Consider the following 53,039-nt stretch of genomic DNA (forward strand, 5'->3'; position numbering starts at 1 on the left):
CACGATGCCCGCCCCGAGCACGACCACCCTGCCGGGCCTCACGCCCGTGGCCCCGCCGAGCAGTACCCCGCGCCCGCCGGAGGGCCGCTGCAGATAGTGGGCCCCGATCTGGGGCACGAGCCGGCCCGCGATCTCGCTCATCGGGGTGAGCAGAGGCAGCCGGCCCCGCTCGTCCCGCACGCTCTCCATCGCAAAGGCCACGCATCCCGAGTCCAGCAGGGCCCGCGTGAGCCTCCGGTTCACCGCGAGCGAGAGGAAGGCAAAGATCATGAGCCCCGGCCTGAGATACCCGTACTCCTCCGGCACCGGGCCGTAAACTTTGGCTACCAGCTCGGCCTCGGCGTAGACCTCGGACGCCTCCGCCGCCATCCTGGCCCCGGCCTCCGCGTACTCCTCGTCGGGTATCGCCGCAAGATCCCCCGCGCCGGGCTCGACGAGCACCCGGTGCCCGGCCCGCGAGAGCTCGTTGACGGCGTGCGGCGTAAGCGCCACCCGGCTCTCGCCCGGCGTAAGCTCCTTGACCACCCCGATCCTCAAGCCACGGCCCCCAGAAATCTCACCGTTCTCTCGTACACTCCGCCGGTCATCCTACACCCACGCCGCGCCCACGCAATTCTTAACCGCTTCTCCCGGGCGCTTCTTCGGCACTTCTTCTATACACCTTATACACCTTATACACCTCACCCAAAGACTAACCGGATTGGTGGCCGTGATCTACCCCGAGCGCCCGCAGCATCTCCTTCCGCGCCCCCCGGCAACCGAGCGTGACATCCGCGCGCCCCGTGTCTTCCGCGTTTTCTCTATCTTCACCATCTTTTGCGCCTTCTGGAGTCGGACTCCACGACGGCCCGAAACGCACCCGCACACCGCCTCTCCACAACCGCAGGGCCAGTCCTTGTACCGCGCCGGGCTCGGGAGCGTAGGCCCGGGCCGGGCGCGCCACCCGCGTCCTGAGCGCCGCCTCCCGCACCCCGGCCACCGAGACGACGGTCCGCAGCAGCTCGTCCAGGGCGGCGGACAGATCCTCCTCGTCGAGACCGGCCAGCGTACCCCGCACCATCGTGACCTCCGAATCAGTGGACTCCCGCAGGGACGCCCGGACCTTCGAGTCATCCACGGCGGGTAGCAGTGGGAGCACGGCGACCCGGGTATCCCACCCGGGAGGCCACTCCAGGCTGGCCTCGAACTCGGCAACCCCGGCGTTGCGCGTCTGGATCACACCCGCCGGCTCGTCCTCCAACAACCCCACCACCAGTGGGCCCCGCGCGAGAACGCCGTGCAGCCTGAGCAAGTCGTCCCCCTTCGGCATGCGGTTCGGAAGGCGGGTATCGAGGAGGCTCACCTTACGTTTACCTGAATCTTTACCCGCATCTACCTGCGACGTGCAGGCGTGTAACCCGCTACCCCGCCTCGGTCTCTCTGGATTCTCTGGAGAGGACGGCCCGGGACTCGCGGCAGGCCCCGACGAAGCCCCGGAACAGCGGGTGGGGTGATAGCGGCCGGCTCTTGAACTCCGGGTGGAACTGGCAACCGATGTAGAACGGATGATCCTGGACCTCAGCGATCTCCACGAGCCGGCCGTCGGGCGAGGTCCCCGAGAAGGTCATGCCGGAGCCGGTGAGCCGCTCGCGGTAGAAGTTGTTCAGCTCGTAGCGGTGGCGGTGGCGCTCCTGGACCATCGTCTCGCCGTAGACGCGGGAGGCCAGGGTGCCGGGCGCTATCTGGCACGGATACGCCCCGAGGCGCATCGTGCCGCCGAGCTCCACCCCGACCTGATCCGCCATGATGTCTATCACCGGGTGCTCCGTCTCGGGGTCAAGCTCCGAGGAGTTCGCCCCGGCGAGGCCCGCGACGTGGCGGGCGTACTCGATCACCGCGATCTGCATCCCCAGGCACAGGCCGAGATAGGGAGTGCCACTCTCGCGGGCGTAGCGCGCCGCCTCCACCTTGCCCTCCGTACCCCGGTCCCCGAAGCCCGGCAGCACGAGCACCCCGTCCGCCTCCGAGAGCCGGTCGCGGGCGGCCCGGTAGTCGGTCAGCTCCTCGGAGTCCACCCAGTCCAGCTCGATCTTCGTACCGTGGGCTCCCCCGGCGTGACCCAGGGCCTCCACCACGGAAAGGTAGGCGTCCTGGAGCTTGATGTACTTCCCGATAACCGCGACCCGGACCGTCTCCTCCGCGCCCATGATCCTGTCCACCAGCCCTCGCCAGCTCCTGAGGTCCGCCCCCGGAGCGTCGAGGCCGAGCTTGTCGAGCACCAGATCGTCCAGCCGCGAGTCGTGCAGGGCGAGCGGGATGTCGTACAGGGTCGGGGAGTTCTCGGCCGGTATCACCGAGTCGAGCTCCGTGTCGCCGAAGAGCGCGATCTTCTTCCGCACGTCCTCCTCTATAGGGCGGTCGGCGCGACAGATGAGTACGTCCGGCGAGATACCGATCTCACGCAGCCGCTGGGTGGAGTGCTGGGTCGGCTTGCTCTTCAGCTCCCCGGCGGCCTCGATGTACGGCACGTAGGAGACGTGGACGTAGAGCACGTTCCTGCGCCCAACGTCGTTTCGGAACTGACGGATCGCCTCCAGAAACGGCAGGCTCTCGATGTCGCCGACGGTGCCGCCGATCTCGGTTATGACGATGTCGTTGTCCTGGCCGAGACGGCCTATGCGGTTCTTGATCTCGTTCGTTATGTGCGGGATCACCTGCACCGTCGCCCCGAGGTAATCCCCACGCCGCTCGCGGTTTATGACCTCCGAGTACACGCTGCCGGTCGTGACGTTGGACAGTCGCCCGAGGTTCTCGTCCAGAAAACGCTCGTAATGTCCGAGGTCGAGGTCGGTCTCGGCGCCGTCCTCCGTGACGTACACCTCGCCGTGCTGGTACGGGTTCATGGTGCCGGGGTCCACGTTCAAGTACGGATCGAACTTCTGCAGGACCACCCGGTACCCCCGGCTTTTGAGGAGCATCCCCAGGGCGGCGGCGCTGGTCCCCTTGCCTATAGAGGATACGACCCCGCCGGTGACGAAGATGTACTTCGTCACGTCTCCCGCTCCGTCTCGTCTCGGCTCACCCACTGCTCACCACCGGCCCCGTAGAACCCAAAAACCACGACCTCCGCTAAATCTCCTACCATCCCGATATCTGAACCTACTCGCGAATATATGGCGCTAATACATAATGTATCAGTCGCGGGGAAAGCGTACGGCGGACGGGCCACGGCAGGCCACGAGTCTCCGCCGGACGCCGAAAAACCCCGGCTTCCAGCGGCATGATACGCCCTCGGAGACGAAAATAAAACAGCCTCCCGGGAGGGACTTACGGGAATTCACTTCGTTTTCGCTTCTCGTTTCAGCTCCTCGTTTCAGCTCCAGGGTCAGTCTTCCTCGCCGAGCAGATCGGAGGCGTGGGTCAGGGAGGCGTCGTCCACCCGGCCCGAGAGCATCCGGGCCAGCTCGCGGCGGCGCTCCTCGCCCTGGACGGGCAGGATGCGGGTGATGGTGCGCCCGGCGCTCTCCTCCTTTGCGACGACCACCTGAGAGCCGGCGCCCGATGCGATCTGGGGCAGGTGGGTGATCGTCAGGACCTGATTGCGGCCGCCGAGCCTCTTTAGCTTCTCGCCCACGGCGGTCGCGGTCTCGCCGCCTATTCCGGCGTCCACCTCGTCGAAGACGTAGGTCGCGCCGGGCTCGATGCTCTCCTGGGCCAGCCGGATGGCGAGCATGATGCGCGACAGCTCCCCGCCGGAGGCGTAGCGGCGGACCGGCAGCAGGGGCTCGCCGGGGTTTGGCCGGATGGTGAACTCCACCCGCTCCCGGCCCGAGGGTCCGGGCCCGGTCTCGGCCAGCTCCGCCAGAAAGGTGGTGCCGCCCAGCTTGAGGTCCGCCAGGTTCTCCTGAACCCGCCCGGCAAGCGCCGCGGCCGCCTCCTCGCGCCCGGCCGTGATCCCGGCGGCCAGCGACTCCAGCTTCTGCTCTCCGGAGGAGATCCTGCGCTCCAGCTCCTCGGTCTCCTCTCCGGCATTCTCCAGCCGGGAGAGCCTCTGGCCGGCCTCCTCCAGGTACCCCTCCACGTTTTCGCCGTACTTGCGTTCGAGCTCCCGGAAATCGGCGAGGCGGCCCTCGATCTCGTCCAGCCTGCCGGGGTCGGCCTCCAGCTCGTCCAAATAGGATCGGAGCTCGTACGCCACGTCCTCAAGCTCCGCCCCGATGCCGCCGACCCGCTCCAGGAGCCCGGACAGCCCCTCGTCGTAGCCGCCCGCCCGCTCTAACTCCGAGCGCGCCCGGCCGACGCCCTGCATTGCTCCGCCTTCCTCGCCGGATAGCGCACCGGTTGCGGTCCCGACGGCCTCCAGGAGGTCGGTGACGTTTCGCAGCCGCTCACGCTCACGGGCGAGGGCGGCGGCCTCCTCGGCGGAGTAGCCGGAGTCCTGTATCTCCGAGACCTGGTAGCGGAGAAAGTCCAGCTCCCGGATGCGAGCCTCGGCGCCGGAGGAGATCTCGGCCAGCTCCCGCCGGTCACGCTCGACCTCGCGCCAGAGAGCCGCGTGCTCCTTGAGCGCCTCCCGCGCCCGCTCCGGCAGGAAGTCGTCCAGGATTCTTAGCTGCTCGGCGGGATCGGTGAGCTTGCCTTGCTCGCGCTGGCCGTGATAGGAGACCAGCCGGTCGCCGATGGCCGCGAGCGCCTTTACCGGCACCGAGACCCCGCAGACGTAGCACCGCGAACGCCCCTCCCCGGTAAGGGTGCGGCGCAGGGTCAGCCCCTCGGCGAGATCCCCCTCGTCAAGTTCGTCGTACAGATCGCCGAGCGCCTCCGAGAGCGTGCGGCCGAGGAGATCTTCCGGCAGCACGAACGTACCCTCGACCGTGGCCTTCTCGGAGCCTGCGCGCACCGACTCGGAGCGGGCGCGGCCCCCGAGCAGGAGCTGAAGGGCGGTGGCGAGCAGGGTCTTTCCGGCCCCGGTCTCGCCGGTTATGGCGTTGAGGCCGGGCTCGAACTCCAGCGTGGCCTCCTCTATGAGGGCGACGTTTCGGACGGAGAGCTCAGTAAGCACTAAGGATTCCTCATAAAAGCCTCACGAGATCCTCACAGGAAGGTCCTCCTCACCGCCCGCCACCAGCTCCACTCGTCGGTGCGGCCTATTTTTATGCTCTCCTCGGAGAGACCCACCCTGACGGTGGACCCTGGTTCGAGCTCGTAAGGCTCCCCGCCGTCCAGCGACAGCAGGGCTCCGCGGGTGTTGAGGGTGAGCTCGGTGCGCTGCTCTCCTCCGAGCACCATCGGGCGGCTGACCAGCGAGTGCGGCGCTATGGGGACCAGGGTGTAGCATGGCACGTCGCCGGAGATTATGGGGCCGCCGGCGGAGAGTGCGTACGCGGTGGAGCCGAGGGGCGTAGCGGCTATGAGGCCGTCGCACTGGTAGGAGGCGAGACGTTCCCCGCCGACGGATACCTCGACGGAGGCGATCTGGTGCGGCCGTTTCTTGAGCAGGACCGCGTCGTTGACGGCGAGCCGCCGCTCTCCGCCGCTCTCTATCTCCAGGAGCCGGTACTCCTGCACGTGCAGGGCCCCTTCCAAGACCTGCTCAACGCCAGGCTCTATGTTCTCCGGGCTCATCCCGCTCATAAAGCCGACCGTCCCGAGGTTCACCCCAAGGAGTACCTTCCCGGGGTGGGTTTTCGAGGCCCTGAGCATGGTCCCGTCGCCGCCGAGCACGAAGATCACGTCCGCCGCACCGTCCACGGGACTCTCGGTGTCGTGGGTGTCTTCGGTGTCGTGGGTGTCTTCGGTGTCGTGGGTGTCGTAAGAGACCTCGGCGCTCCCCACCACCTCGACGTCGTGCTTCTCCAGGACGGCCACGAGCCGGCTGGCATATTCCGGGTCCACGTCCGGGTTCTTGACGATGCCGGCTCGGCGCAAGGTGGGATCTTCCGGGCTCCAGCTCACCCCTGGACCGCCTCGGAGATCTCGGAAATCTCGGAGATGCGCTCCGCGGTAAGCGTCCGGCCGGAGCCGCGCAGGAGCCGCAGCGGGTACTCCTGGTTGCCCGAGCGCCGCCCGGTAACGGAGGCCCGGGTGAGGTCCACCGCCCCGAACCCGAGCCGCTCGAACTCCTCGGCCACCCGGGTTATGGCGGCGGCGCGGGCGAGAGGGTCGCGGACCACGCCGCCGCGCCCGACCTGCTCCGGCCCGGCCTCGAACTGGGGCTTTACGAGCAGCACCATCTCCCGCAGGTTCTCGGCGGACCCGGCCACGCCCGCCAGCGCAACCGGCAGCGAGATAAACGAGAGGTCCCCGACGAGCAGGTCAGGCTCGAACGGGAGATCCCGCACAGAGAGGTAACGGATATTGGTCCGTTCGAGCACCTCGACCCGGGGGTCGTTGCGCAGGCTCCAGTCCAGTTGTCCGTAGCCGACGTCGGCCGAGATCACCCGCGAGGCCCCCCGTTGCAACAGAACGTCGGTGAATCCCCCGGTCGAGGCTCCGGCGTCCAGGCAATCACGCCCCCCGACCTCGACGCCGAACTCGTCCAGCGCGCCGGCGAGCTTCTCCCCGGCGCGGGAGACGTACGGGCTCCGCTCTTCGACGGAGATCTCCGCGTCTCCGGTGTGACGGCTACCGGACTTGGTAACCACCTCGCCGCCGACCCGGACCGAACCGGCCAGAATCATGCCCTGCGCCCGGCTGCGGCTCTCGGCCAAACCGCACTCGACGAGCAGATTGTCCAGACGCTCCTTGGAGGTCGCAGCCGTAACTCTTTGTGATCCGTATCGTGTCCCTCGCGTTCCCCGTGATCCGGTTCCGTCCGTAGCCATGCTCCCCCGAGACCTCCGAGACCTAACCCACGCCGTCAATGCCGGCTCTCAAACCCCTGAGACGCCTGAAGCACTTAAGAAGCACTTGAAATACCCAAGACGCAAAGCCTACAACGGCCGGGCCACACTGTCTGCGCTGCACGCCCCGTCTCGCGTCCGCGGGCAGGTCTAGCTGCCCCGGTTGCGGACGAACAGGGCGAGCTCCCGGAGCCCGCCGGTCTTTTCGCCGGTCGGGGCCGGCTCGACCTTTTCTAGGGCCCCGAGGGCGCGGTCCAGGGCGGCGTCGGCCTCGCCCCGGGCGCCGTCCAGGCCGTACACCCCGACGAAGGTCGCCTTCGCCTTCTCGGCGTCGCTCCCGGCGCTCTTTCCAAGCTCGTCGGCGGTCGCCGTCGCGTTCAGGAGGTCGTCCACGATCTGGAAGCAGAGCCCGAGCTCTCCGGCGTAGACGCCTATCGCCTCCAGAGGGCCACCCCTGCCCCCGGCGAGCACCGCACCCATCCGGGCCGAGGCCCGGATGAGCGCCCCGGTCTTGAAGCCGTGGATCAGGGAGAGGGTCTCGGGGTCCGCGCCGGAGCCGGCCCCGGTGCTCTCGACGTCTATTACCTGCCCGCCGACCATGCCCTCGACGCTGGTCGCGGCGGCCAGGGCGTGGGCGGCCTCCAGACGCTGCTCGGGAGTGCCCTCCTGCTCGCCGGTTACGAGCATCATCGCCTCCCCGAAAAAGGCGTCCCCCGAGAGGATGGCGAGGGCCTCGCCGTACTTCTTGTGGGTGGTGGGACGCCCCCGGCGGTAATCGTCGTCGTCCATCGCCGGCAGGTCGTCGTGGATCAGGGAGTACGTGTGTATGAGTTCCACGGCGGCGGCGGCCGGCAGTACCCGCTCCGGGTCGGCCCCGAACACGCGGGCGACCTCCATACACAGCGTCGGCCTTACGCGCTTGCCACCGCCGAGCATCGAGTAGCGCATGGCCTCGACCAGCCGCGAGAGGCGAGGCTCGGCCGAGAAATACAGGCCCTCCAGATAACCCTCGAACGCCGAGCGGTGGGACTCCCACACGGCGTCCCAGGAAGGCTCACTCTCCGGCGGGGCCGGGCGTGAGCGGGGATACGGGCCTCTAGCCATGCCCGATCAACTCTCGGCCCGCCCCGCGCAGCACGCCGCCGACGAACCCCGGCGCCTCTTCACTGGAGAAGCCCTTGGCGAGCTCCACGGCCTCGTTTACGGCGACCTCTTGGGGCACGTCGGGGGCGTTGATCATCTCGTACAGGGCGAGGCGCATTATGGTGCGGTCAACCGAGTTCATGCGGCCTATCTTCCACCCCTCCGCCGCCTCGCCGATGCGCTCGTCGAGATCGAGGCGGTCCCGCTCAACGCCCCGGGCGAGCTCCTCGGCGTACTCCTCGAGGTCGCCTTTATAGTGACGCCAGCGCGCCAGGATGCTATCCAGCCCGACCCCGGTGACGTCGCTCTGATACAGCGTGAGGAAGGCCTGTTTTCTGGCGCGTCTACGGCTCACTCGTGCCTTTCCGTCTCGTCTTCCCTACTTTTCACTGCTCTTCGCCTCTTCACCAATCTCCCCCGCGCGGGACCGGGCCTCTAGACCCGGGTCTGGTACTCGCGATTACGAGTGTCTATGCGCAGCCGGTCGCCGCGCTCCACGAAAAGCGGCACCTGCACCGTAAGGCCGGTCTCCATGGTGGCGGGCTTGCTGCCGCCGGTCGCGGTGTCGCCTTTTACTCCCGGGTCCGTATCCGCTACCTCTAGCTCGACGTGGGGCGGGGCCTGCACGCTGACGACCTCGCCGTCGGCGTAGAGTATGTTCGCGGTCGTATTCGCCGCGATGAAGTCCGCGGTATCTCCTACGACGCCGGCGGGTATGGCGGCCTGCTCGAAGGACTCGGCGTCCATGAAGTGCAGGCTCTCACCGTCCGAGTACAGGAAGGTCGCGGGCCTCGACTCTGTGCGGATGTCTTCGAGCTTCTCGCCGGCCCGGAAGGTCTTGTCCTGGACCGAGCCGGTGTCTATGTTGCGCAGCTTCGTGCGCACGAACGCGGCCCCCTTGCCCGGCTTTACGTGCTGGAACTGCACGATGGTAAACCGCTTGCCGTCTACCTTTATCGTGGTCCCGTTCTTGAACTGATTGGTGGATATCATGGTACTCGTACTCCTAAACGCTTCTAAAACCCGGTAAGACTCGGTATGGCTTGGCATCGTGGCGGACCTGCCGCGCACGGGCCGATATTATCGCACAACCGGGGCCCGGGCTAACGGATATCCACGAACGTCTAGCGTGGCTTGCTGCTCTTTTCGTGGCGGGGCAGACCGTCGTCTATAGAGAGCCAGCTTACGGCCTGCGAGTGCCAGCTATGCACCGTTGGAGCAAGCCTATCGGGCTCGTCGAAGAGGCCGGCGTGCAGGTAGATCTCACCCGGAAGCAGCTCGTCTTCGTAAGAGACGGTGCCGCCACACGTGCCGCAGAAGGCGCGGGTCACGGTCTCCGAGGACTGGTACTTTTTCGGCTCGTCCCCGGTGTACTCGACCTTCTCGGCGTCGTAGCCGACGAGCGCGGAGACCGGCGCGCCGCTGGATATCCGGCAGTCCACACAATGACAGTACACGCACGTTAGCGGCTCGCCGTGCGCCACGAAATGGAAGCTGCCGCAGAGGCATCTTCCGGTCGCCGCGTTCTCCCCGGAGAGGCTCATCGCGGCTCCGGGGCGTGGTCTCTGGAGAGGACGTAGGAGACGGCGGCCCGGTATCCGAAGGCGCCCATGCCGGCTATAACGGCGTCCACGGAGGGTGAGATCACGGACTCCCGCCGCCAGCCCTCGCGGGCGTGGACGTTGGAGAGGTGGACCTCGACCTTTGGCATCTCGACCATCTCCAGCGCGTCGTGCAGGGCGTAGGCGTAGTGGGTCCAGGCTCCGGGATTTATTATGAGGCCGTCGTAGCCCTCCTCTCCATCCGGCGCGGCGGCGTGGATCCAGGCCACCATCTCACCCTCGTGGTCGGTCTGGCGTAAGTCTATCCCGGTCCCCGGGAACGTCTCCTGAAGCTCTGACCGGATGTCGTCCAGGGTGAGACCGCCATAGACCTCCAGGCGCCGGCGGCCGAGCCTACCGAGGTTGACGCCGTTTAGCACCAGTATCCGTCCGCTATATGTACGGGGACTATTCAACCACTTCCTCCACGGCCAATCGAGCCTCCTCTTCGGATACGGGCACGTCCCAGACGGGACGCCCGATCTCTTCCAGCAGCACGAAGCGGTGCCCACCATCTCCCGAGCGGCGCTTCTTGTCCCGGCCCATCGCCCGGAGCACTGCCGCCGGCTCGACACCTTTCGTCCCTAGCGGCAACCCGGCGGCCCCGAGAAGCTCGTCCTGCTCCGCGGCAAGCTCCACGCCGAACCGCTTCTCGGAGAGCCGCGCGGCGGCCCGCATCCCGAGCCCTACGGCCTCGCCGTGGGCCAGAGAGTATGCGGCGGCCGCCTCCAGGCCGTGCCCGATGGTGTGACCGTAGTTGAGGATGGCGCGCCGTCCCGACTCGCGCTCGTCGGCCTCCACCACCCCGGCCTTGAACCGTACGGAGTGCGCCACGAGCGTGAGCAGGGCGCCCCGATCCCCCGCGCGGGCGGGCTCTAGCAGGGACAGGTCCCGGTAGAAGTCTCCCCCCGAGAGCAGGCCCATCTTCAGCACCTCGGCGAGCCCGCACGAGACCTCACGTCCCGACAACGAGCCGAGCATGGCGGTATCGGCGACGACGGCGCGGGGCTGGAGAAAGGCCCCGGCGAGGTTCTTCCCCTCCGGCAGGTCCACCCCGACCTTCCCCCCGACCGAGCTATCCACCATCGCCAGCAGCGAGGTCGGCACCTGCACGAACCCGATGCCCCGCAGGTAGCTCGCCGCCACGAAGCCGCCGAGGTCGCCGATCACGCCTCCCCCCAGGGCGACGAGCACGGAGTTCCGGGAGAGACCGACCCGGGCGAGCCTGCCGAGTACCTCCGCGTAGATTTCGAGGCTCTTCGAGCCCTCTCCGGCGGGAACCTCGACGGTCTCCAAGACGTCCATCCCGGCGGACCGCAGCGAGCGCGCGAGCCCCGCCGCGTACAACGGGCCGACGTTGGAGTCCGTGAGTATGGCCGCCGCGCCGGTTGCTCCGAATGCGGCGTTCCCCGCCGCTGCGCCCACCGCCTCAGCCAAGATCTCCCCCGTCCGGAGGCCGGGGCCGACCAGCACGTCGTACGGGCTCGAACCCCCGACGGGTATTCGATGCCGGTCTACGCCGTCTACCCCTTCAGCCAACGCTCGATCTCCTTCGCCACCTTGCGCGCCGGGCGGTTGCCGACGTGTATCCTCAGCCCGGCGACCTCCCGGTACAACGGCAGGCGCTCCTCGTACCGGCGCTCGAAGTCCGCGAACCCGCCGGCGGCGAGCGGCCTGCCCGGACGGCGGGTTCGCTCGTACAGCGCCTCTATATCCTCGTGCAGAAATACCGTGTCAGCCCGCCGCAGCAACTCGCGGTTGCGAGGCTCCAACACCACGCCCCCGCCACACGCGACCACCCGCCTCTCCGCGCCGTCGAGAGCTGCGGCGAGCGCCTCGTGCTCCACCTCGCGGAAGCGGGCCTCGCCGGACTCGGAGAAGATCTCGGGTATCGAGCGCCCCTCGCGACGGCGTATGTCACGGTCGAGGTCCACCAGGGTCCAGCCGAGGCCGCGGGCCAGCATCCGGCCGACGGTGCTCTTGCCGCTGCCCATGTAACCCACGAGCGCCACTGGCCTCGGGCTCTGTGCAGGCACCCCCGGCCTCTAGGACGGCCCGAAACCAGACGAGCCAGAGGAGCCGGAAGGCGCGGCAGAGCGCACGCCGCCGACCGTGCCCTGCAGGCGCCGCATGTAGGACTCGTAGGAGGAGCGCAGGTCGGTCAGGTTATCCGCGCCGAACTTCTCCAGAAAGGTTTCGGCCAGCACGACCGCGACCATCGCCTCCCCGATCACGGCCGCCGCCGGCACCGCGCAGGAGTCGGCCCGCTCCCTGAAGGCCCTCGAAGGCTCGCCGGTCGAGAGATCCACGGTCTGCAGCGCCTTGGCGATGGTCGAGATGGGCTTCATCGCGACGCAGACCACCACGGGCTCGCCGTTTGTCATGCCACCTTCTAGGCCGCCGAGGCGGTTGCTGGTCCGCGTCAGGCCCGCAACGCCCTCTCCGTTCTCCGACGGTACGATCTCGTCCTGCACCTCGCTGGAGCGGTGGCGGGCCACGTCGAAGCCGTCTCCGAACTCCACGCCTTTCATCGCGTTTATGGACATCACGGCCGCCGCGAGCTTCGCGTCCAGCTTGTCGCGCCAGTCCACGTAGGAGCCAAGACCGGGCGGGCAGCCGCGGGCCACGACCACGAACTCCCCGCCGAGGGCGTCCCGGTCGCGGCGGGCGGCGTCTATCTCCGCCTTCATCTTCTCGGCGGCCTCGGGGTCGGGACAGCGCACGTCGGACTCGTCGGCCGTCGCCGCGCCCGCGACGGCGGTCTGCTTCTCGGTGGCCGCGCCGCCTATGCGGTACACGGCGCTGTGTATCTCGATGCCGAACTCGGAGAGGAGCCTTTTCGCCACGCCTCCGGCCGCGACCCGGGCGGTGGTCTCTCGGGCACTGGAGCGTTCCAGGACGTTGCGGAGGTCGTCGAAGGCGTACTTCTGCATCCCGGCGAGGTCGGCGTGACCGGGCCGGGGCAGGGTAACGGGCTGGTTGTGCTTCCCGTCTTTGCCCTCCTCGACCGGGTCCGGCGTCATCCGGGCCTCCCAGTTGGCGTAGTCCTGATTGCGGATCAACATGGACACCGGCGCGCCCAGGGTCCTGCCGTGCCGGACACCGCCGATGAACTCGATCCCGTCCCGCTCTATCTTCTGGCGGCCGCCGCGCCCGTAACCCTTCTGCCGGCGCGCGAGGTCCCGGTCCACATCCTCCACGGTTAGCGGGAGCCCGGCCGGGACCCCGTGTACCAGCGTTACCTCTGCCGGGCCGTGCGACTCGCCCGCCGTCGAAAAGCTAAACCTCAAATCCGCCCCGTATCCTCTCTAATACCTCTGTCATGGGCCCTGTGAGAGCCGGAAATACGACCCGGACCATCCGGGCCGAAAGATAAATATAACCCAGTCTCTCTCCGAGGACATCCGTTTCCGCCCGTTGCCGGTGGCGTTACTCGTACTACTTGTACGTCCCGCCTCCCGCGTTGCCACCGTTGCGGAAGTCCTCCGGGGGCTGTCCGGCGCCCGAGCGGCCGGAGCCGCCGGAGCCGGGAGGACCCTGCACGCCGGCGGGGCCCCGCTGACCGGCGGAGTCCGGCTGATCCGCCGCGTCCCGGCCACCGTTACCGCCACCGTTTCGTTCCTCCTCACAGAGCAGCCTGTCGAAATCACGCTCGATGTTGCTACAGTCAACCTGTTCCCCGTTCGGAGCCGTGGCCGCACCACCCGCCGCAGTATTCCTATCCTGCGGGGTCTGACTAGCTCCGCCAGCGCCGTCTTCGCCGTTCTGTCCCTGCAAAGAAGTCGAACCCTGGCTTCCGGGAGAGCCTCCATCGGCGCCGAAGCCCGTGCTCTCGCCACCACTTCCGTCTCCGCTCCGAGCACCTGCTTCGTTCCTGCCGGTAGTAGCGTCCGCTTCGGCACCCCCGTCTCCGGTAGTTGACCCGGCGTTGGCGCCATCCGTCTCGGCCTCGGCCACAACCGGGTTGAAGGGGTTTCGCTCTTCGCCGAAAGCGGCGTAGTCGGGATCTCCGTCGGGGATGGTTCCGGAGTCATCCCCGCTCTGTACGGCTCCGCCGGAGTCGTCCCCGGAGGACTGGGCCCGGGCCTCGTGACCGCCTCCGCCGCCGAGGGCCCACGTAGTAGCCAGGCCGAAGAGGAGTAGGGTAGCCGTGAGAGCGGCGAGTAACAGGACACGGCCTTTCTGGCCTCCCTTACGGGGCGGGCCCGGGGTGCGGGTCATGCCTTCGTACAATTTACCGGACATTCACATCCATCTTTACCGCCATTATACGGCTTCCGCTAGCCACCTTCGTCGCTCTCGTCACTTGAATCACCTGTATCATCTGAGCCACCTGCGTCTCCCTCCCCTCCGGCGTCCGGCTCGGCGTTGGTCTGTATCCCGTCCTCGCCGGGCTGGGCGTAGACCTCGGTGCCGAGCTCGATCTGGAGCGTCCTCTCGCCATCCGAGGCCTGCTCGGAGGTATTTGAGGTATCCTCGTCTCCCTCCGTATCCTCGTCCACGGCCTCGTAGACCACGGACTCCACGGTCACCAGCCGGGTCAGGTTCCTCAGCCGCAGCAGGAACTCCTGGAGCTGCTCGTAGCTACCCTCGAAGCTCATTGTAACGGGTATGATGGTGTATTCACCACCGTCTTCGGGTTGCTCGGGGTCCTCGGGCTGCACGAGGAGCTGGGTGACGTTTGAGGCCTCCGCTATCTCCTGCACCTGGACCACCAGGGTCGGGATCTCGGGCTGCTCGGGGACGCGCCGGGAGAGCTGTAGTAGCTGGCGTTCGATCTCCGGGGCGCGGCTCTGAATCCCTTCGAGGCGGGAGATCTCACTCTCGAGCTGAGCGAGCTGCTCTTGCTTGGCGTCGCGCTCGTCCCGGCGCTCCGAGAGGTTCTCGCGCAGCGGCCCGAGCAGGAACACGTAGTACCCGATCAGGAGCAGCACGAGTACCCCGGCCCCTATTATCAGGAGGTTGCGCTGCTGGCGGTCCACTATCCCTCCCCGCCGTTGTTGCCGCCGTTGTCGCCGCTATTATCTTCATCGTCGCCGGTATCTCCACTCCCGCCGATTGGGACCTCGTCGCCGTTCTCCCCGACCGTCGTCAGGAGGCGAGAGATGGCCTGGAACAGGATAGCGGGCTCCTCGTAGGTCTCGCGGTCCAGCTCGGCATTCTCCAGCCCGGAGTTGTCGAGGTAGCTGAGGGCGTTCATCTGTACCACGAAATCCGCGACGTTGCGGTAGTCGGCGAGGGCGAGGGCGTCGAAAGAGATCGAGCCCGGCGGCGATAGAATCTCACCGCTCTGGGCGCTCACGTCGACCTGGGAGGCCTCTCCTTCGAAGCTCTCCAGGCTGGTGGTGTCCGGGGTAACGAAGGACAGCCCTTCGAGAAATCCGTCCCAGGCGAATCGCGTACGGTAGATGCCGTCCGCGACGGGCTTCTTCACGTCCAGGCTGGCCTGCAACTCGTCGAAAGGCTGGAGCTCGGCCACCCGCGCCTGGCGGTCCGTGATCTGCTCGTCGAGGCCCGCTATCTCCTCTTCCACATTACCGAGCATGACGGCGTAGACGAGGTACACGCCGGCCATCAGCACGATGAGCACGGCCCCGGAGATTGCGAGCAACCCCACGAGACCGCCCGGCACCGCGGACACTGAAGACCCGGTAAGACCGCTGAGTGGCCGCCACCGGCGCTCGTCCTCGGGTAGGAGGTTTATCCGCCTCAAGCGGCCCAACCCCCGGGGTTTTTACGGCCCCCGCCGCTCTCTTCACCGGGTCTCATGTATCTTCGACGGCGAGTCCCAGGGCCACCGCCAGGACCGGCTCCATGAGCTCGAGCTGTTCGTCGGAGACGTTGGACTGGTTTGCCCCGATCTTCGCCAGCGGCCGGCCCCGGCTGACGGGCAGCCCGAGCAGCTCTCCAAGATAACCGTCGAAACCAGAGATCATGGTCCCCTCCCCAGACACGACCACCTGCGCAACCTCCCGCGAACCCGGCTGGGAGTAATGGTACTCAATAGACCTCTGCACGTCTTCGGCGAGTGTTTGCACCGCGTCCTCCACCCCCCGGCGCACGTCGTAGAGCACGGCCGGGTCGATCTCTATCTCCTCGTCCGGGGCCCAGCTCTCGCCCTCGATCTCGCGCCGGGAGTCGCCGAGGTGGACGGCGGGGTTCATTAGCTGACGCTCGGCCTCCTCTTCGGGTATGCGCGCGTAGTCAGAGACGGTGCCGGATATCTGGGCCGAGCCGCCGGGCAGAAAGCGGGCGAGCATCGGGTTGCGCTCCTGGGCCACGACGAGGTTCGAGAGCTCCGATCCCACGTCGAGCAGCACCACAGCGCCCTCCTCGTCGGCGAAAAGCGGCAGCGTGGAGCGGGCCAGCGAGAGCGCCTTTACGTCCACGCCCTTGGGGTTGAGGCCGGCCGCGCGCGCGGCCGAGGTGAAGCGGCGGATCATGTCGGTCTCGGCGGCCACGACCAGGACCCGGTCGAGGTCCGAGCCCTCGGGCCCGGGGCCGAGCGAGACGTAGTCCATGACCGCCTGATCCAGCGGAATCGGTATCCTGTCCTGGGCTTCGAACTGGATCGCCCCCCTGAGATCCTCGTCGCTCATCCGGGGCATCTCCAGTAGCCGGACGACGACCTTCTGGTTCGACAGTCCCAGAAGCACGCTCTTGCCCTTGAAGTCGTGCGCGGCCCAGAACTCCTTCATCTCGGAGGCGAGCAGATCGTGGTCGGCGACCTCCCCCTCCACGATGGCGCCGTATGCGAGCCTGCGATACCCGACGTGCCGCAGCGAGTAGGAGCCGCCACTGCGGGAGGCCTGCACCGCCTTGAGCGCGCCCCGGTCCAGGTCGAGCCCTATACCCTGCCCGCCGAGCCGCCCGACTCGACCGGCTTTCGCAAGATTCCCCACAAATCCCCTCACACCCTACCCTCCCCCGAGTAAGCGCAGATATCCGCCCCAGAGCCCCGGCCCGGCGAACAGGGTAGCGAGGCCGCCGAGGGCCATGAAGAACCCGAACAGTATCCTCGTGCGCCGCCCGGCCCGGCCGGTGGCCATGAGTACCCCGCTCACCACCGCCCCGGCGAGCGCGGCGAGGAAGACGGCCAGCGCGGCGTAGCCGCCGAGGAAGGCTCCGAGCATGGCGCCCATCTTGACGTCGCCCATCCCCATGCCGCCGGGGTAGACGAGCGCCAGCGCCAGCAAAAATCCGCCCATCCCGGCGGCCACGACCGGATACGTCCACCATCCCGCCGGGTTCGCCACGGCGGAGAGTACCAGCCCGGCCAGCAGCGCCGGCACGACGATGACGTTCGGCAGGAGTTGGTGTTCGAGGTCGGTAACGGCCAGTGCGACCAGCGCGCAGACGAGGATCAGGGCCGTCGCCAGCTCGACGCTCGGACCGAGAAGGTAGGCGGCGGCCGCGAACAGCACCGCGGTGGCGAGCTCGACCAGCGGGTAACGCGGCGATATACCGGCCCCGCACTCCCGGCAGCGGCCCCTCAGAACCACATAGGAGAGGAGCGGGATGTTGTCCAGCTTGCGCAGGGCCGCGCCACAGCCCGGGCAGTGAGACGCGGGCCACGCCACCGACTCCTTACGGGGTACCCGGTGGATCACGACGTTTAAGAAACTCCCGATCACGAGGCCGAACGGGAGTAGCACGAGCGCCAGCAGCATCAGGCCCCGGCGTCCGGTCCGGCGTACCGGAGGGCCTCTATCTCCGTCCCGTCGGGCACGTTCGTCTTGCGCCCGATCACGGAGTTGTATCCTAGCTGCGTCCTCGCGCCGACCGCGGCGCCCGCGCCGATAACGCAGCCCGCCGATACCCAGGCTCCGGCCCCGACCGTCGCGTCGCGGTCCAGCACGGCCCCGCTGCCGACCATGCAATGACTGCCGAGGCCGGCATCCGGGTGCAGCGCGGCCCCGGCGCAGATCACCGAGCCGTCCCCGACGGTGGCCTCCGGCGAGACGTAGGCCGCCGGGTGCGTGGCGGACATGAACTGCCCCCCGAGGGCCCGGATGGAGTTTGCGACCCGGAGCCTGGCGGCGTTATCCGTTATGGCGACGACGACGAACACGGACTCCACGGAGAGCAGGCTTTTTAGCATCCAGGTATCCCCGAGCACGGGAAAGCCGCGCACCTCCCCGGGCAGGTCGGCGTGCGCGTCGTCGTAGAAGCCCATGATCCAGGACTCATACCCGCAGGCCAGCAAGACGTCGAGGACCATCCTGCCGCAGCCCCCGGCTCCGACGACGGCGATCCTGAACCCCGCGCCGACCTCTTCTTCCTGTACCTGGACCTCGGGCTGCGTCACGCCGCCCCTGGCCTCCGGCTCTCTTATCTCGGCCTCCTCCCGGGTCGAGCAAGCGAGTGATCTCGCGCTTACGCCCCTCGCAACTCGGAAAATTCTAGCATCGTAGCCATGACTCCGCCCTCGGGCACCTGGGCGGAAGGCCAAACAGAGGGTTAAACGGAGAAGCCGCCTTCCAGCCGGTTCCCGACCAGGAACTCGGCGGCGGTCAGGGCTTTCGAGCCCGGGAGCTGGAGCCCCAGAATCTCTATGGAGTCCGAGCCGCATCCGACGAGGATACGGCGCTTGTCCGAGAAGATCTCCCCCGGCGCGAGGCCGCCCGCCTCGGCCACCCGGGAGCCCAGCAGCTTTACCGGACCCTCGACGTCCGGGTGGGTCGCCCTGGCTCCTATGTGCGGCGAGAGCGCCCGGATGTGGTCGTGTACCCGCCGGGCGTCGAGCCTCCAGTCCACGAATCGTTCCTCCGGTGAGATCTTGGCTGCGTGGCTCGCCCGGGACTCGTCTTGCTCCTCGGGCTCCGCCGATCCGGCCTCCACGAGGTCCAGGGCCTCCACTATCGCCTCAGCTCCCAGCCCGGCCAGGGCCGCGGTCAGCTCCCCGCCGGTGGTCTGCGGGCCCAGGCCGATCTCACGCCGCAGGATGAACGGCCCGGTGTCGAGACCTTCGGTCATACGCATTATGGTTACGCCGGTCGTGTCCTCACCGGCCATGATCGCCCGCTCAACCGGAGCCGCTCCCCGGTAGGCCGGAAGCAGCGAGGCGTGCACGTTCCACGCTCCCCGGGGCGAGGCTCCGAGGGTGTCGGCGCGGAGGATCTGGCCGTAGGCCGCGACTACCAGAGAATCGTAATCGCCTATCTCTCCGGCCGCCTCCCCGATACGTCCGGGCTGGCGCAGCTCGCAGCCGGAGCGCGCCGCTAGCTCTGCGACGGGCGTGGGCGTGGTCTTGCGTCCCCGGCCCCGGCGGGAGTCGGGCTGTGAGATCACGAGCCCGACCTCGTGTTCCGAGGCCAGCAGCCCCTCTAGCACCGTGGCCGCGAATGTCGGGGTGCCCGCGAAGGCGATCCTCAACTCATCCTCCTGTAGCCGCGGACTCTGTCACGGACTAGCCAACCTTGCCGGCCCTACCTCTGGGCCAGCATCCGCTCCCGGAGACCCCGCATCGCCTCGCGCCGGGACTCGCGGTCCGTGCGCTCCAAGATGGTGATCCCGTCGAGGTGATCCATCTCGTGCTGTATTATGCGTGCTAATAGCTCTGTGGCCTCGATCCGGATCATCTCGCCAGAGGGGTCGTAGCCCGTGACGATTATGCTCACCGGACGCTCGACCTCTACTTGAACTCCAGGTAGAGATAGGCAGCCCTCCGTATCCGTCTCGGTCTCTTGAGAGCGGCTCTCTATGACCGGGTTGACGACGGCATACTCCTCGTCCTCGAGGCCGGCGACGAAGATCCGCTTCAGGCGTCCGACCTGGGTGGCGGCGAGGCCGACCCCCTCGTGCTCGCGCATGGAGACGAGCATGTCTTCGGCGAGCCGGGAGAGGGCCTCGTCGAAGCCCTCGACGGGCGTGGCGGCGGACCTCAGTACCGGGTCTCCGAAGGTCCGGATCTCAAGCGCCAACTCTATACCTCCTCGGGGTCTAGTTCGATCTTTATTCTACGTACCTCTCCTGGAGCTCTTGGGCCGCGTTTTGGTCCGGCGTGCGGTATCTCTGCCGCGGCGGAGAGCGCCTCCGAGAGCTCCGGGCGACCGCGGGACCGGAGTATGACCCGCCAGATTCCCGCGCCGTTCGCTTCTTTGACTTCTCTGGCTTCCCTAGCTTCTTCTCTGGCCAGCGGCACGGGCACTGTGGCCTGGACGGCGGGCTCCCGGGGGCTCGTCAGGGATTCTACCGCACGCCGCACGGCGGGTTCTGCTCCCTCAAGCGTCAACGCGGCCAAGCAGAGGTAGGGCGGGTATCCGGCCCGTTTGCGCCGGGGCAGCTCTCCGGCCGCGAAGGCCGGGTAGTCCCCCCGCAGCGCGGACTCGAGTACGGCATTCTCCGGGTCGCGTGTCTGGACCACGACGCGCCGCCCGGCGGACTCCGCCGCCGAGTAGAGCGTGCGAAAGCCGCGCTCGGCGGCGAACACGTCGCCCCCGAAGAGCAAGGAGTCCGCATCCGGCACGAGAACGGTGTCCCACCTGCGGGAGAGGACCTCGTGCGCCGTACCGACCAGCACCTTCGAGTCCCTCCCGGCGCTGCGGCCGGCGGTGATCAGGCCGACCTCCTCGTCGAGGCTCTCGGCCAGGATATTCCGGGCTCGCTCCACCCCGAGGCCGGTGGGCACGAGCCTCCCCGAGCCGCATACCGCACACGCGGCGCACTCTTGCCGGGCGGGGCTGCGGGAGGCGCAGTGGTGACAGACCATCTCGCCCCGGATACCGCTGCCGGAAGCCTCCCCGTGCAGCACCAGCGGCGAGCCGCAGCGTTTGCAAGAGACGAATGTGCCGCAGCCTGCGCACGAGACCGAGGTGGCGTAGCCCAGGCGGTTGACGATCACGCCGACGCCGCCATCCTCGGAGCCCCCGGACATGCCCTCGCGGCAGGCGTCGAGAAGGTCGCCGCTCATGGCGGCCCCGGAGCCGCGCATGTCCACGACGCGGGCACTGGGCCAGCTAGCGGCTTCGCGGGGCTCTAGCTCCCGCACGGCGCCATCCCGGGCGGCGAGATACATCGTGAGCGACGGCGCCGAAGACAGCAGGAGGACGGCCGCACCCTCGCGCCGGGCTCGTTCGAGTGAGATCTGCCGGACGTGCAGGGGTATCCCCTCGTACCCGGGCTCGGCGCGGTGGGCGGGGTTCGGCTCGTCCACGACGCAGATGGCGCCCGGACGGCTCAGGGGTATCAGGGCAGCGGCCCGGGTGCCGACCAGGACGTCCACGGCCCCCTGGCGCGCGGCCTCGTACACCGCCGCCCGTTCCCTCCCGAGCCCGCTGTGATACGGGGCCACGGTCGTGCCGGCGGGCAGCAGCGCCCCTAGCTCCGCGACCAGCCGCTCGACGTCCCGCACCTCGGGGGCGAGCACCAGGGCCTGCTCCCAGCGTCCGGCCGCGACCCGGCAGAGCCCGGCCACCGCGCCCGACTCTTCGCCGCCGGGAACGCGCCACAGGTAAGCCCCGCCCCGCTCCAACATCTCCTCTGCGGAGTCCCGGGAGAGAGGCGCCTCTACCCCCTGTGCGGGCCCTAGGAGCTCTGTGTGATTCGGGCCCCGGGCGGCCTCCACGGGCGACGAGCCGGAGCGGCGTTCCAGCCGGACCGCGCCCCGGTCAGCGAGGCCCTTGAGCGTCTGCCGGCGCGCCCCGGTCTCCTCGAGCAGCGGGCGCACGCGGCAGGCGCCGCGGGAGGAGATCTTCTCGAACAGTTCCCACTGGCGCGGGGCCCGGGTGAGATCCGGGGCCGGCTCCAGGGGCGTGACCCACTCGACCCTCTCGCGGCGTGAGGGCGCGGGCGAGAGCGCGATACGTCCCGCCGCCTCGGCCTCCTTCAGAGCCTCTTTGCCCAGGCTTTTGCGGAGCGCGGCGCGCTCTACCAGAGAGCCCCGCCGCCAGCTCCAGCCGGGGCCGGGCTCGACGATTCGGTACAAGTCTATCCTGACACCTGGGGGCAGGGCGTTGCGCAGCACCACGGGTAGCGGCAGCGCGGTGCTCTCCGAGATCCACCGGCATAATCCTACGAGCTCCGGCCCGAGGGAGAGACTGCCCAGCACGCGGCGCACCTCTTCGAGGCTGCGATGCAGAACATCCGGGCGCTCCGGTCCGGCTTCCCCCGTCTCCACCACGATGCCCACCCGGGAATAGCCCGATAACGGCACCACCACCGCCGAGCCTACCTGGAGCCTGCCGCGCAGAGCCTCCGGCACCCGGTAGCTCATCAGGGGCAGCGCCCTGGTGGGTATGAGCAGACAGACCCGCGCCTCGCGGATGCCCTGACGGGGCCGCGAGGCGCGGGTCTGCGTTTGCGCCGTGAAAGCTGCGGGTTTCGCCAACTACGGCATCGGCTACAGGCTAGAGCCCCGCGGCGCGGCGCAGGTCGTCGGCGCGCGAGGTCTCCTCCCAGGTAAATCCGGGCTCGCTGCGGCCGAAGTGACCGTAGGCGGCGGTGCCGGTGTAGATCGGGCGCTGCAGCTTCAGGTCGCGGATGATCGCACCCGGACGCAGGTCGAAGTGCTCGTTTACGAGATCGTTGATCTTCTGCGGGTCCACGTTGTGGGTGCCGAGCGTGTCCACCATGATGCTGACCGGGTGCGCGACGCCGATGGCGTAGGCGAGCTGTACCGTACAACGCTCGGACAGGCCGGCGGCGACCACGTTCTTTGCAACCCAGCGGGCGGCGTAGGCCGCGCTGCGGTCAACCTTCGTCGGGTCCTTGCCGGAGAAAGCCCCGCCGCCGTGGGCGACCGCGCCGCCGTAGGTGTCCACAATGATCTTACGTCCCGTGAGCCCGGCATCACCCTGGGGACCACCAACCACGAACCTTCCGGTGGGGTTGACGAGGACCTCGGTGCTGGCCGAGAAGAACTCTTCGGGGATCACCGGCCGGACGACGGTCTCCAGGATGTCGTCGTGGATGCGGTCCTCCATGCCCTCCTGGTGCTGGGCGCTTACCAGGACCTTCTCGATACCCACGGGCCGGTTGCCCTCGTAGCGTACCGTGACCTGGCTCTTGCCGTCGGGCCGGAGGTACTCGAGATCCCCGCTCTTGCGAACCTCGGTGAGCCGCCGGGTAAGCCGGTGGGCCATGTCTATCGGCAACGGCATCAGCTCCTCGGTCTCCGAGCAGGCGAAGCCGAACATCATGCCCTGATCTCCCGCGCCGACCTCGTTCAGCTCCTCGTCGGAGCGGTGCTCCAGCGCCCGGTCAACGCCCTGGGCGATGTCCGGCGACTGCGGGTCTATGCTGCTCATCACGCCGCAGGTCTCGTTGTCGAAGCCGAACTTGGCCCGGGTGTAGCCGATCTCCTCGATCTTGTGCCGCACCAGCGTCGGGATGTCTACGTAGGTCTTGGTGGTGATCTCACCGGCCACGATCACGAGCCCGGTGGTACACAAAGTCTCGCAGGCCACACGGCTTGCGGGGTCCTCCGTGAGCGCCGCGTCCAGGACGGCGTCCGAGATCTGATCGGCTATCTTGTCCGGGTGACCCTCGGTTACGGACTCGGATGTGAAAAGATGCGAAGTCCCCGCACTCCCACTACCCTGGCCGCTGGTCTGGGTGCCCGGAATGGTATTTTCGGCCACGCCGTTATACCTCCCTATGCTTGATTGCCGGCGTCAAGTGGCCCAGTATAACGGATGCCAACTCCTTTTTTGGGCCTCGGGGAACGAAATGCTCCTCGCAACCCCCGTCAGAGACGCTTTCCATGACTATGTATGCTTCGTTGTCTTCGCTCCCGAAGCCTATGCCGGGAGCGGAGATGTCGTTGCCGACCACGAGGTTTACGCCTTTCTTGGCGAGCTTCTCACGGGCGTCGGGGCGTGGGTCGCCGTGGGTGGCGGCGAAGGCGGCCACCGGCAGCTGTGGGTATCTGGCCCGGACGCCGGCGAGTATGTCCTGGGTCGCGGACAGCTCTAGGGACATGGTCTCGCGCCCGCCGCGACGGATCTTCTCGTCCGGTAGCGGTGAAGCCGGGGTAAAGTCCGAGACGGCGGCGGCCATTACGAGAGCATCGGCGGATTCGCAGAGGCGCGTGGTCTCCGTCTGGAGCTCTCTAAAGGTCTCTACCGGATACCAGTCCACGCCGGGCTCCACCTCGGACACGTTCGCCGCGACCACGGATACCCGCGCGCCCTGGCGGTAAGCCTCGCGAGCCACGGCGGCGCCCATCTTGCCCGACGAACGGTTGCCTATGAAGCGGACACTGTCCACGGGCTCGCGCGTACCACCGGCGGTTACGACCACGTGAAGGCCGTCCAGGGGCCCGCCGATCTCGTGCAGGGCGCGGGCCACCACGTCACGCGCGGCGGGATAGCCGATTGCAGAGTCGCCCATTTCAGACGCACCGAGGATCACACAGCCATCTTCTATGAGCAGCGTGAGGTTCTCCTTTACCGCCGGGTGAGCGGCGGTACCGGGATCTAGCTCCGGCACGACCACCACCGGGCACGGGTACCGGGCACCGGCAGCGTAGCGCCGCAGCGGTGGAGCTTCCCCGAGACCGTGGGCCAGGCGAGAGATCCCGGCCGCACCGGCGGGCGCGAATATTAGCGCCTCCGGGCTGCCAGGAGCTTCACGATGCTCTTCCGACTCTCCTGACCCTTCTGATTCCAGGGTAACCCCGGCGGCGCCCCGGGCACGAAAAGAGGCGGGGCCCACAAACTCCCGGGCCCCGCTCTCCAGATATACCTCTACCTCGTATCCGGCCTCCGCCAGCAGTCCGACCGCCTCCGGGGCACGCAGAGCCCCGGGACCGGGGCCGACGCTGAACAGTATCAACCCGGTTGCCGCGGCTTCTGGCTAGGCCGCGCCCGGCCCCTCGTCCTCACCCTCGGACGAGGCGTCGGAGCCCTCGTCTTCCGAGCCTCCCTCTTCCGGGCTCTCGGTTACGCCCCGGTCGCTGTTCAGCTCCTCGTCGGCTTCTTCGGGAGCCTTGGCCTGGGGGTCCTCGTCGGTGAGGATGCCTTCCCCGGCCGCCTCCTCGGCCACCGGGTCGGCGGTGTCCTCCTCCTCCGGTGCGGGGGCGTACTCCGGTCCGGGGCGGCTCTTGAGGCCTATGTTGAGCCGGTCTTCGCGGAGCTCCTCTAAAGCTATGCTCAGGGGGTGCTGTGAACGGGTGTGAACCTGGGGGCCGGGTATGCCCAGAGACTCGTTGAGGCCCAGGGTTGCGGCGTACTCGTTGATCTGCCGCGCGCGCCGGGCGCTGGCGAGTACCAGCCCGTAGCGGGAGTCCACCTTACTCAGAAGCTCGTCTATCTTAAGCTCGTTCAGCATTGCTATCTCCTTTTGAAGTGTTTGAGGTGTCTCTCGAACTCCGTACGATGCCGTGCATTAGATCCAGCATACTCTGGCGGGCGGTCTCGCGGTCGCCGTTGATGAGTTCCAGATCGAACTCCCCGCTGGCCGAGACCTCCCTGACCGCCGTCTCCATGCGATCGTGCATGGCCTCGGTGGTCTCGGTGGCCCGGCCTTCGAGCCTGCGGCGCGTCTCGTCGAGGGAGGGGGCGCGCACGAAGATCATGGTGGCGTCGGGACGCTTCTCGCGCACCTCCCGCGCGCCCTGTAGCTCTATCTCGAGTATCACGGAGAGCCCGCGGTCCATGAAGTCTTCCACCGGATGCTCCGGCGTACCGTACAGGTTACCCGAGTACTCGGCCCACTCCAGAAAGCGCCCCTCGGAGATCCAACGCTCGAACGTCTCCCGAGAGAGGAAGATGTAGTCCTCGCCGTCTACCTCGCCCTCCCGGGGAGCCCGGGTCGTCGCCGAGACGGAATAGGCCAGCCCGGGCACGTTCTCCAGCGCGTCCCTTATCAGGGTGGACTTGCCAGCCCCGCTGGGCCCCGAGACGACTACCAGCCTACCTCTCGATCCCCTTGAACCTATTGATCTCCCCGGGTCCGCCCCTCCACTCTGTCCGCCGGGCGCGCTCAGGGGAGCACCTCCAGGAGCCGGTCCCGCTGGCCGTGGGTGAGGCCTACCAGCGTCTTGGAGCGGCTTACCCCGGCCTCCCGCAGCACACGATTGACCTTTATCCGGCCCATCCCGCGCACGGCCAATAGCATCTCCTCTACCTTGGCCCCCTTTAGCTCCTCGGAAGGGTCCATGAGCAGGTCGTAGAGGCTCAGCTCTCCGCTCTTTAGGGCTCGCTTGGCGTCGGCCCGGGCGAACCGGACTCGGTTTGCCTCCTGCAGGGCCGTCCAACGTTCCTGGCTGGTTCTCTCTGGTGCTCTCCTCAGCATGGACCCGCTAGTATAACATCGGTTGTGATCCGTAATACCGTCATTTGCCGCTCTTTCGGGACGATCCGCGGGGGATTCATTGGCGTTTCACGAGTCTCGGCGGCCTCTAGCGATGCAAGAGCCCGGTGAGGCCGCGGGCGGACAGCCCGGCCTCTTCAAGGTAACCCTCCAGCTCTCGCAGTATCTCCCGGGGCTGGCGGGAGAAGGCAGAGGAGCCGACCTGGACGGCGGTTGCGCCGGCGAGCATGAACTCCACAGCGTCCTCACCGGTCGCGACGCCGCCGCAGCCGACTATCGGTATGCCGGCGACGCGGTACGCCTCGTACACGGCGCGCAGGGCTACCGGCTTCATGGCGGGCCCCGAGAGACCACCCCGGACGACGACCCGGCGGCTCCGGGCGTCTACAGTCAGGGCCTGGATGGTGTTGGAGATGGTAAGCGCGTCGGCCCCGGAGCCCTCGGCGGCGGCCGCGTTCTCCGCGGCCTTCTCGCAGGCGAGCTTCGCGATCAGAGGCTTCCCCAGCAGCGTCTCCCGGCAGGCGGCGACGACCGTTCTCACGGAGTCCGGTTCGGAGCAGAAGGTCGCCCCGGAGCGCGCTCCGGAATGCTCGACGTTCGGGCACGAGAGGTTCAGCTCCACCCCGGCTACGCGGTCGTCATCGGCCAGCCTCCCGCAGAGCGAGGCAAAATCTTCGGGCGTATCCCCCGCGACGGAGAGCAGTAGCGGGAGCCTGTCTCCGAACGCATCCAGCTCGTCCAGGAAGCTCTCCACACCCGGGTTCTGGAGCCCGATGGAGTTGACCATCCCGGAGGCCGTCTCGGAGATGCGGGGCGGCGGGTTGCCGGATCTCGGCGAGGAGGTGACGGTCTTTGGTAGCAGAGCGCCGTACGCCCCGGTCCCGCGCTCGGCAACGGCCTCGGCTGCCAGCGTGCCGGCGGCGGGCATGAGCGGTGTAGCGAGCCGCATCCCGCACAGCTCAACGGAGACATCCACGCCGCCTACCTCGTCTACCTCTTCTACCAAGCCAGATCCCAGGCTATAAACACGGGCCCGTCCACGCACACTCTTTTATAGGACACTCCCCCGCCCACGACGGCGGGCACGACGCAGCCGTAGCAGGAGCCGTCCATACAGGCCATCCGCTCCCTCAACGCCAGTTGCGCGTCGGGCCGGTCCCGGCCGACGCGGCGGAGGGTATCCCGGTCCCCGCTCACGTACACCTCTCCGCACCCGGCGAGCCCCTCCAGAGAGGCCCCAAAAGCCCCGGGCGAGCCGTCGGTGGATACTACCTCGGCCCCGGGATGGGCCAGCCGCAGCCACGAGAGGTACTCCTCTGAGGCTTCCGGCGGCGCTTCGAGATACACGCTATGGTCTACCCCGTGCTCCCCGAGACGCCGACCGAGGAACCTGAGCGGCGCCACCCAGACCCCGCCACCCACCAGCGCTGCCCTGCCGGATTCGGAGGCCGACTCCAGCTCGAACCCTCGGCCTCGCGGGTCGCTCACGAGAAGTTGTTCGCCGCCGTAGAGAATGGACTCCGTGCCCCGGCCCCGCACCTTGAAGAGTAGAGAGATCTCTCCCTCCTCGGCGTCGTGGACGAAAAACGGCCTCGGCAGGAAGGGATCGGAAGCCGTACCGGCCTTGACGCCGACGAACTGCCCCGGCTCTGGCTTACGACCGGACCACTCGTACCGGAGCAGCGCATGACCGCCGATGGTCTCACGTTCCAGAACCTTTACAGGACGTAGATTCAACCTAGAGTTCAGCCTCAGATACGAGCCGCGTACAGGCTCTGCAACGGCTCGACGCGGCGGGTTTCGCCCCGGATCTTGGACTCTATCCCCTGGACCGCGGCGGAGGCGGCGGCCAGCGTGGTGATGCACGGCACGCCGTGGGCGAGAGCCTTGCGCCGGATCAGATACCCGTCCGTGCGGGCTCCGCGGCCCCAGGGCGTGTTCAGGATCAGGTCCACCCAGCCGTCCTCGATCATGGCCAGCACATCCTGGCCGTCCCCAGCTTGGCTCTCCGATTCCCCGATCTTGGGCACCACCTGCACCGGTAGCCCGTTGTTCGACAGTACCTCCGCCGTCCCCTCGCTTGCGGCGAGCTCGAACCCGAGGTCCGCGAAAGCCCGCGCTATGAGCACCACGGCCCGTTTCTCGCGGTTTGCGACGGATATGTACACCCGCCCACCGACCGGCAGCGTCTGACCGGCGGCGGTCAGAGCCTTTGCGAACGCTCCGCCGAACGTACGGTCTATGCCCATCGCCTCGCCCGTCGAGCGCATCTCCGGCCCGAGCAGCGTGTCCACCCCCGAGAACCTGTCGAACGGGAACACCGGGGCCTTTACGCTAAAGTGCCCCTCCGTACGCTCGCGCCAGTCCTCTACCTCCAGCGGCACTAGGTCCCGCAGCCTCTCGCCCACCAGCACCCGCGTCGCCAGCTTCGCGAGCGGCACGCCGGTGGCCTTGGAGACGTAGGGCACCGTGCGCGAGGCCCGGGGGTTGCACTCGATGACCATGACCTCCTCGCCGCGCACCACGAACTGGATGTTCATCAAACCAACCACCCCCACGCCGCGCGCCAGACGCCGGGTGTAGTCCTGTATCTTCTCTACCAGCGCGCGCGGGACCGTGATCGGGGGCATCACACATGAGGAGTCACCCGAATGTACCCCGGCCTCCTCCACGTGCTCCATGATGCCGCCGACGTACACGTCATCTCCGTCGGAGACCGCGTCCACGTCCACCTCGACGTGATCCTCCATGAACTTATCTATCAGGATCGGATGCTCCGGGCTCGTCGCAACACTCGTCTTCAAGTACAGGTCGAGGTCCTCGTCGGAGTACACGATCTCCATGCGGCGGCCGCCGAGCACGTACGAGGGCCGGACGACGACAGGGTACCCGATACCGTGCGCGACCTCGCGGGCCTCCTCGGCGGTGGTCGCGGTGCCGAAGCGGGGCTGCGGGATACCGAGGTCCGAGAGCAGCCTGCCAAAACGCGAGCGGTCCTCGGCGAGGTCTATGGCCTCTGGAGAGGTGCCGAGTATCCTGACCCCGCTCTCCTCCAGCTCGCGAGCCAGCTTGAGCGGGCTCTGGCCGCCGAACTGCAGGATCACGCCCTCCGGCTCCTCGCGGCGCAACACGTCCAGGACATACTCCGCCGTGAGTGGCTCGAAGTATAGCCGGGTGGAGGTGTCGTAGTCGGTGGAGACCGTCTCGGGATTGGAGTTGACCATTACCGAGTCGTACCCGGCATCCGAGAGTGCGTAGCTGGCGTGGACGCAGGCGTAGTCGAACTCCACGCCCTGCCCGATACGGTTGGGACCGCTGCCGAGCACCACGACGGAGGGGTTACCACCGCGCTCCACCTCGTCCTCGACCTCGTAGGTGGAGTAGAAATATGGGGTGCGGGCCGGGAACTCTCCGGCGCAGGTATCCACCGCCTTGTAGGTGGGCCTGATCCCGAGCGCCTGCCGCACCCCGCGCGCCACCTCCCGCGAGCCGCCGTACGTCGCGGCCAGAGCCTCGTCGGGCAGTCCGGTGCGCTTCGCCTCGTGAAGCTCCTCTGCCGTGGGAACCTCGCCCGGAGCTCCCGAAATCGAATCCTCGGCAGCCACGATCCGGGCTATGGAGGCTATGAAGAACGGATCTATGTGGGTGCGGGAGAAGATCTCCCGGATGTCCATCCCGCTGCGTAAAGCCTCGAATACCGCGAAGATCCTGTACGGGTTCGGCTCGTCCAGGATAGGCAGGACGTCCTGTGGGTCAACCTCAAGTGAAGCCATAGCCTTCAGGAGGCTTTCGGTGAAGGTGCGGCCTATAGCCATGACCTCGCCGACGGACTGCATCTTGGTTGTCAGGCTCGGGGTGGCGGCGGGGAACTTTTCGAAGGCGAAGCGTGGGATCTTGGTGACTATGTAGTCCAGCGCGGGCTCGAAGGAGGCCGGGGTAGCGCCGGTAATATCGTTCGGGATCTCATCCAGCGTGTACCCGACCGCGAGCTTTGCCGCGATCTTGGCTATGGGAAAGCCGGTCGCCTTGCTCGCCAGCGCGCTGGAGCGCGATACGCGGGGGTTCATCTCGATCACGTAGAACCCGTCGCTCTCTGGGTCCACGGCGAACTGCACGTTCGAGCCCCCCGTCGAGACCCCGATCTCACGTATTATGCGTGCAGAGGCGGTGCGGAGCATCTGGTACTGCTTGTCGGAGAGGGTCTGTGAGGGGGCGACGGTGATGGAGTCCCCGGTGTGGACGCCCATCGGGTCCAGGTTCTCTATGGAGCACACGATCACCACGTTGTCGGCGGCGTCGCGCATCACCTCGAGCTCGAATTCTTTCCACCCGGCGACGGACTTCTCCACGAGCACGCTGTTTACTGGGCTGGCGTCGAGCCCTTCGGCCACGGTGCGTCGCAGCTCGTCCATGTCGTGGGCGGTGGCCCCGCCCTTGCCGCCGAGGGTGAAGCTCGGACGGATGATCAGGGGAAACCCCGCCGTCTTCACCAGCTCCTCGGCCTCCTCGACGTGACGCACCGTGCGGCTCTCCGGCACGGCGAGGCCGATGCGGTCCATCGCCTCGTGAAACAGCCTCCGGTCCTCGGCCTTCTGGATAGAGTCCACGGAAGCTCCGAGCAACTCTACCCCGTGCTCTTGAAGCACCTCGGACTCGTAGAGCTCGATCGACAGGTTGAGCGCGGTCTGGCCGCCGAGGGTCGGGAGCAGGGCATCGGGCTGCTCGCGGCGGATGATTTCGGCCACCGTACCGGCCGTTAGCGGCTCGACGTAGGTTACGTCGGCGATCTCGGGGTCGGTCATTATGGTCGCGGGGTTCGAGTTGACCAGGATCACCCGGTACCCTTCCTCGCGCAGGGCCCGGCACGCCTGGGTGCCGGAGTAGTCGAACTCGGCGGCCTGGCCTATGACTATCGGACCGGAGCCCACTATTAGTATCGTCTCAATGTCGTCGCGGCGGGGCAACTCCTGCTACCTGTACCTTCCTAGACCGCTACCGGGTTGGTCTCGCCGGTCAACGTCTCCACGAACTCGTCGAAGAGGTAGCCGGAGTCCTGCGGGCCGGGGCTAGACTCTGGGTGGTACTGCACGCTCCACGCCCGGCGCTCGCGGTCCGCCACGCCCTCGACGGTGCCGTCGTACAGGTTGCGGTGGGTGAGCTCCACGCTCCCGGGCAGGCTGTCCTCATCTATGGCGAAGCCGTGGTTCTGACTCGTGATCTCGATCCTCCCGGTTCTCAGATTCCTCACCGGGTGGTTCGCACCGTGGTGGCCGAACGGCATCTTGTAGGTCTCACACCCTAAAGCTAAACCCAAGAGTTGATGTCCGAGACAGATGCCGAAGACCGGCAGCCTGCCTATGAGGCTCTCCAGCGTGCCGACCGCCCGCTGCAGGACCGCCGGGTCTCCGGGACCATTGGACAGGAAGAGCCCGTCCGGTTCCTGAGCCATCACCTCTTCCGCCTCGGCGCTGCCCGGGATCGCAACGACGGAGACGCCCCGGCTGCGGAGCTCCCTGTAGATGGAGCCCTTCACCCCGTAGTCCAGCGCGGCGACCCGGCAACGCTCCTCGCCAAAGGCCGGGAAAAGCGTGGGCCCGGCGAGCTCCGTACCGCCGGAGGCGAGGTCGAGGCCGGACATCTCGGGGTGGGAGTTGGCCTTCTCCTTTAGCCTGTTTACGTCTGTCTCCTCGGTGGAGATGACGCCGCGCATCGCGCCCTTGTCGCGCAGGTGCCGGGTAAGAGCGCGGGTGTCCAGACCCTCGACGCCGATCACGCCGCTCTCTTCCAGCGCGGCGGACAGGCCGCCCCCGCTGGCCCAGTTGCTGTGGTGTGGGGTGTACTCGCGTACGAGGACGCCGGCGGCCTGCACGCCGGGGGACTCGTCGTCGCCGGAGATCACGCCGTAGTTCCCTATTAGGGGGTAGGTGAAAAGCACGATCTGACCCCGGTACGACGGGTCGGTCACGGTCTCCTGGTAGCCGACCATGCTGGTGGTAAAGACCACCTCGCCGGCCACCTCACCCTCTCCCGCGAAGGTCCAGCCGTCGTAAGAAGCTCCGTCTTCCAGGACGAGCCTCGCCCGTCTACGTCCTCTCTCCAAGCCTCACTCCCATTCTGTCATGTACCAGCTCGCCGCCGACCATCGTGCCCACGACCCGGCCCCTTAGCCTGCGCCCGAGGTATGGACTATTGGACGACCGGCTGACCAGACTCTCCCGGCCGACGGTCCACTCCTCGGAGAGATCCACGAGCGTGAGATCCGCCGGCGCGCCGGGATAGATGCCGTGCCCACCCGTTAGCCAGCCTCCCGGGGCCGTGCTCATGGCCTCGACCAGCCGGGACAGCGGCAACTTTCCACCCTCCACCAGGTCCGTGTAGATGGCGGCGAACGCCGTCTCGTGACCCAGGAAACCGGGCGCGGACTCCTCGAAGGGGAGATCCTTCTCCTCCGGAGCGTGCGGCGCGTGATCGGTCGCCACGAAGTCGAGGATACCATCCCCGAGCGCGGCCCCCACACCGAACCTGTCCCCGTCCGGCCTGAGCGGCGGGTTTACCCGGAACCGGCCTTCGAGCGTGGAGACGAGCCCGTCCGTGAGCGTCAGGTGGTGCGGCGTGGTATCCCCGGTAACGTTAGGGCCGCCCCGCTTGAAGAAGCCCACGAGCGCCGCGGATAGCTCCGTCGAGACGTGGGTAATGTGTACCCGCGCCCCGGTCTCCCGCGCTAGCACGAGCGCCGTGGCCGTGGCGGCGTCCTCGGCGCTCGCCGGGCTCCCGGGGATACCGGCCAGCGCGGCCGCCGCTCCGTCGTGGACGACGCCGGTGGCCAGCGTGTGATCCTCGCAGTGCAGCAAAACCGGCAGCCCTGCATCGGCGGCGTAGAGCATACCGCTGCGCAGTATCCCCGCCGAGGCGGTCCCCAGCCCGTCGTCCGAGACGCAGACCGCGCCGGCCTCCTTTAAGAGCCGCATCTCGGTCAGACGCTCTCCGGCGAGCCCGACGTGCAGCGCGGCGCTTATGTAGGTCCGCACCCGGGACTCGCGCTCGATGCACCGGGCCAGGCCCTCGACCACCACGGGCCGGTCCACCACGGGGTCGGTGTTCGGCATCATCATAACGCCGGTGAATCCCCCGGCGGCCGCGGCGGCGGAGCCGGTCTCTATGCTCTCCTCTTCCTCGCGGCCCGGCGTGCGCCAGTGGGCGTGGACGTCCACGAACCCGGGAAAAAGGTGGAGACCGCCGGCGTCTATCTCGCGCACGCCGCGCAGATTCTCCCCCACCTCCGCAATGTACCCCCCTGAGATCCGCACATCCAGATAGCCGTCGAGTTCTTGAGAAGGGTCGAGGACGCGGGCGCCCCGGATCACGGTCTCTGGCATGGCCTCTGTAGCTTCCGGCGTCATCAGGCCGCCGCCTCCCTGCGGGCTCCGCTGTACATCTCCAGCACCGCGGAGCGGACGTGGATGCCGGCGGCCACCTGCTCGCGGATCAGGGACCGCTCGTCGAGCACCACGTCACCGGCGACCTCAACGCCCCGGTTCACCGGCCCCGGATGCAGCAAGCGTACTCCGCCTATCAGATGCTCACGCCTGACCCCGAACGAAGCGGCGTACTCCGCGACGGATGGGACCTCGGCCGAGGCCATGCGCTCCCGTTGCAGGCGCAGCGCGTACAGGGTATCCGCGCCCCAGGCCAGCGCCTCATCCACCGAGCCGAGCACCGGGCAGCCCCAGATACCGGCCGCATCCTCCGGCAGCAGCGTGCGCGGCCCGGCGAGAGCAACCTCCATACCGGCGGCCTTGAAGGCCGGGATCACGCTCCGCGCCACCCGGCTGTGCAGCACGTCGCCGACTATAGCCGCCCGGCGGCCCTCAAGCTCCTCGAAGCCGCCCCCGGCTTCGGCCAGAGCGTACAGGTCAAGCAGGGCCTGCGTCGGGTGCTGTCCGCGGCCGTCCCCGGCGTTCACGACCGGGGCCTCGGCGTAGCGGGCGGCGAGGGAGGCCGCGCCCGCCGCCGGATGGCGCAGCACGATGGCGTCGGCCCCGAGCCTATCGAGGGTTACCACGGTGTCTATCAGGGACTCGCCCTTTGAGAGCGAGGAGCCCTCGCCGGAGATCGAGACCACGTCGGCCCCGGCGCGGCGGGCGGCCAGCTCGAAGGAGGATGCCGTGCGGGTCGAAGACTCGAAGAATGCCAGGCACACGGTGTGTCCCGCGAGCCCGAAATGTACGTCGCCCGCCGCGTGCTCCCGGGCTCGCTCTATGATCTCCTGCAACTCTCCGAGGGAGACGTTTTGCAGGGAGATGAGATCCCGGCACTCTCTACTCTGCAACCCGGATCACCCCATCCTCTCCGTCGGTTTCGGAGAGCCTTACGAGCACCCGTTCACCGCGGGCGGTCGGGATGTTCTTTCCGACGTAGTCGGCCCTGACGGGTAGCTCCCGGTGACCGCGGTCCACGAGGATGGCGAGCTGTATCGCCGCCGGGCGGCCGAGCTCCAGCAGGGCCTCCATCGCGGCCCGTGAGGTGCGGCCGGTAAAGAGCACGTCGTCCACCAGCACGACGTTCCGGCCCTCGACGTCGAAGGGCACGTCCGACCCGAGAAGCTCCGCCTCCCGTTCCGTCCCCTGATCCGCCTCATCGGAGCCCAGGTCGTCGCGGTGCAGGGTGATGTCGAGAGAGCCCACCGGCACGTCCAGCCCCTCGAAGTGGCGGACGTTGTGGGCGATCCGGTACGCCAGCGGGGCGCCGCGCGTCAGCACGCCGACCAGCGCCAGGTTATCCAGGTTGGAGGCGTTGCGCTCCAGGATCTCGTGCGAGATACGCCGCAGGGAGCGGCTGACGTTGTCCGGGTTCAGCACCGTGGACACCGTGGAGCTTTCGCGCTCCAGCCCACGCGCCTCTCCGGCTCCGAAACGGCTGTTCAAGCCTCTGTCCTCCTTTGCGCCTCGCGGGACGCGATTAAAGGTTTGTGAAGTTCCAGATGACCCGGCGGATGATCCAGAACTCTGCTTTAGCTCGTTAAGCTCGGGATACGCTACTAGAGCCGCCGGGAAAGTTCAAGTCTCGAACCCGAGGCCGGAGGCGGACGCGAGAAGGTCCCAGGGTATCCCGGCCTCGAATTCCAGAGGCTCTCCGGTGACCGGGTGGATGAAACTCAGGCTCTCGGCGTGGAGCCAGAGGCGCGCGCCTCTAGCCCCACCGACGCGGGTCCCGTACAGAGGGTCTGCGTACACCGGGTGCCCTATGGCCGCGAGGTGGACCCGGATCTGGTGCGTCCTCCCGGTCTCCAGCCGCACCCGGAGCATCGTGTACCCGCCTTTATCCTCACCTTTATCCCCGGAGACGGCGGCGAGCGTCTGAAAATGGGTCACGGCCTTCTTGCCCAGTCCGGCGGCCATTAGCGTGGGGTTCTCCGGGTGACGGCCGACCGGAGAGTCCACCGTCCCCGTGCGCGGCAGCCCGGAGCCCAGCACCACGGCCCGGTAGATACGTCCCACGCTACGCTCGGAGAGCTGCTCCACGAGCCCGCCGTAGGCCTCTTCGCTCTTCGACAACGCCAGGAGCCCGGAGGTATCGCGGTCGAGGCGGTGCACGACGCCGGGACGCACCGGGTCATCTCCGCCAATTATGCCGCGCGAGACGAGGGCGTTCACCAGCGTGCCGGACGGGTTCCCGGCCCCGGGATGCACCACGAGCCCGGCGGGCTTGTCCACCACTAGCAGGTGAGCGTCCTCGTAGACCACGGGGACCGGGATCTCCTCCGCCTGCACGCCCGGCTCGGCGGTGGTCTCCACTACCACGGTCTCCCCGGAACCAACCCGGTAAGACGGCGACGTCCGCCGCTCGCCCCCGGCCTCGACCAGCCCCTCCTCCACGGCGCGGCGGGCCGCGCTCCGGCTCATTCCGGTTCCGAGCGAGACGAGCCGATCCAGCCGCTCACCGCCCATCTCCCGGGATACGTCGAACTCCTCCCTGACGGAGGAGTCTCTATCCACCATTTCCACCGAGGACGTTATCTAGCGCCTCGTACACCTGCTCCCGGGACACGTCCCTCACGAGCGCAACCTTGTCGCGGCTAGAAGCGCCGCGGATCACCTCTACCCCGGAGTCGCTTACGCGAAAAGCCGCCGCCAGAAGCCTCTCGGCCTCGGCGTTCGCCCGGCCCCCTTCTGGCGGGGCCGCCACGGAGAGCTTTACGGCCCGCTCGCCGTAGAACCCTTTTATCCCGGGCTTTTTGGCCCCGGGCGAGACGCGGAGAGAGATCTTCACGCCTTCACCGCACTCACTCAGGCACCCTCTAGCCACGCCGGCGCAGAAAACGGCCGCGACGGGGATCGCCGTTCTCCTCACTCAGGGTATCTGCTCCATCCCCTGGCTCCTCTGCCCGAGGGCCTTCTTCAACACCCTCCTCCAGACCGGGCTCCCGGGCCTTACTGGACCCGTCACCGGAGTCTCCAGCCTCACCTACTTCCTCGGCGGTCTCGTCGCTGCTTTGGGACCGTGGCTCCTGCCCGGCTTCTCTCTCGGTCTCTACCTGCTCGGTCCCCTGCCGCTGCTCTTGACGCTCCTGATCGGCGGCCTCGCGGGCCTCGGTTATGGCCTCTGTGTCGAGGCTCTCTTCGAGGGGGACCTCGATCTCACGGGCGACGGAGGCATTCGAGTCGTCGAGGCTCTGCAGGTATCCTTCCAGGAGTTGCCGAAGCTCGGTATCTAACCTACTCCTGGTTTCGCGCAGAGCCTCGTAGGAACTGTGGACTCGTTCGACCTTGTCCGAGGAGTCAGCGAGCCTCTCGCGGGCACTCGTCTCCGCGTCGTGGATGATGACCTCGGCCTCGCGCCGGGCGGCCTCCTGGTAGTCGCTCGCGGCCTTCTCGGCCTGTACGAGGGTGGCCCGGATCGAGCCCTCCAGGCTCTCGTACTGCTGTATCGTGGCCCGCGCCTCGTCCAGCTCCGCCGTGAGCCGGGCCTGCTCGCCACGGACAGCGTCCAGCTCGTCGGCGACGGCGTCGAGTAGGTCGTCCACCTCGTCCGGGCTGTAGCCCCGGACGCTACGCCTGAACTCCTTGTAGCGAAGTTCGTCGGGTTCCAACGCCCTACCCGGTTTCCTCTATCCCGTCACCGGAGCTATGAAGAGCCCGATGATCGTGTTCAGCAGGCTGCGCAGGATCAGGAGTCCGATCACGAGAATAATCGGTGAGAGATCCAACCCCATGCCGCCGAGCCTGAGTGGTGGTATCCGGCTGCGGATCGGCATCACGAGCGGGTTGATCATGCTGGTAACGAAGTCGTGCAGGCGCTGCAGCGCGTCGTTCGAGGGGTAGCCGATCCAGCCAAAGATGATCCAGATGATGAGCAGGCCCATCATTATGTAGAAGCCGTACTGCACTATCCCGGCCAGCAGCCCGGCTATGCTGAAGCCGAATATCGGCTCTCCCTGCAGAGCCAGGCCGACGGGACTCGCCGCGCTCAAGACTTACCCATCTCCCGGGCCTGATCCGTCGCCGAGCGTACCCCGTCGTAGACGGCCCCGGCGAACCCGGAGCGTTCCATCGCCACGAACGCGGCGGCGGTCGTGCCGCCGGGGGTCATCACCTCGTCCCTGACCTGGTGCGGGCTGCTGTCTTTGAGCATCACCGCCGTGCCCTGCAGCGTGCCGGTCACGAGCTTCCGGGCCACGTCGCGCGGAATCCCCTCGCGCACCCCAGCCTGCACCAGGGCATCGGCGAACAGGGCGACGTAGGCCGGGCCGGAGCCGTGCAGCGCGGTCGCGGCGTCGAAGAGACTTTCGGGCAGCTCCACCGCCTCGCCGACGGAGCGGAAGATCTCCAGCACCGCCGGGAGAGTATCCTGTCCGGCCTCGTTCGCCGTTACCACGGCGGAGCCGAGCCCGACCGAGGCACAGACGTTGGGCATGATCCGCAGTACCGCCGTACCTTCGGGCAGCCTCCCGGATATGGTGTCCAGGGTGACACCGGCGGCCACGCTCGCCACCGCCTTGTCGGTGCCCTGTATCTCGGGTGAGATCTCATCGAGCACCTCCCCGACGTTCCAGGGCTTGACCGCTATTATCGTCAGGTCGCTCTCGGCGACGAGCTCCCGGTTGGAGGAGGTAGTGTGGAGCCCGTACTTCTCGGAGTAATAGCCAAGCTGCTCCGGGTGTACGTCGCTCAACGCGATGTCGAACTCCCTGGAGTCCGAGAGCCTCGCGAGGAGCGATCCACCCAGCTTTCCCGCGCCTATCAAGCCTACCTTCATGCGGCTCCTCTGCTGCTAGATTACTTCTAGGTTGCTGCCGCCTCTCTGCTAGAGCTGATTAAAAAACGCCCGCTCCGCCAGCCGCTTGCGCTCCTCGGCGCTGACCTCGACGTTGCGCGGCGTCAGAAGAAAGACCCGGTTGGCGACGCTCTGGATCTGGCCGTCGAGCGCGTAGGTGAGCCCGGAACAGAAGTCCACCATCCGGCGCGAAAGCTCGACGTCCACGTTCTGGAGGTTCAGGATCACCGGCTGCTGGCGCTTGAAGCGGTCGGCCAGCGCCTGCGCGTCGTTGAACGCGGCCGGCTCCAGCACGCTTACCTTCGCGGGCGTGCTGTTGTTGTCCGGCACGGCTCTCAGGTGCTGTCCCTGACTGCCGCCGCGCTCCCTGGCCGGGGGCTCGCTGCCGAACAGGTCTCCCAGAGAGGTCCCGAAGGCGGAGGAGCGATCCTGGCGGCCGTAGCGCCTGGGACCCTCTGAGCCGTCTCCGGCGCCCGCAGCCCCCGTGGAACCCGCGGCCCCCGTGGCGGCGAGCTCCCCGCCGCGGCGGTCCCGGTAACGCTCTCCCTGGCGATCCTCCGCGCGCTCGTCCTCGTACTCGTCGTCGTAGTACTCGTCCTCGGTGCCGAATCCGAACCAGGCCGCCATGCGGTCCAGGCTGTCCTTAACTCCCATCCTGCCTCCTCGCGGGCCTCACGTGCCACGACGCTCGATCAAAGTTCTTCCAACCCTTAATAAGGTAGCCCCCTCCTCCAGTGCCACTCGGTAATCTCCGCTCATTCCCATTGAAAGCTCCGAGAGGTCGAAGTGGGGAGCCCACTCCCCTCGAAGACTATCACGGATGGCCCTCAGCTTTGCGAAAACATAGCGTACATCCCCGGGGTCTTCAACTTGGGGCGCCACGGTCATGAAGCCCCGCACGCGGACGTCCCCTTCTGTGGAGGCGGCGGTCTCCAGCAGCCGCTCCACCTCATCCTCCCCGACGCCGTACTTGGCCTCCTCGCCGCTGACGTTTACCTGGAGCAGAACTTCGGTACCGGAGACACCGGCCTCGGGGACACGCTTCGCGAGCTCCTCTATGAGCCTCTCGGAGTCGACGGAGTGGATCAAGCTCACCCTCGGCACCACGTCCTTCGCCTTGCGGCGCTGGAGGTGACCTATGAAGTGCCACTCGAAATCGTCCCCGAAACGGTCCTGCTTGTAGGCCAGATCCTCTGACTTGTTCTCCCCCAGAAGCGTGACCCCGGCATCCCGGAGCATGGATACCTGCTCCACCGTGTAGTACTTGCTCGCCACGAGCATCCGGGCCTCGGAGCCGCCGCGCCCGCTACGCTCCAGGGCAGACCGCATCTCTTCTCCTACATGGGAGAGCCTGTCCCGCAGAACCTCGTCGGTAACCTCCAAGCTAGGCTTCCCGCGCTTTCAGATCTCCCGAATTCCCGGGTTCAACCGCCCGGGCCACGGCCGTGAGGTTGCGCCCGGTGGTGGGTTTTTGCTTGCGGTGGGAGTAGAAGAGGTCCGGGCGACACCCCGTACACAGGCCGAGGTCGTGTATCTCGCAGACGCCCGCCTCCTCCAGGTTGCGCTTTATCGCCTCCGGCAGAGAGAGGTAACGCCCCTCCGCCACGCCCGCGCCGAACCGCCGCTCGAAGTCGGCGGCGATCTCCTCCGAAACCTCGTAGCAGCAGCCCCGGATGCACGGCCCTATGTACGCGGCTACGTCCGCGGGCTCCGGCGACATCTCTCTTACCGCGTTCCCCGAGACGCCCGCGAGCGTGCCCCGCCACCCGGAGTGGACCATGCCGACCTCATCCCGGGAGGCCAGCGCCACGGGCACACAATCCGCGACCGCCACTACCAGCGAGAGCCCGGCCTCCGAGCTAACGAGCGCGTCGCCCTCGCCGGCCATCCCGGGGGCGTCTACCCGGTACACCCGATCACCCGCCTGCTGACGTACCCAGGCGGTCTCGTTATCGTGCATGGACGACCGGATCCGGGCCAGATTCTCCGAGACGGCTTCCTCGCCATCCCCGACCTTGGTGGAGACGTTGAGGCTCTCGTACGGAGCCTCTGATACACCCCCGAGCCGCGTAAAGAACCACACGCTGGCCCCGTCCGGCTCGGGATCTGGCGTCACGTAGACCGCCCCGCTCCCGGCCTCGCGCAGGGCCCAGGTGCTCCGGGTATCTGTCCGGGTCATCGGGTCAGGCTACCTGCGACGCAAGAAAGCAGGGATGTCCAGCGGGTCGCCCTCTTCCTCCTGGGAAGTCTGCGGCTCCTCCGCCGGGGCCCGATACCGCTCCTGACGCTGGGGCTGCTCCTCGCGGCGCTCGCGGCGCTGGTTTGCGAGACGCTGGTCGAACCCGGTGGCGATCACGGTCACGCTCACCCGGTCCCCGAAGGACTCGTCCACCACCGCGCCGAAGATCAAGTTCGCGTCCTGATGGGCTGCGCCGTGCACTATCTCGGCGGCCTCGTTAACCTCGAAAAGCCCGAGCTCCGGACCGCCGGTGATGTTCAGGATGATCCCGGTCGCCCCCTCGATGCTCGCCTCCAGAAGCGGGCTGGAGATGGCGGTCTTCGCGGCCTCCTCGCCCCGGTTCTCGCTACTGGACTCCCCGATACCCATCAAGGCCGAGCCGGACTCGCTCATGATCGTGCGCACGTCGGCGAAGTCCAGGTTTATAAGACCCGGAACCGTTATGAGATCCGTGATGCCCTGCACGCCCTTGCGGAGCACGTCGTCGGCCATCTTGAAGGCGTCCATCATTGACGTGCGCTTCTCCGCGACCTGCAGCAGGCGGTCGTTCGGGATGGTTATCAGGGAGTCCACGTTCTCCCGCAGACCCTGTATACCCTCCTCGGCATAGGTCGAGCGCCGCCGCCCCTCAAAGGTAAACGGCCGGGTAACCACCCCGACGGTTAGCGCCCCCGCATCGCGGGCGAGCTTTGCGACCACCGGGGCCGCCCCGGTACCCGTGCCGCCGCCCGTGCCAGCCGTGACGAAGACCATGTCGGCCCCGCGCATGGCCTCTTCTATCTCCGACTTACTCTCCTCGGCGGCCTCCATCCCGACCTTGGGATCGGCGCCCGCCCCGAGACCCCGGGTCAGCTTCTCGCCGATGTGGATCTTCACGTCCGCGTCGCACATCTGCAACGCCTGGGCGTCGGTGTTGATCGCCACGAACTCCACGCCCTGCAGGCCGGAGTTGATCATGCGATTCACCGCGTTCGTGCCGCCGCCGCCGATGCCGACGACCTTGATCACCGCAAGATAGTTAGTCCCAGAGTCCAACATTTCTCTCTAACCCTCCATCGCCTTTTCTCCCATCAACCTGGCCTCCTTGGGCCTACTCCCCGAAAAGGGCCCCTCCGGGAACTAAACTCCCCTGAACCAACCCTTGATCGTGGAGACTATGCTACCAAAACTGCTCCGTGTTGCACCTTCACCTTTCAGTTCAACCTCACTGTTATTCGCGGCGTACCTCAACAGCCCAACGGCCGTGGCGTACTGAGGCTGATGCACGGGTTTAAAGTTTCCCGGAAGGGGATTCGGTAAGGCAACCCGGGTCTGGAGCCCGGTTATATCGTGCGCAAGCTCCGGCATACCGTCTAGCAGGGCGCCGCCACCGGTGAGCACGAGCTCGGAGAGGCCGTCACTAACGCGCGCCTCATCGAGTGAGTCCCGGGCGAACTCCAGTATCTCCCGCGCCCGGTACTCCAGGATCTGGCTCATGAAGTGGGCACTGTAGTGCTTGCCGTCGAGCTCCGCCGTGGCGACCTCGTCCACGATGCCGGAGAGCACGGAGCCGTAGCCCACCTTTAGCCTCTCGGCGTCGTCATAGGAGAGCTTCAGGCCGTAGGCGAGATCCGAGGAGAGGCTCTGACCCCCGAGCGATACCACGGCCGAGTGGGTCAACGCCCCCCCGCCGGAAAACGACGCTATGTCCGTCGTGCCGCCACCCATGTCCAACAGCGCCGCCCCGGCCTCTAGCTCTCCATCCCTGAACACCGCGGCGGATGACGCCAGAGGCTCGAGCACCACTTGAGACACCTCGACCCCGCAGTCTTCCACCAGACCCAGAAGGCTCTGGATGTCCGGTACCGCCCCCGCGACCACGTGTGCCCGCATGGTGACCCGCCGCGCCGTCATCCCGACCGGATGGTAGATACCGTTCTCCCCATCCAGGGTAAAGCTCCTCGGGACTACTTGTATTATGCGGTTATTTTCTCCGGGATCCAGCCGACCTGCTTCCTTTTTGAGGCGCTCGACGAACTCGCTGGTTACGGTGTTTTTGCGGGAGCGGTTGGCGAGGGTGGCCCCGGCGTTGAAGGAGGAGATGTGGCCCCCGGCTATGCCGACTACCACCGGCCCCCGGGGAGGACCGCACTGCCGGATGGCCGAGGAGACGGCCTCGCGGGCGGCGGCGGGGTCCACGACCATCCCGCGCCTGAGACCGTGGCTCGGCGCCTCGCCCACAGAGAGCACCTCTGGAGTCCCGCCGGGTGCGTCTACGGAGCCCGAGATGGCGACCACCTTGGTCGTGCCGACGTCTATACCGTAGATCCCATACCCCTCGTGGCCCTCTTGCCGCGTCAAGCTACGTCCTCGCTACCCGCCATTCGGCGCCCGGGATGCCTGGGCCGGAGCGGTCCCGACCACCACGCGCCCCGGCGTCCGCAGGTCGAAGTAGCGAGCCTCGCCACGGTCGCGCAGCAGCCCCTTGAGCACCCGAGCCTGGCCGCCGCCGATCTCCCCGGATACGAGGGCCAGCACCCGGGACTCTTCCGGCCCCCGAAGCGAAAGCTCGACACCGGGGGCGCCCACGGACTCCACGGACTCTACCTGTATCCCGTTACGCTCCAGAACCTTCTGCACCGACCGTATCTCCCGTAGCCTCGCCTCGCTCAACTCTATCTTCCTCAGAGAGGCCCCGCCGAGCCCGGGGAGCCGGGTGCCGTCCTCGGCCAACACCACCCTCTCGTCTCCCGCGAGGCTGGCGTTCAACGCGGCGTCTCTCTCCTCAACCTCTACTACAACAATACCTGAGTCCCAGCTTTTGTTCACACTCACACCTTTAACCCAAGGGTTAGACTCTACCTCGCTCTCCAGGTCGCGGGCCGAGATCATGGGCAGGCTGGCGCGTTCCGGGACGTCCTCTACGATGGCGGAGGCAGGGAGCATCTCGTTACCCTCTACCCGGACGTTCTCGACCGGGAACAGGAGGTAGAGCGAGATCAGGGCAACACTGAGGCCGAGGGCGAGGAAGGCCAGGGTACGGGACGCGGCGACTATAGCCTTCCGCCGGGCGGTCCTCCGGGACTTTTTCCTGGACCAGGTATCAGCCAAGGCTCGGGCTCACAGGAGATTTAGTAGCTCGTCGCCCACGGCGGAGATGTCTCCGGCACCCATGGTAAGCACGGTGTCCTTCGGTCCCGAGATGGAGCTCAGGACCCGCGCTATCTCCCGCTGCTCGGGAATATAGTAGACGTCGGCCGGTCTTCCGTCCACCTCGCAGATGGAGTCCACTATGAGCTTCCCGCTCACCCCGGGCTGAGGTGTCTCTCCCGCGCCGTAGACGTCGGTTATGAGCACCGTATCGGCCGAAGAGAAGCACTCGCCAAACTCCCGGTGCAGGGTGCGGGTCCGGGAGTAACGGTGGGGCTGGAAGACCGCGATCACCCGCCCCTCCGGGTCCGTGGTGGCGCGGGCGACCTCCAGTGTGGCGGCGAGCTCTGTCGGATGGTGGGCGTAGTCGTCCACGACCCGGACCTCGCCGCTTTCACCCTTGATCTGGAACCGGCGCCTTACCCCGCCGAAGGTGGATAGCGAGCGGGCCGCCTCGTAAGGATCGTGTCCGAGCCACCGGGCGACGGCCGCGGCGGCGAGGGAGTTCAGGATGTTGTGCCGGCCGAACACCCCGAGCTCCACGAGGCCGCGCTCCTCGCCATCCTCGAAGAGGACGTAGCTGTTCTGGGAGCGGAGCTCGGCCTGGAGATCCCCCGCACCGATGCCGTACGTGGTGACCGCGCAGCGGGCTCTTGCGGCGAGCATCACGCACGAAGGATCTTCCGCCCAGGTTATGAGGTGGCCGTCCTCGGGCAGCGAGTTCACGAACCTACCGAAGGTGTCCAGAACGTCGTCGAGAGAGGCGTAGAAGTCCGGGTGGTCGAACTCGGCGTTGGTAATGACGGCGGCCCGGGGCCGGAGATACAGCAGGGATCGGTCGCTCTCGTCGGCCTCGGCCACCACCAGCCCCGGAGCACCCTCCACGACGTTGGAGCCGATGTCGTTGAGCTCGCCCCCGATCAGGGCCGTCGGGCTGTCTCCAACGGCTTTCAGGGCGTGGGTGGTCATGCTGGTGGTGGTGGTCTTGCCGTGGGTGCCGGATATCGCGACGCTGCGCTCCGTCTCGAGGATGCGGGCGAGCGCGGCGGCGCGGGGCACCACCGGGATCGAGCGCCGCCGGGCCTCTATAAGCTCCAGGTTGGTCTCTGGTATGGCGGTCGAGACGACGACCTGCTCGGCGTCCCCAACCTGTCCGGTATCGTGACCGATGTAGACCTTAATGCCGGACTCCGAGAGCCGGCGCGTATACGGCGACTCCTTGAGGTCCGAGCCCGTCACGACGTGCCCGCCGCCCTGGAGAACCTCCGCGATACCGCTCATGCCGGCCCCGCCGATGCCTACCATGTGAATCCTCAAGACCTTTGCTCCTCACTCCCGGTTGCTGCCGCCTTTAGCATCCTGCGGGCGACCTCGTCCGAGGCCCCCGGCGTTGCGAGCGCGGCCATCCTCCGGCCAAGCTCCGTCCTGCGCCCGTCGTCGTCCAGCAGCCGCTCGACCCGGTTGCGCAGGCTCGTGGGGGTGACCTCTTCGTCGAACATGAGCTCGGCGGCCCCACGCAGGGTGAAGTACCGGGCGTTCTCTAGCTGGTGGCCGCCAGCCGCGTAAGGGTAGGGCACGAGTATCGCGGCCTTGCCCGCGGCGGCGACGTCGAACAGAGAGCCCGCTCCGGCCCGGCTAACGACCACGTCGGCCGCCGCCAGCAGACGCCACATCTCCGGCTCGTACTCCACGATCCGGTGCCGCGGGTTGTCCGTCGAGAGCCGCGGGTAGTCCCGCCGGCCGGCGACCTGCACGACCGAGTAGCCCGTCTCACCGGAGAAGGCCTCCGCCGCGGCCAGGTTCACGTGCAACGCCCCGCCCGAGCCGCCGAAGATCACGACCACCGGAGGCTCGAGGCCAAGGCGCTCCAGGGCCTGCTCCCTGGCCTCCTCACCGGCGGCTTGCAGAGACTGCGGCCGCGTCGGCATGCCGACGTTGACCCCGTTCTCCAGTGCCTCCTTGGCCGCCGGGAACGTTACGAGCACCTCGCGGGTCAGGCGGCTGGCGAAGCGGTTGACCTTGCCGGGCACCGAGTTCTGCTCGTGCAGGAAGGTCGGCACCCCGAGCATCCTCGCGGCGAGCACGGCCGGGGCGCTGGCGTAGCCGCCCACACCGAGCACCGCGCCGACCCGGGACCGGCGCACGAGCCTCAAGCACCCGGCCAGAGCGCGGCCGAGACGGTACACGGCCAGTGCCCGCCCGGCGAGGCCGCCGGAGAGGCCGGAGAGCGGCAGCCGGTGCAGCGGGTAGCCTGCGGCGGGGACGAGCTCGGACTCGATGCCGGACTCCGATCCGACGAACCCCACCCCGGCCCCCATCTTTCGCAAGCTATCCGCTACGCACAGTGCGGGGATCACGTGCCCCCCCGTACCGCCGCCGGCTATCAGTATCCGGGGCGCTCCCGGCGCCCGCGGCGCGGCGCGGCCGCCGCTCTCCGGCTCGTCCGGAATCTCCGTGTCTCCCGCCGCTAGCGCGGGGTCTGGCCTCTCTTGCTCGCTCACTATCCTCCGATATTCTGTATAGGATTCCCACTGCGGCAAAGCTGACTATAACGCTCGACCCTCCGCTGCTGATAAACGGCAGCGTCATGCCCGAAAGCGGCAGCACCCCGAGGGTCGCGCCCATGTTGAACGTCGCCTGAACCACCAGGACGGTCGACACCCCGGCGGCCATACACCGGCCGAGCACCGAGGGGGCGCGGAGCGCGATCTTGTACCCCGCCAAAGCTATGAAGCAGAAGCCGAGTATCACAGCCAGCATCCCCGGCAGGCCAAGCTCCTCCCCGATCAGGGCGAAGATCATGTCCGTCCCGATCTCGGGCACCGTGTGTCCGAGCTCTCCGGCTCCGGGACCGCTACCGAGCAGCCCGCCGGACTTTATAGCAGTCATGGCCTGGACCGTCTGGTAACCCTCGCCCTCTGGAGAGGCCCAGGGGTTGAGGAAGGTGAAGAGCCGCTCGCGCCGGTAGGGCTCTGCCACCATGACGGCCGCGAGCGCGGCGCCTCCCAACCACGCGGCGATCACCAGCCCCCGGGTCCTGAGCTCGGATGCCCACAGTACCCCTGCGACGCCGGCGAGCAGCACGGCGGTGGTGCCGAAGTCCGGCTCCAGGATTATAAGCAGCAGCAGAATACCTATGGCGCAGAGCGGCCTCACGATGTCCGACATCCCCGCGCCGCCGCGCACGGCCCGTCCCCGCGATATGGCACAGCTCAGCACGATAATGGCGGCGAGCTTGGCGAACTCCGCCGGCTGCAGGCTGAAGAAGCCGAGATCCAGCCAGCGCCTCGCCCCGCCCGCGACCACGCCTACGCCCGGGATCAAGACCAGCAACAACGTCAGGAGGCTGGCCCCGTACACCCAGGGCGCCAGCCTCCGCCACCTGGTGTAGCGCATCCGGCTCACGAGCACGAAGACGCCCAGCCCGAGCGCCAGATGTAAGGCCTGCTTGATCAGGTACACAGCCCCGTACTCCTCGGCCGTCGCCGAGTACACCATCACGACGCCGAGCAGGCCGAGCGCGAGCGCGGCCATGAACAGATTGTTCCTGAGGGTCATCATCCCGGCTCCCTCCCGATGGCGACGCCCGAAGCGCGCGGTGTATCCGCGCAGCAAAGCCGGGCGAACGCCTCACCCCGCTCCGCGTAGCCGGCAAACTCGTCGAAGCTCGCGCACCCCGGCGACAGGAGCACCACGTCACCGGCCCGGGACCGGGACTCGGCCTCGGATACGGCCTCCGCCAGACCGGCGGCCCGCCCCAACCCGACACCGTAGCCCGACGCCGCCTCGGCGAGGGAGTCCGCGATGCGCCCGCCGGCCTCCCCATAACAGACCACCGCCCGGCAGCCGGAGAGGTACGAGGCGGCCTCCGAGAAGTCCGTGTGCTTCTCAGATCCCCCGAGCAGCAGCACCACGGGCCTCTCGAGCCCCGAGAGCGCCGCCGCGACCGCCGCCGGATTGGTAGCCTTCGAGTCATCCACGTACAGCACGCCCCCTCGCTCTCCCACGACCTGCATCCGGTGGGCCTTCATCCGATAGCCCGACAGCCCGCCCCGTATCCCCTCCGCGTCGGCGCCGAGACTCCCGGCTAGGGCGGCGGCGGCGAGCGCGTTCTCGTGGTTGTGGCGGCCCGCGAAGCCGAGCTCCTCCACCTCCAGTATCCGCTCTCCCCGCAGGTACAGCCCGCCGCCCCCGACCCGCGTGCCGTCGGCGCCACCGGCTCCGACGAGTATCTTCTCCGCCGGAAGGTCTTCGGCGGCCTCGATGCACACCGGATCGTGGGCGTTTAGCACGGCGAGATCCCAGGCTCCCTGACCGTCGAATACGCGCAGCTTGTCCTGCGTGTACTCCTCGAAGGAGGAGTGCCAGTTCATGTGGTCGGGGCGCACGTTCAGCAGCGCGGCGGCCCCGAACCCGGGCTCCGGTAGGTAGTGGAGCTGGAAGGAGGACGCCTCAAGCACCAGGTTCCCGGCGCGCCGTATCTCTTCCAGCCGCCCGGTCAGGGCGCTCCAGGAGTTGCCCGCGACCACGTGCGGAATGCCGGAGGCTTCCAGGATGGCCCGCGCCATGTCCGCCACCGTGGTCTTGCCGTTGGTGCCGGTCACGGCGGCGACCCGGACGTCTTTGCCGAGAAGCTCCAGGCCGAGCGCGACCTCCGATACAACCGGCAAACCACGCCGCTCGGCCTCCGTTAGCACCGGGTCCCGGGGCGGTACTCCGGGGCTCGTAACCACCCGCCACACCCCACCCAACACCTCATCCAGAGCCTCGGCCCCGGCGCCCGGTCGGGTCTCGACGCCGAGCCCCTCAAGGCGGGCGGCCACGTCACGAGCGGCCCCGGTATCGGCGGAGTCCGCCGCGAGCACCGGATAGCCCCGCTCCGCCAGGGCACGCGCCGCGGCCTCCCCGGACTCTCCGAGGCCGTACACCAGCGTCTTATCCGAGCCTCTCGAAACTCTCGACGAGGCCACCTCAGACCGCCGTGTACAGGGTCAGGTAGTAGATCATGAACCCGGCGGCGGCGAAAGCCGCCTGCAAGATCCAGAAACGGACCACGATCTTGTTTTCCTGCCAGCCCGAGAGCTCGAAGTGATGGTGTATCGGGGCCATCTTGAAGATGCGGCGCCGGGTCAGCTTGAAGTACCCGAACTGCAGGATCACGGACAGAGCCTCCAGCACGAACACCCCCCCGATTATCGGGAGGAGCATCTCCGTCTTGGTCAGGATGGCCGCCGCCGCCAGCACGCCGCCGATGGCCAGAGAGCCGGTATCTCCCATGAACACCTCGGCCGGGTGGGAGTTGAACCACAGAAAACCCACAACCGCCCCGGCCATGCCGCCACACAGCACGGCCACGTCGTACTGGCGTTCCAGAAAGGCGATGGCGGTGTACACCAGGAGCGAGATACACCCGGCTCCGGCGGCCAGCCCGTCCAGGCCGTCGGCGAGGTTCACCGCGTTGGTGGTGCCCACGATCACGAGCAGCATCAGCACGCTGAAGAGCACGATCCCGATAATCCCCGGCCCCAGCACCAGGTTCTGCTCGAAGCCCGGCACCACGACGTTCTGGGTGATCCCCACGTAGCGTAGCGCGAGTATGTCGGCCACGAGCACAGCGATCCCTAGAAACAGGAACTTGAGTCGTACCGACAGCCCCTCGTTCTGCTTTTTGGTGATCTTCTGCCAATCGTCGTAGAGCCCGATAGCCGCCACGGAAAAGACTATTATCAACGCGGCGAGCGTTGAGAAGGTCGGCCGGGCCACCACGAAGAGCGCGGCCAGCAGCCCGATCAGCACCATCACCCCGCCCATCGTGGGGGTTCCGGCCTTTATCAGATGGGTCTGCGGCCCTTCCTCCCGGACGAACTGGCCGAACTTCTTGACCTGCAGCCACTCTATGAACTTGGGGCCGAGCGCGAGGGTCACCATCATCGCGACCCCGGCGGCCAGGATCACGCTAAACAACGGCCAGATCTTCCCTGAGACGGCTCGAAACGGCCTCTAGCCCTACGCCGCGGGACCCCTTGACGACCACGTAGTCGCCGCTTTCGAGATAACCCTTCAAACCTTCTCCGGCCGCGGCGGCGTCATCGTAGAGAACGGCCTCTCCCGCGAAACCTTCCGCGTACCACCGGGCCTCGTCCCCGACGCAGACCAGGAGCCCAACGCCGAGCTCCGTCGCCAGAGCCCCGATCTCCCGGTGATACTCTCGGGCGCCGGCCCCGAGCTCGAACATGCCGCCGAGGACGGCGACGAGCCTGCCGCCAGCCCGGACCTCCTCCGCCCCGTGACGGAGCACCGCCTCGTTTGCGACCGGCGAGGCGTTGTAGGAGTCGTCGTAGACCACGATACCGTCCCGCAGCCGGTACACCTCGCCGCGCAGCCCGGTGCGCTTCAGGCGGGCAATACCCCGGGCACAGTCCTCCAGGCTTACCCCCAGCGCGAGCGCGCCGCCGGACGCCGCGAGCAGCGGCTCCACGAGATGCGCCCCGAAGACCGGAGACTCCACCCGCACCTCACGCCCCCCGTAATGCACGGTAAACGATATCCCCGCTTCGCCTCCCGCCACCTCGGAGGCAGTGATGCTCTCCCGCTCACCCGCCGCGTCAAGATCCCCGCCGAACACGATGCGCCGGGCAAAGGGGCGTCCGCGGCCGGTGGCCGTGGTGGATACGTCGTGGGGATAGACCAGGGTGCCGGTATCCGGCAGAGCGTCCGCGAGCTCGCCCTTGGCGGCGGCCAGATCCTCCAGGCTTCCGAAAGACTCCAGGTGTACCGGCGACACCGCCGTGAGCACCCCGATCTCGGGCGGGGAGATCCGGCACAGATGCGCTATGTCTCCGGTGTGGGTCGCTCCCATCTCCAGCACCAGCGCCTCGGTATCCTCCCCGGCCGCCAGCAGGGTCAGCGGCAGCCCGATCTCGTTGTTGTAGTTCCCCTCGGTCGCCGAGACCCGCATCCCGGCGGCCCGGAGTATCGCCGCGAGCGCGTCCTTGGTCGTGGTCTTCCCGACGCTGCCCGTGATGCCGACCACCCGCGGGGGCCGCACGTCTTCCCGCGTGAGGCTCCACCGGGCCAGATCCTGTAGCGCCCACAGGGGGTCCTCGACCACTAGCGTCGGAACCTCCAGGGGCCGGGAGGACACGACCGCCACGGCGCCGTTGCGGTGGGCCTCGCCGGCGAACTCCGCGCCGTCGGTGTTGCCGCTCAACGCGAAGAAGAGCTGTCCGGCCCCCGGCCGCACCTCGCGGGAGTCCGCCACCCCGCCCCTCACGATCGCGCCGCCGTCCACCGAGCCCGGCGGCTCGGCCCCGATCACCCGGGCAACGGTTTCGAGAGACACCGGCCTCACCCGCCACCACCTCCCTGTTTGCGGCCATTAGGCGCGGGGTAGTCGCCGGTCGCGGCGTCCGGGTAGCCCGGAAGCCCGTCCTCGTCGAAACGCTCCGGGCTGCCGGAGAGGCGCGGGGCCTCGTAGTCCGGGCGATCCGGGGCGACGTTGAAGTAGCTCAGGGTGAAGCTCATGATCTCCTGGAATGCCGGGGCGGCGACCTTCTCGCCCCACATGCTGTCCTGGGGCTCATCGACCGCTATCAAGGTGAGATACTCCGGGTCGTCGGCCGGGGCGAAGCCCACGAACGAGGTAATGTAACTGTCGTCGTAGGCTCCGGTCTCCGGGTCTATCTTCTCCGAGGTGCCGGTCTTGCCGGCGACGCTGTAGCCGGGGATCTGGGCGTAACCGCCCGATCCGTCGTCAACCACGCTCTGGAGCATCCCGCGTACTATATCCGAGGTCTCGCCGCTTATCACCCGGTCCCCTTTGCCGCCCTTACCACTCGTCTCGGATTGCTCGGCGACGTGGGGCTCGACCTCGAAGCCGCCGTTGGCGAGCGTGGCGTACCCGGCGGCAAGCTGCAGGGGCGTGACGGAGATGCCCTGGCCGAACGGGATGTTCCCGATGGACACGCCGCTCCACTCCGAGTAGGGCGGGACGCTGCCCGCGGCCTCTCCGGCGAGGTCTATGCCCGTCGTCTCCCCGAACCCGAACCGCTGTATGTACTGGCTCAGCTTCTTGCCGCCGAGCTCCAGGGCAACCTTCGTCGTCCCGACGTTGCTCGACTCCTGCAGGATCTCGGCCGGGCTCATACGCTCGGTCGCGTGCTCGTGGGAGTCGTTGATGGTCACGCCCGAAACCTTGAGGGAGTCGGGCACGGAGAAGCTATCCTCGGGGCTGACGCTGCCTTCTTCGAGGGCCGCGGCCATCGTGAACGCCTTGAAGGTCGAGCCCGGCTCGTAGGGGTCGGTCAGTATCCGGTTGCGCTGCTCTTTCGCCGGGGCTTGCGCAAAGTCGTTGTTGTCGTAGGATGGGGAGTTGGCCAGTCCCACTATCTCGCCGCTATCCACCTTCATCACAAGCCCGACGCCGCCCTTGGCATCGTAGTCGGATACCGCATCGTCGAGGGACTCCTGGAGCTGTTGCTGCACGGCGACGTCCAGGGTGAGGTCAACGTCCTGCCCCGAAGACAGAGCATCGTTATATCCGGCCTCCACGCCGCCGAAGGCGTTCCTGTAGTCGCCGAGATACCCGATGAGCTGGCTGGCGAGGGCCCCGTGCGGATACTCGCGGACGGCGTCCGGCTCGGTCGAGATGCCGGCAATCCCGAGATCCTCTACCTCCAGGACTTTCTCGGGCGCGACCTCCTCCGCGACCACGCTGTACCCGGCGAGCCCCCCGTCCCCGTCACGGGCGGTGAGGCTGTTCTCGATCTCCTGCATCCCGGGACCGGAGTCGCCGAGCACGCCGGAGATCCTTCCGGCGGCCTTCGCCGGGTTTTCCACCTGATAGGGGGCGGCGACTATCTTGGAGGCCTGTATGCTGGTCGCGAGCTCGCGGCCGTCGGAGCCCAGTATGTCGCCGCGTCTCCCGAGGTCCTCCGCCGACACGTTCTCGGAGGCGAGCGCCTGGAAGTCCTCGAACTGGACCACGCTCAGGTACGCCGCGCGGCCGCCGAGCAACAGCCCGACCAGCACCACGGCGAGCACAACCAGCGGTAGTCTGCGCGGCCCGACGTGCTTTCTGGAGGTTCCGGAGGCTCTAGAGGAGGGACGACCGGCGGAGCGGCCACCCGTCCGGGGCCTACGGTCGCCCCGTGGCAGGTTCAGGACCTCGCCATTTCTGCCCCGCCGGGAAGAGCCCGGGCGGGAGACTCGCTCCCTACCTGCCCTCTTCCTCCCCGGTCTGCCCTGCCGCATCTGTTCCATCCTCCCCTTGACTACCGTAAACCTTCAGACTTCCTACGGGATCGCGTAACCCGAGATCCCTGGCCTCCGAGCGAACCCTCTCGGGGGACGTGAGCGCCGTGAGCCTGAGGTCCAGGTTCTCCTGCCGGACCTCGGCCGTCTCCCGGCTCTGCTCTAGCTCGGCGACCCTTTCGGAGATGCCCGCGGCGGCCGCGTGCGTGTAGATGCTCCCCAGCATCAACAGCACCGGCACCACTACTAGAGCGATGAACGCCCGCCATCGCCGGGCGCTAATGCCGGGGCGCCGTCTCCCCAACGGCGCCCCCTGCGCCGACGGAC

The 53,039-nt window shown here is 67.7% G+C and carries 54 protein-coding genes; all 54 read right to left on the minus strand.

Features of this window, described 5'->3' with window-relative positions; genetic code table 11:
* A partial coding sequence (locus ABD53_RS13240) for an alanine dehydrogenase (RefSeq protein WP_047866327.1) occupies positions 1–537 on the minus strand: 537 nt, incomplete at its 3' end.
* Between the two features lie 154 nt (positions 538–691).
* On the minus strand, positions 692–1,291 hold the full coding sequence (locus ABD53_RS13245) for a hypothetical protein (RefSeq protein WP_152670779.1): 600 nt from the start codon (positions 1,289–1,291) through the stop codon (positions 692–694).
* A gap of 109 nt (positions 1,292–1,400) precedes the next feature.
* Positions 1,401–3,032 (minus strand): CTP synthase, encoded by a 1,632-nt coding sequence (locus ABD53_RS13250; RefSeq protein ID WP_047866298.1) that lies wholly within the window; start codon positions 3,030–3,032, stop codon positions 1,401–1,403.
* Between the two features lie 332 nt (positions 3,033–3,364).
* Positions 3,365–5,041 carry a DNA repair protein RecN gene (gene recN / locus ABD53_RS13255; protein WP_047866299.1) on the minus strand — a complete coding sequence of 559 codons (1,677 nt, stop codon included), beginning with the start codon at positions 5,039–5,041 and terminating at the stop codon, positions 3,365–3,367.
* A 32-nt stretch (positions 5,042–5,073) separates the two neighbouring features.
* On the minus strand, positions 5,074–5,907 hold the full coding sequence (locus ABD53_RS16150) for an NAD(+)/NADH kinase (RefSeq protein ID WP_160309696.1): 834 nt from the start codon (positions 5,905–5,907) through the stop codon (positions 5,074–5,076).
* Positions 5,908–5,930: 23 nt separating this feature from the next.
* Positions 5,931–6,716 carry a TlyA family RNA methyltransferase gene (locus ABD53_RS13265; RefSeq protein WP_047866329.1) on the minus strand — a complete coding sequence of 262 codons (786 nt, stop codon included), beginning with the start codon at positions 6,714–6,716 and terminating at the stop codon, positions 5,931–5,933.
* A gap of 255 nt (positions 6,717–6,971) precedes the next feature.
* Positions 6,972–7,925 carry a polyprenyl synthetase family protein gene (locus ABD53_RS13270; RefSeq protein ID WP_084709667.1) on the minus strand — a complete coding sequence of 318 codons (954 nt, stop codon included), beginning with the start codon at positions 7,923–7,925 and terminating at the stop codon, positions 6,972–6,974.
* Entirely contained in the window at positions 7,918–8,319 is a 402-nt protein-coding gene (nusB, locus tag ABD53_RS13275; protein ID WP_047866300.1) for a transcription antitermination factor NusB, read from the minus strand. Before nusB ends, ABD53_RS13270 begins: the two co-directional genes overlap by 8 nt.
* Positions 8,320–8,399: 80 nt before the next feature.
* A complete protein-coding gene (efp, locus tag ABD53_RS13280; RefSeq protein WP_047866301.1) occupies positions 8,400–8,957 on the minus strand; it encodes an elongation factor P in 558 nt (185 codons plus the stop codon).
* 131 nt (positions 8,958–9,088) lie between these two features.
* A complete protein-coding gene (locus ABD53_RS13285) occupies positions 9,089–9,508 on the minus strand; it encodes a GFA family protein (RefSeq protein ID WP_047866302.1) in 420 nt (139 codons plus the stop codon).
* On the minus strand, positions 9,505–9,981 hold the full coding sequence (locus ABD53_RS13290) for a type II 3-dehydroquinate dehydratase (protein ID WP_047866303.1): 477 nt from the start codon (positions 9,979–9,981) through the stop codon (positions 9,505–9,507). The genes ABD53_RS13285 and ABD53_RS13290 overlap by 4 nt, the downstream gene beginning before the upstream one ends.
* The gene (gene aroB, locus ABD53_RS13295) at positions 9,974–11,104 is read right to left on the minus strand and encodes a 3-dehydroquinate synthase (RefSeq protein WP_053058069.1); all 1,131 of its coding nucleotides are present in this window, start codon (positions 11,102–11,104) and stop codon (positions 9,974–9,976) included. The genes ABD53_RS13290 and aroB overlap by 8 nt, the downstream gene beginning before the upstream one ends.
* Positions 11,089–11,601: a shikimate kinase gene (locus tag ABD53_RS13300; protein WP_152670780.1), complete on the minus strand. Its 513-nt coding sequence runs from the start codon at positions 11,599–11,601 to the stop codon at positions 11,089–11,091. Before ABD53_RS13300 ends, aroB begins: the two co-directional genes overlap by 16 nt.
* 9 nt (positions 11,602–11,610) lie before the next feature.
* Positions 11,611–12,855: a chorismate synthase gene (gene aroC, locus ABD53_RS13305; RefSeq protein ID WP_047866304.1), complete on the minus strand. Its 1,245-nt coding sequence runs from the start codon at positions 12,853–12,855 to the stop codon at positions 11,611–11,613.
* Positions 12,856–13,003: 148 nt separating this feature from the next.
* Positions 13,004–13,810 carry a hypothetical protein gene (locus tag ABD53_RS13310; protein WP_152670781.1) on the minus strand — a complete coding sequence of 269 codons (807 nt, stop codon included), beginning with the start codon at positions 13,808–13,810 and terminating at the stop codon, positions 13,004–13,006.
* 35 nt (positions 13,811–13,845) lie between these two features.
* Complete coding sequence (locus tag ABD53_RS13315) at positions 13,846–14,547, minus strand: type IV pilus inner membrane component PilO (RefSeq protein WP_047866306.1); 702 nt, start codon at positions 14,545–14,547, stop codon at positions 13,846–13,848.
* The gene (locus tag ABD53_RS13320) at positions 14,547–15,278 is read right to left on the minus strand and encodes a PilN domain-containing protein (RefSeq protein WP_152670782.1); all 732 of its coding nucleotides are present in this window, start codon (positions 15,276–15,278) and stop codon (positions 14,547–14,549) included. The genes ABD53_RS13315 and ABD53_RS13320 overlap by 1 nt, the downstream gene beginning before the upstream one ends.
* A gap of 52 nt (positions 15,279–15,330) precedes the next feature.
* On the minus strand, positions 15,331–16,479 hold the full coding sequence (gene pilM / locus ABD53_RS13325) for a type IV pilus assembly protein PilM (protein ID WP_084709670.1): 1,149 nt from the start codon (positions 16,477–16,479) through the stop codon (positions 15,331–15,333).
* Between the two features lie 3 nt (positions 16,480–16,482).
* Positions 16,483–17,235 carry a prepilin peptidase gene (locus ABD53_RS13330; protein ID WP_047866309.1) on the minus strand — a complete coding sequence of 251 codons (753 nt, stop codon included), beginning with the start codon at positions 17,233–17,235 and terminating at the stop codon, positions 16,483–16,485.
* Positions 17,235–17,873: a PglD-related sugar-binding protein gene (locus tag ABD53_RS13335; protein ID WP_047866310.1), complete on the minus strand. Its 639-nt coding sequence runs from the start codon at positions 17,871–17,873 to the stop codon at positions 17,235–17,237. Before ABD53_RS13335 ends, ABD53_RS13330 begins: the two co-directional genes overlap by 1 nt.
* A gap of 152 nt (positions 17,874–18,025) precedes the next feature.
* Positions 18,026–18,940 (minus strand): methionyl-tRNA formyltransferase, encoded by a 915-nt coding sequence (gene fmt / locus ABD53_RS13340; RefSeq protein WP_047866311.1) that lies wholly within the window; start codon positions 18,938–18,940, stop codon positions 18,026–18,028.
* A 53-nt stretch (positions 18,941–18,993) separates the two neighbouring features.
* Positions 18,994–19,488 (minus strand): peptide deformylase, encoded by a 495-nt coding sequence (gene def, locus ABD53_RS13345; protein ID WP_047866312.1) that lies wholly within the window; start codon positions 19,486–19,488, stop codon positions 18,994–18,996.
* A 2-nt stretch (positions 19,489–19,490) separates the two neighbouring features.
* Complete coding sequence (locus ABD53_RS13350) at positions 19,491–21,893, minus strand: primosomal protein N' family DNA-binding protein (RefSeq protein WP_152670783.1); 2,403 nt, start codon at positions 21,891–21,893, stop codon at positions 19,491–19,493.
* A gap of 19 nt (positions 21,894–21,912) precedes the next feature.
* Entirely contained in the window at positions 21,913–23,130 is a 1,218-nt protein-coding gene (metK, locus tag ABD53_RS13355) for a methionine adenosyltransferase (protein WP_047866333.1), read from the minus strand.
* A gap of 19 nt (positions 23,131–23,149) precedes the next feature.
* Positions 23,150–24,340: a bifunctional phosphopantothenoylcysteine decarboxylase/phosphopantothenate--cysteine ligase CoaBC gene (gene coaBC / locus ABD53_RS13360; RefSeq protein ID WP_047866314.1), complete on the minus strand. Its 1,191-nt coding sequence runs from the start codon at positions 24,338–24,340 to the stop codon at positions 23,150–23,152.
* Positions 24,341–24,361: 21 nt separating this feature from the next.
* Positions 24,362–24,835, minus strand: coding sequence for a DNA-directed RNA polymerase subunit omega (gene rpoZ, locus ABD53_RS16685; RefSeq protein ID WP_084709672.1), 474 nt, complete (start codon positions 24,833–24,835; stop codon positions 24,362–24,364).
* Positions 24,819–25,445 carry a guanylate kinase gene (gene gmk / locus ABD53_RS13370; RefSeq protein ID WP_047866335.1) on the minus strand — a complete coding sequence of 209 codons (627 nt, stop codon included), beginning with the start codon at positions 25,443–25,445 and terminating at the stop codon, positions 24,819–24,821. Before gmk ends, rpoZ begins: the two co-directional genes overlap by 17 nt.
* A gap of 44 nt (positions 25,446–25,489) precedes the next feature.
* Complete coding sequence (gene mihF / locus ABD53_RS17050) at positions 25,490–25,801, minus strand: integration host factor, actinobacterial type (RefSeq protein WP_047866315.1); 312 nt, start codon at positions 25,799–25,801, stop codon at positions 25,490–25,492.
* 106 nt (positions 25,802–25,907) lie between these two features.
* Positions 25,908–26,825: a dihydroorotate dehydrogenase gene (locus ABD53_RS13380; RefSeq protein WP_053058071.1), complete on the minus strand. Its 918-nt coding sequence runs from the start codon at positions 26,823–26,825 to the stop codon at positions 25,908–25,910.
* Positions 26,819–27,556, minus strand: a complete 738-nt coding sequence (locus ABD53_RS16155; protein ID WP_053058072.1) for an iron-sulfur cluster-binding protein — start codon at positions 27,554–27,556, stop codon at positions 26,819–26,821. The genes ABD53_RS13380 and ABD53_RS16155 overlap by 7 nt, the downstream gene beginning before the upstream one ends.
* A gap of 14 nt (positions 27,557–27,570) precedes the next feature.
* Positions 27,571–30,783: a carbamoyl-phosphate synthase large subunit gene (gene carB, locus ABD53_RS13390; RefSeq protein ID WP_047866316.1), complete on the minus strand. Its 3,213-nt coding sequence runs from the start codon at positions 30,781–30,783 to the stop codon at positions 27,571–27,573.
* Positions 30,784–30,803: 20 nt separating this feature from the next.
* On the minus strand, positions 30,804–31,919 hold the full coding sequence (carA, locus tag ABD53_RS13395; protein ID WP_047866317.1) for a glutamine-hydrolyzing carbamoyl-phosphate synthase small subunit: 1,116 nt from the start codon (positions 31,917–31,919) through the stop codon (positions 30,804–30,806).
* The gene (locus ABD53_RS13400) at positions 31,903–33,219 is read right to left on the minus strand and encodes a dihydroorotase (RefSeq protein WP_053058073.1); all 1,317 of its coding nucleotides are present in this window, start codon (positions 33,217–33,219) and stop codon (positions 31,903–31,905) included. Before ABD53_RS13400 ends, carA begins: the two co-directional genes overlap by 17 nt.
* A complete protein-coding gene (locus ABD53_RS13405) occupies positions 33,219–34,148 on the minus strand; it encodes an aspartate carbamoyltransferase catalytic subunit (protein WP_047866318.1) in 930 nt (309 codons plus the stop codon). The genes ABD53_RS13400 and ABD53_RS13405 overlap by 1 nt, the downstream gene beginning before the upstream one ends.
* Entirely contained in the window at positions 34,138–34,686 is a 549-nt protein-coding gene (gene pyrR, locus ABD53_RS13410; RefSeq protein WP_047866339.1) for a bifunctional pyr operon transcriptional regulator/uracil phosphoribosyltransferase PyrR, read from the minus strand. The genes ABD53_RS13405 and pyrR overlap by 11 nt, the downstream gene beginning before the upstream one ends.
* Positions 34,687–34,875: 189 nt before the next feature.
* A complete protein-coding gene (locus ABD53_RS13415; RefSeq protein ID WP_047866340.1) occupies positions 34,876–35,817 on the minus strand; it encodes an RluA family pseudouridine synthase in 942 nt (313 codons plus the stop codon).
* Complete coding sequence (locus tag ABD53_RS13420) at positions 35,807–36,088, minus strand: DUF167 domain-containing protein (protein ID WP_053058075.1); 282 nt, start codon at positions 36,086–36,088, stop codon at positions 35,807–35,809. Before ABD53_RS13420 ends, ABD53_RS13415 begins: the two co-directional genes overlap by 11 nt.
* Positions 36,089–36,116: 28 nt before the next feature.
* Positions 36,117–36,908, minus strand: a complete 792-nt coding sequence (locus tag ABD53_RS13425; protein ID WP_047866319.1) for a DivIVA domain-containing protein — start codon at positions 36,906–36,908, stop codon at positions 36,117–36,119.
* A gap of 18 nt (positions 36,909–36,926) precedes the next feature.
* Entirely contained in the window at positions 36,927–37,289 is a 363-nt protein-coding gene (locus ABD53_RS13430; RefSeq protein ID WP_047866320.1) for a YggT family protein, read from the minus strand.
* Positions 37,286–38,074, minus strand: coding sequence for a pyrroline-5-carboxylate reductase (gene proC / locus ABD53_RS13435; protein WP_047866321.1), 789 nt, complete (start codon positions 38,072–38,074; stop codon positions 37,286–37,288). The genes ABD53_RS13430 and proC overlap by 4 nt, the downstream gene beginning before the upstream one ends.
* A 48-nt stretch (positions 38,075–38,122) precedes the next feature.
* Positions 38,123–38,746, minus strand: coding sequence for a cell division protein SepF (locus tag ABD53_RS16160; protein ID WP_053058076.1), 624 nt, complete (start codon positions 38,744–38,746; stop codon positions 38,123–38,125).
* Positions 38,747–38,764: 18 nt separating this feature from the next.
* The gene (locus ABD53_RS13445; protein WP_053058077.1) at positions 38,765–39,475 is read right to left on the minus strand and encodes a YggS family pyridoxal phosphate-dependent enzyme; all 711 of its coding nucleotides are present in this window, start codon (positions 39,473–39,475) and stop codon (positions 38,765–38,767) included.
* Position 39,476: 1 nt separating this feature from the next.
* The gene (pgeF, locus tag ABD53_RS13450; RefSeq protein WP_053058078.1) at positions 39,477–40,271 is read right to left on the minus strand and encodes a peptidoglycan editing factor PgeF; all 795 of its coding nucleotides are present in this window, start codon (positions 40,269–40,271) and stop codon (positions 39,477–39,479) included.
* 9 nt (positions 40,272–40,280) lie between these two features.
* Positions 40,281–41,369, minus strand: coding sequence for a cell division protein FtsZ (gene ftsZ / locus ABD53_RS13455; RefSeq protein ID WP_047866322.1), 1,089 nt, complete (start codon positions 41,367–41,369; stop codon positions 40,281–40,283).
* Between the two features lie 81 nt (positions 41,370–41,450).
* The gene (gene ftsA / locus ABD53_RS13460; protein WP_047866323.1) at positions 41,451–42,671 is read right to left on the minus strand and encodes a cell division protein FtsA; all 1,221 of its coding nucleotides are present in this window, start codon (positions 42,669–42,671) and stop codon (positions 41,451–41,453) included.
* A 12-nt stretch (positions 42,672–42,683) separates the two neighbouring features.
* On the minus strand, positions 42,684–43,421 hold the full coding sequence (locus ABD53_RS13465; RefSeq protein WP_047866324.1) for a cell division protein FtsQ/DivIB: 738 nt from the start codon (positions 43,419–43,421) through the stop codon (positions 42,684–42,686).
* A 9-nt stretch (positions 43,422–43,430) separates the two neighbouring features.
* Positions 43,431–44,777 carry a UDP-N-acetylmuramate--L-alanine ligase gene (gene murC / locus ABD53_RS13470; RefSeq protein ID WP_084709674.1) on the minus strand — a complete coding sequence of 449 codons (1,347 nt, stop codon included), beginning with the start codon at positions 44,775–44,777 and terminating at the stop codon, positions 43,431–43,433.
* The gene (locus tag ABD53_RS13475; RefSeq protein ID WP_160309697.1) at positions 44,774–45,817 is read right to left on the minus strand and encodes a UDP-N-acetylglucosamine--N-acetylmuramyl-(pentapeptide) pyrophosphoryl-undecaprenol N-acetylglucosamine transferase; all 1,044 of its coding nucleotides are present in this window, start codon (positions 45,815–45,817) and stop codon (positions 44,774–44,776) included. Before ABD53_RS13475 ends, murC begins: the two co-directional genes overlap by 4 nt.
* Positions 45,789–47,021 carry an FtsW/RodA/SpoVE family cell cycle protein gene (locus ABD53_RS13480; protein WP_084709676.1) on the minus strand — a complete coding sequence of 411 codons (1,233 nt, stop codon included), beginning with the start codon at positions 47,019–47,021 and terminating at the stop codon, positions 45,789–45,791. The genes ABD53_RS13475 and ABD53_RS13480 overlap by 29 nt, the downstream gene beginning before the upstream one ends.
* Positions 47,018–48,430 carry a UDP-N-acetylmuramoyl-L-alanine--D-glutamate ligase gene (murD, locus tag ABD53_RS13485; RefSeq protein WP_053058081.1) on the minus strand — a complete coding sequence of 471 codons (1,413 nt, stop codon included), beginning with the start codon at positions 48,428–48,430 and terminating at the stop codon, positions 47,018–47,020. Before murD ends, ABD53_RS13480 begins: the two co-directional genes overlap by 4 nt.
* A gap of 1 nt (position 48,431) precedes the next feature.
* Positions 48,432–49,415 carry a phospho-N-acetylmuramoyl-pentapeptide-transferase gene (gene mraY, locus ABD53_RS13490; protein ID WP_235401628.1) on the minus strand — a complete coding sequence of 328 codons (984 nt, stop codon included), beginning with the start codon at positions 49,413–49,415 and terminating at the stop codon, positions 48,432–48,434.
* A 1-nt stretch (position 49,416) separates the two neighbouring features.
* Entirely contained in the window at positions 49,417–50,811 is a 1,395-nt protein-coding gene (locus tag ABD53_RS13495; protein ID WP_053058083.1) for a UDP-N-acetylmuramoyl-tripeptide--D-alanyl-D-alanine ligase, read from the minus strand.
* Entirely contained in the window at positions 50,808–52,712 is a 1,905-nt protein-coding gene (locus ABD53_RS13500) for a peptidoglycan D,D-transpeptidase FtsI family protein (protein ID WP_160309698.1), read from the minus strand. The genes ABD53_RS13495 and ABD53_RS13500 overlap by 4 nt, the downstream gene beginning before the upstream one ends.
* Positions 52,675–53,039: hypothetical protein (locus ABD53_RS13505; RefSeq protein ID WP_235401625.1), on the minus strand; the 365-nt coding region annotated here is incomplete at its 5' end. The genes ABD53_RS13505 and ABD53_RS13500, both read right to left, overlap by 38 nt.

Source organism: Rubrobacter aplysinae (genome assembly GCF_001029505.1).
Lineage (GTDB): Bacteria > Actinomycetota > Rubrobacteria > Rubrobacterales > Rubrobacteraceae > Rubrobacter_A > Rubrobacter_A aplysinae.

Bases quoted from the DNA above. Each gene is read 5' to 3' on its own strand.
- ABD53_RS13400 (WP_053058073.1), bottom strand. From the start codon at position 33,219: ATGACGCCGGAAGCTACAGAGGCCATGCCAGAGACCGTGATCCGGGGC.
- mihF (WP_047866315.1), bottom strand. From the start codon at position 25,801: ATGCTGAGGAGAGCACCAGAGAGAACCAGCCAGGAACGTTGGACGGCC.
- rpoZ (WP_084709672.1), bottom strand. From the start codon at position 24,835: ATGCTGAACGAGCTTAAGATAGACGAGCTTCTGAGTAAGGTGGACTCC.
- ABD53_RS13330 (WP_047866309.1), bottom strand. From the start codon at position 17,235: ATGCTGCTGGCGCTCGTGCTACTCCCGTTCGGCCTCGTGATCGGGAGT.
- pgeF (WP_053058078.1), bottom strand. From the start codon at position 40,271: ATGACCCGGACAGATACCCGGAGCACCTGGGCCCTGCGCGAGGCCGGG.
- efp (WP_047866301.1), bottom strand. From the start codon at position 8,957: ATGATATCCACCAATCAGTTCAAGAACGGGACCACGATAAAGGTAGAC.
- ABD53_RS13285 (WP_047866302.1), bottom strand. From the start codon at position 9,508: ATGAGCCTCTCCGGGGAGAACGCGGCGACCGGAAGATGCCTCTGCGGC.
- ABD53_RS16160 (WP_053058076.1), bottom strand. From the start codon at position 38,746: ATGGGAGTTAAGGACAGCCTGGACCGCATGGCGGCCTGGTTCGGATTC.
- ABD53_RS13480 (WP_084709676.1), bottom strand. From the start codon at position 47,021: ATGATGACCCTCAGGAACAATCTGTTCATGGCCGCGCTCGCGCTCGGC.
- ABD53_RS13500 (WP_160309698.1), bottom strand. From the start codon at position 52,712: ATGCGGCAGGGCAGACCGGGGAGGAAGAGGGCAGGTAGGGAGCGAGTC.
- ftsZ (WP_047866322.1), bottom strand. From the start codon at position 41,369: ATGTTGGACTCTGGGACTAACTATCTTGCGGTGATCAAGGTCGTCGGC.
- ABD53_RS13415 (WP_047866340.1), bottom strand. From the start codon at position 35,817: ATGGTGGATAGAGACTCCTCCGTCAGGGAGGAGTTCGACGTATCCCGG.
- ABD53_RS13310 (WP_152670781.1), bottom strand. From the start codon at position 13,810: ATGTCCGGTAAATTGTACGAAGGCATGACCCGCACCCCGGGCCCGCCC.
- proC (WP_047866321.1), bottom strand. From the start codon at position 38,074: ATGAAGGTAGGCTTGATAGGCGCGGGAAAGCTGGGTGGATCGCTCCTC.
- ABD53_RS13270 (WP_084709667.1), bottom strand. From the start codon at position 7,925: ATGGCTAGAGGCCCGTATCCCCGCTCACGCCCGGCCCCGCCGGAGAGT.